We start from the raw sequence: 57,544 nt of genomic DNA, 5'->3' as shown, positions 1-57,544 counted from the left end.
AATAAGCTTCTAAGTCAATTTGTTGCAGACGGATAAATTGACTGGCTACTAAATCTTTTAACTCTCTTTCTATTAATAAATCTCTACAATTTTCCTGCCAATAAGCATGTAAATCACCGTGAAAATCTGTTAATATTGAACCTCGGAGAATTTGCATCGCTTTGGCATTACCTCCACAAGCTCTACACATTTCGCTGACAATAATGGAATCGCAATTGATGTGGCGGCGGTTAAAAAATTGTCGCCAGGAATCATCATCTAAACCTTCCAGTGTGTAGAGATGAACTTCTAGACTAGACTCGCGCAAGCGCTCACGACTTGTTACTAAAGTAACTGAATGCACATCTGAATCTGCTAATACTCTCAATAGCTCAATATAAGGACGACGAGATTCCAGTAACTTGCCATTCTTATCAAGAGCGGTTTCTAAATTGTCGATAAACACCCCAATTTTAGGAGTTTGCTCTCGTAGTTTCCGTCGTAGTCGCTCCAAGTTAATACCAAAGTTGCGTCCTGGTTCTTCGTTAAAGTCTCGCCGCAGCCATTCTTCCACTACACTCTCCACAGGGGTGATGTTTTGGATTTCTGTAGCCATCCAAAGTTCCAGAACAAAATCAAATTTTTGACTTTTAAAATATTTGCGTGCTAAGGTGGTTTTGCCAACACCGCCTTCACCCTGAATCAGGATAACTTTTGCTCCTCCACTAACAAGGGTGTGGAGTTCGGCTATTTGGCGATCGCGCCCCACGAAGTTAGAATCTAAATCTTGGGGTTTAGTGCTGTTAGTCGCTACATTTGGAATCTGGAAAACTTTTTGTGAGTGTTGGGTTGTTCTAAATCCCTGAACCACGCCTTGGAAGGTAGATTTAGAGACTTTGGCTCCAAGCACTTTTGAGAGTAAATGCCAAAGTTCTGCACCAACTGCTTTTAAATGCGCTTCTGTATAACCACGGCTATTGGCAATATCCTGGTAAGTCCGCTTTTCATCCTCCCACAAATGACGCAAGATAATCCTTTGAGTTTTATCTAAGTGTTCTCCCGTCTTGAGAAAAACCAAGTTATCTACAAACTCTAAGGCTTCTTCTACACCCATTTGCTAACTTGATGTATCATTTGGAATTCATTATAACCATATTTTTACTACTTCTTCCTACCTTACATACTACAAAATACTTTTTCCTACTGAGTAGTAAACCTACTTTATCAGACTGCAAAGACTTTTGGAGAGTATTATCTTTGTAGTTAATACAGGCGAAGTTAAGTTAAGCGCCAAGAAAAGGTGGTTGAGGAGAGATTTAGAGAGCGCGACTACTGCAAGCTTAGTAAATCACAGATATTACTTGTTACTGTCCCATATTATTGACTGATGAAAGTGGTGTCTACTAAACAGGCAGTGGGTATTAACTAACTAGATTCTGTAGAGCATATTTACAACTAAGTATGTAAGTCTTTACCCTACAGGAGGTTCAATGATGTTAGACAAAGATTGTCATCATGATTGCAATCAAAATCAGTGCCCCTTTGCCCAAGATACACGTAATCCCAATAGATATGTTTGCCTCAAATGTGGTATTGAGCGAGAAATAAATAAGTATTCCTCTGGTTTTGGCTCGTTTTTGCTGCTGTTGTTGGGCTTGTTTATTTCGTTCCAACTATTAGTTAATTATGAAAAGCAAAACGATCTAGAAAGGCAACAACAGTCTTTGAATAGCTCACCCAATCAGGCAAGTACCCACGTGTAAACCTAATTTTCAGGCTGGGCAAGATTTCCCATATCCTCCTTTTTGAACGGAAAAATGGGAAATCAAAAAAATATTCACTGCTAAAAAATTGGCTACTTTCGTGAGTAAAATGATGGACAGAAATCAGGATACGCTTTTATTTCGCTTTGCTTCTAAATCTTTGAAATATTTCTTGCTGGTGCTGTTTGGCATTGCGATCGTCTACGTTCTATCCAGTGCTTTAGGTATTTTTCACATCATACCCATACTGCTGTACCTTTTACAACAATTTTTCCTTCCACTGGGAATTATCTTGTTGTGTTTAATTACAACAACAGTCATTATTGAATCCCTACGTTAAGAATCGAGGGAGTGGGGAGTTAGGAGTGAAGAAATAAATTAATTTACTGGGGTTCATCTGACTCTAACTCCTAACTTATTCACTTTCCGTAGTAAACCCTGGCGTTACGGTATCCTATATTTCGCAGATATTTATTCCATTCCTCAGCTTGGAATCGATCAGAAAAAGGCCCTACTGCTACGTGTGGTCCTCGTGGTTGCGTCCTTTCAAGGACTCCGCCAGATCGCCCTAAACCTTGACTATATCGAGCAAGATTCTGCCTAATTTGTTCTGCGATCGCAGGTAACTGTTCTGAAGTAGTCGGAATGGCGACATAATATCTAGAGACTGGCCTATTAGCATTTATATTACTGCGATCGCCTACAAAGCCTCTATTGCCTACCTCTATTTCCTGCCCATTAGCAAAGCTGATAATCCGGGTATTATATATGCCTAGTGACTGTAGCTCACTCACCCGTTGTTGGGCGTTAGATACTCTATTAAAAACTCCTGATTGAATTACACTCCGGCCTTGGTATTCTCGAATGTAAGCAGTGGGTTCAATCCGACGGATTTCTTGTAGCGTCTGGAAATCACTCCCATCTACATAAACTAAGTAGCGTTCAAAGTTCTGGTTATATTGACTAAACTGTGGAGGTTGAGAGGGCTGAAAGTTCGGCTCAAATTGATTGTTTTGTACTGGTTGAGAGGGCTGAAAATCCTGCTCAAATTGATTATTTTGTAGTGGTTGGGAAGGCTGAAAGTTCTGCTCAAATTGATTGCTTTGTACTGGTTGTAACTGCGGTGATGGCTGTTGACCAAAGGGAACTGGCGGTAAAACTTCACCTGCTTCTTGAGCCAATAGCACATTGCTGTTGTGGAGTTGTGCTTGTGCTGGGGTAGAATCGGGAATCAGCACTAACCATCCTGCCACGAATAAAAGGAGAAGTTTGATAGTGGGCTTCCAACCTTCAGAACTTCGGCGCAGCATTTGAAATGGGATAAATTTACTCGTTATTCCTTTCGACATAGTAGTTAGAAAGCTATCAAAGTATTTCTAGGCAATTTCCGTTAGGAACTAATTAGTTTACCGTTGTAGCAACTACTATATAGCGTTGACGTAAAATTAGCTCATCTAGGTGGCAAAAAATACATTTGAGACGCGATGAATCGCCGTCTCTACAAGAGGGCTTTCTGGCTTATCCCAAGCGTATTGAGGTAAAACTGGTGTGTGTAGACCCTAGCCCAAAGGGAGAGGCTAGCGCCTTCTCTACAAGCATGGGTACTACATTAAAAAATGTAATTGTAAATTGGTTTAACTCAACAAAAATCGGCGGCAATCCCATCCCATCCCTTCAAAGGGTGTTCAGGATAGCCGCCCGCCGATTTAGTCAGTGGTACTAATGACTTCGATTTCTCCACAGCATTCAAGAAAACGAGCGTAACCCGGCAGTGTGCCGTCAGACAAGCTATGTTTTCTTCGTTGTGGGACGAGTTAAGAACCCTTAAGTTGATTAATGCTCATTTGGTGTCAATAAGTTTTCAAACAGAAAGTCTGCCAATTTTGTGCCAGACACATAAGCTGCATCTGCATCCCATTGGTAATGGACACCCAGATAAACACGACTACGCCCATTCTCTAAAGCTGCGGCAGAGAAGCTATTAAATGTCCGTGTGATTCTAATGCCATTATTGCCCCTGGCACTTGGATCTTCAGATGTTGCCGTAAAAGTAACATTATCCGTGCCAAAAAAGTTCCGCATAATACCAGCATGGACTGCTCCGAAAGTAGCGTGACCAGAGATATAGGCTGGAAATGGAGGAGAAAATCGGGTGCCATCAGGACTGGGTGATAGAGGTTTCCAAGTGGGGTCAGCAATTGTTCCAGGGTTGTTGTCTTCAAATGCCCTTTGAATTGCCGTTTCTGGTCTCCACAAATCCAAATCGGTGTCGTACTTCGCATCCCAAGCCAAGATTGCCGCATCGCCTAAAGCTAAAGCAACCAGAGCAAACAGCCGTGCATTTTCAGAAAAGCTTAGACCTTTTAATTTAGAGACAATCTGAGTAATAGTATATAGTTGCCCAGGTGGCTTAGATGTTCCATCAAGATCATTTGCCCAGAAAAGAGCAATATCGGTTTGTTCTTGAGTCCGTTCAGTAGAGTTAGCAGCACCAAGCTGCTTTACTTCATTCAGTTGAGCAGCGTATTCAACACTAGCGAGTAAATCCTGTTTACTGCTGAAGCCAGCCGGACGAGTCGGGCGAAAGTTTTTAATTGGAGTCGGCGAAAAAGCTTTTAGTTTGCCCCAATTTGGCGTCACTGCAAGACTGGAACCTGTTGGTCGCCAATCACCAGGCTGATGTCCTGGAGTATAATCGCTGTTGTCGTTAAACCCGTCCCCTTCTCGATTTTTGAGGATTGCTTTAGCTGCGGCTATTCCAAGTTCTTTACCATCATCGATGCTCTGTTGCGACACACCACTGCTTTTAATTTCATCGATGGCTTTGTCTCGTTCTGCGTCAAAAAAGCTCTGGTTTTTCTTTTTGGACTTGGGAAAATTGGCATTAGGATAAACGCTGTCGCTACAAAGTACAGTATATGCAGCGTAAACTCCTGCTGCTTCTTTAGAAGTTCCTAGTTTTACCGGGAGAATTCCTAAATATGGTTTGTAGTCTTGCTCGATGGAATTGACAGCATCGTATATTGCAGCATGTAATATAGCACCAGTACGAGAGATTGGTCCAGGTGCGCCACCGTTGAGACGGATTGTTTCTAAATATACATTGTTCCAATTGATAACTTGGTCTTTCATAAATATTCCTTTGCTTACTCTTGTGTTTAACCTAGTTGGGGAGCTAATTGTCCAGACAGAAGTAGACTAATACCACTTCGTGTAATTAATGACTTTCTCTACAGGACGCTCTGCGTAGCTTGACGGTTCTCCGTTGAAATACGGACAACACCACCCAGTAGTTCGGCTTTTGCTTTTCTGTAGTAGACTACACCAGGGCTTCGCTTTTTAATGTAGAGGAATTACTGAATGCTTAGTAGTACCCTCTGGGGTACTATTTGCAATGCTTGCTTGATTACTTATAAATAAGCGTTAGGAACTGCCTTTACTTTTACTGCGATCGTCTCTATTTGCTGACTCAGAAACTGAAGTGCTTTGGTAGCAAGGCAATGAAAGAGTGTGTGCTACAATTGGACAACCACGCAGCTTGTCGTGCTTTGTATGAAAAAAGTCGTCGTTGGTCTTTCTGGTGGCGTTGACAGTTCCACCGCCGCAGCTATCCTGCACCATCAGGGCTATGAAGTAATTGGTTTGACTCTTTGGCTAATGAAAGGCAAAGGTCAATGTTGCTCTGAAGGTATGATCGACGCGGCTGATATCTGTGAACAACTGGGTGTTCCCCATGAGGTTGTGGATATTCGGGATGTCTTTCAGACGCATATTGTCGATTACTTGGTAACTGGCTACAGTGCTGGGATTACGCCTTTGCCTTGCTCTCAGTGCAATAAAACGGTGAAGTTTGGGCCAATGGTACAGTATGCCCATGAAAAATTGGGATGCGATCGCATTGCCACTGGTCATTATGCCCGAATTAGCTATGACGAAGCAAGTGGACGTTACCAATTATTAAGGGCTGTTGACCGCAACAAAGACCAGTCATACTTCCTCTATGATTTGTCTCAAGATTTACTTACAGCAACCATATTTCCTCTAGGCGAACTAGAAAAAACTGACACGCGCCGCATCGCTACTGAATACGGGCTGAAAACTGCTGACAAGCCAGAAAGTCAAGACTTGTGCTTAGTGGAAAGTAACGGTTCCATGCGGGCATTTTTAGATAAATATTTAGCTCCCAAAACAGGCGATATTGTCGATGTCACAGGCAAAGTTTTGGGACAGCATGATGGTGTCCATCACTACACCATTGGCCAGCGCAAAGGCTTGGGGATTGCTGCTGCTGAACCGCTGTATGTGATTGAATTAGATGCAGAAAATAATAAGGTAGTAGTAGGCGATCGCACTAAGGTAACTCAGCCGGAATGCACAGTAGGGCGAGTAAACTGGGTTTCTATTGCCGAACCATCCACCCCTATTCATGCCCAAGTGCAAATTCGCTATCGTTCAACCCCTACACCAGTGACGGTGATTCCGTTGGAAAACTCCCGTGTACGTTTGGTATTTGATGAACCCCAATTCAGCATCACTCCCGGACAAGCGGCAGTATGGTACAACGGAGAAAAAGTGTTAGGTGGCGGAATTATTGAACAGTTTAGTTAATAATATTTTGGTATAAAGCAAAACCACCCTTCCTGGCTTGTAAGGAAGGGTTTTTTATTGGTTTGCTAAAGCACTGGAGTTGAGACTAAGCAACAAGAAAAGACTCAGCAACGCTGAGTTGAAAATGGCTAATTCGGGCTGGGCTAAAATTTTCAGACTTAGGTGACGATGTCGCAAGTCTTGGAATTCGTAAGCAATGGCGAGAGTATCAAGCCGCAGTTCAAAGATACTGTGCAACCCTACACCAACCACCCTCAAGTGTCCAACTAAGCGGTCACTATGCCAGCCTAAGAATACCTGGTACAGCAGGGCGTAAAAGTAGCTACCATTTCAATTAAAGTAAGGGGCAAAATGCTCTTGTCTGTTTGGCCGAAGAGGCAGGGGAGTAGGGAGCAGGGCGCGGGGGGAGGATTTACGATTCTCCAGCAATCAAGGGTTTCAGAGCAAATAAATTTATTTATGCCCAACAGTGAAAATACTTGTTTTTAGCAGAACTGTGGCAATAAATAGTATGTACTCGCTTTCAGTAGATCTAAATCTATGTATGGGGTTCTCTCCCCTGCTCCCTGCCCCCTGCCCCTTTTCCTCTTTTTGACTAATAATCCTGTTCTACGCCGCCTACTACCGGCCTAACTTCAGTAAATGGATCGGTGCCGCCACCCCAGTTAAAATCACTAATTCGGATGCTGAAGCCGCCTAACTCCAGTACCGGATTGTAACGCAAGGTGATGCCATAGGTGCGACGGCTATATTCCAAAATGTAGTCTGTGCTAGTTTCTTTACCAGTATCTAAGTTAACTGATGTTTGAAAGCCTAAGCGAAAAGGGCCGTAGATTTGTTGTGATATTCCAGCGCTCAAAACTTGGTTATCAACAGAGCGATCAAACAAAAAGGGTGATAATCCGTTGTTTAAGCCTTGAGAGTAACTAATATTAAAAGCGGTATAGTCGAAAAAAGGTCGAGAAAAATGACCAATTTGACCTTGTAAGCCAATTGTACCAATTAAGGTGCTTTGGTTATCACCATTGGTGTAATAATTGCTAGTGCCTGTGAGGCTAGCGATCGCTTGCAAGTAAGGAACTACAGGGGTAGCTGTGTATCGTAATCCCTCAGTGGCAGTGGGTGGTAATGGTTTTCCCTGCCATAGTAATATCCCTTTACTGAGAGAAGCACTGCCTTGTAAACGACCTAGTGAGATGCGATCGTTTTCTCGCACCGGCTCTAGCAAATCTTGGCGATCGGTGTTGGCATTGATATATCGAGCGCTTGCCTGATAGGTGAGGTTGATGCCACTGTTGCCTAAAGGAATTACAGGAGAGGTAATAATGCCGCCAAGACTGCTCTGGACGGTTTGAAAGCCAAGGGTACCGTTGTAGAAACGATCGCGGTAGCTATACTCCAGATTCAAAAGATGGGGAAGGGAAGTCCCTAATATCTGACGCAATCCTAGCCTCGCCCGCAAATTATCTTCTAGCTTGTTCAAGTCAAAACTAGTTAACTCCCCAGTCCCCTGAATTACTGCTCGTGGACTCAAAACAGAATTTATCTTTGTCTTGACAGCAAACAATGCGCCTAAGTCACCCGTGCCTTCTTGCACAGCTCTCTGTAAAAGCAACTGAGGCGTGATCGTCCAGCGTGTCTGCTCTGTATCGATCACCGGAAAGCCACGCTCAATATACACACCACCCCGATCTTCTCCATCATAGCCGGGGGAGACTATTGCAGGTGTAACGTCCCGCTCCCGACGATCAATAGTCCGCTCATTCAGCGGAATTGGTAAAGATACTGTTTGATCCAATACCAAACGCTGCCCCTGTGTCCTGATGCGGTCTACCAAAGGTGTCTCTCGCGTTAGAGTTACTTTATCGGCGCGTAATTCTAGCTCTGGGGGCGAAAAAGGATCATTGGTGATGCGAACATCCCTTGCTTGCCAGCCTTGCGGATAAAAGTCAATGTTTTCAGCTTCAAACCTGAGCCGATTGACTGCACCCCCTGATTTCGGTGGCGGGATATTTCTAGCATCTGCCTGTCCACCAATTGTCACATTAATTCCTCCAAGGCTGCTCACACCGGAAACGGGCTGATTGGCTCTAATGCGATCGCTGGGCGGACGTTTTGGAACTCCACCAGCAGTTACACCTGTGGTTGAAAAAGCAAAATCTGTTTGTGCTGAGGGTACGTAAATTTCTCCTCTACCATTCTCCAGTTCCCCATTATCTTGAACAAAGTTATAGGTGAAGCGTTGTCCGCGCAGTACCTGATCGCCCCGTGTTAAAGTTACGTTGCCTTCCCCCGCAGCAATCAAGTTGTCTAAATTTACTTGCAAGCGATCGGCATCCACCACCGCCCCATCAAATCGCACAACTACATTCCCAACAGCTGTAATAATTCGCCGTTGCTCGTCATACTCTTGCCGATCTGAAGTGACTTCTACAATTCTCGGTTTGACTGGCGGCGTGTTAGTGGGCGCTTGTGGCTGATTGGGGGTGTCTACCTCTGGTGTAGGCGTTGGTGCTTGAGTTTGTTGTTGAACTTGGGACTTGAATTCTACAGTGATGGGCGCTGATAGTTGGTTTGTTGGGTTACGAGACTTAAATTTTATAAAATTTTGTCTTGATTGAGAATTCGATGCAAGATCAGCAGCAGATACAGAAATATTGTCTCTTCCTGAAGACTGTGATGCAGTAATATTACTTTGCTGTTTTTGCTGGGTTAACTTCTTAGCTAAAATTTCCGCCTTTGATGGGACTAACTTGTTGCTGTTGACGCTTGGGGCAATTTCAAGAGGAGGTGGAGATTGAGCGACAAGCGGACTTGGAGAAACTCTATAGCTAAAGCTACCATCCAAAAAGGTTTGTTTTTCTGTACCACTATTGGAAGTTGGCGATCGCTCACCCAGTTTTTGAGAAGGTTCACGTTTTGCGTCTAGCCCGGAAGCCTCCGCTTCAACTTCTCTTTGCGTCTCTCGTTTGCGTAACGCCGCTCTGAGGAGAAGTTCCGAGCACCGAACGCCGATACTTGGACTTGTCTTTATCTTTATGTCTTCTTTCTCTTGGCAATTAGAGGTTTTAACCTCCTGCTTGGGATAACCAACAACCAGCGATCGCCCCAAAAGTGCAGCATTTCCAGAGTTGGCGATCGGGGAAATTTCTGGTGGAAAAGTTTCTGGTGAATGGGGTACAGAGGGAGTTTTGGCAACTACCAAGTCATCTTGAGTTGAGTTAATCGGAGTTGGCAATGGCGGATCACTCTTGGTGTCACCCACAATTGCCAATTTAGCCAAATCCTTGGGCTGCTTGGATTTGTCTGTCTTTTCCTGCATTCCAGTTTCTACAACTGAAAGAAACTTTGTATGACTAGCAGATGAGGTGGGATTTACAGGTTTTAAAGATTCGTGGATAGGAGGCGGATCGGGCGGCAGAACTGGATGAAGCATATTTGAGCATAATCGGGCCAACAAACAGCCAAATGACGGACGGAAGCATTAAATATACATTTTGCCTTCCGACTGTCGCCTTCTGCTACCGGTAGCAAGCCACTTGGAGAAGGAAACTTACTAGGCGAAAGTTTAGTAAGTTTCCGTGGCATTTAGTATCTTCCGCCTTCTAAAGTCGCGGATGATTTATCGCCCTTTTACTCTAAGTCCCGACGGCCGGGGTTACGAGCTGGATCGTTTGACAAAAATCCGAAGACAAAGATAGTTACGAAGAAGGCAACAACAATATAAACAGCGATTTTTAAAGTCACCATAGAAATATCTCCAAGGGGGTAAGACAAAGAAAGCTTTTCTTTTAGGATCTGCCATGCAGAAAAGATAGCTCCTTTATATTACCCAAATCTCGTCCCTTTTTGAGAGGACTCTGGAGACTAGGAACTGGGGTTACTCTTGTGACGCTAACTGATGGCAAAGGTTTCCCAAAAAAGGTAACAGCGGATAGTTACCATGCCCCATGCCCCATGCCCCATGCCCAATGCCCAATTCCTTAGATTGAAGTAATGCTTAAGTCTTTGCCAATTCGGTTTTTGATTACTCGTGCAGGTATGCCTACTGCAACGGAGAAAGGAGGAATATCTTTATTGACAACTGCTCCTGCACCAATAACACTGCCTTTGCCGATAGTAACGCCATCTAATACTGTTACTCCATGCCCTAGCCAACAGTCATCCTCAATCACAATTCCCTTGCGAGTAATGCCTTGGTATTTAATCGGCTTCATCGGATCGGCAAAATTATGATTATTGGCATATATCGCTGAGTAGGCAGCTATTAAGCAATGTTTACCAATTTTAATGTCTCCTGGCCCCTCAATAGACACGTTAGGGCCAATGAAGGTGTCTTCATCAATATGTATACACGTATTTTCCAAAGATCCTATATCAACGTTACGCTCAATAGCGACTCTATTTCCTAGATGAATTCTATTATTTTTGTGTCCTCTAGCATTCATCCGCACACCCTTAAAAATATATACTCCACTGCCTATCTCAATACAACAAGTACCGTTAAATTCAACATCATTTTGAATATAAACTGGGCTGCCCATCTGGGCAAAAATACTACGATATCCCAAATTACGCAACTTCGGCCCCAGAATAAGTGTAGGAATATCCCCTAACACAGTAGTTACTAAAAGTTCTTGCACGCGCTGCAATTTGGAAAAATACTGCTCGTTATGCATGGCTACATATCTCTTCAATTAATTGTTGTTGACAGGATTGATTTGTTGTGGTTTTATCCTAATTTTCTGCCAATCTTAACAAGCTTTGTACTTATTAATACATGGCAATAGCTAGCGTATTACCGAAATTTACCCATATTTTTAGATGGTTTTCCAAAAATTAAAAAACCAGAGCTGGCTTTGACTATGTTAGTAATTCTTTAACTTAGGTGCGATAGAATTACTCAATTGATATGCACAATTGCCTTGGGTCACTAGAAGCTTTTGTACCAGTCACAGTACATAAAAATTTGCTTCTTTTTCACCAGATCAATTAACAAAACAATCTCAGTGCATTGCAGGGTCAAACCTCAGACTATTAAATTGTCTGATGGGTAAATTTGCTGGTTTCGATAGGCTACTGTTTCGGTTCTCTGCCAAATTTGCAAAGCTTGTTACGCAAATAAGGATAAAGTTGTTTGCCTTGAGGCTACTTTCTCTCAGGCAGTTTTAGTCTTTTGAAACAACTCAGTTCCACAAGCTATTTTGCAACAAAAAATACATTTAACTAGACTATATTCAAAGATAAAATAAAATTTTTGCCTAGCATGACAATGTAATTATTGTTAGATTTATACGGGTATTTTTGCCCAAATAAAACTAACTAGGGTGGATTATCTCCCACATCAGCCATCACATTGAAGTTAACCATCGGTGCAAACAAGTAAGCGCTTCCCCGACTGCTATGACGGCTTTCTTGCAACGAATTTCTAGAGTATGCTGCTCCAATCATGTTGCACACGGATGATTTACAGACTAACCAATTCATGTTTGGAATTAGCATGAATGGCTTTTAATAACAATTGTTTTTAACGATAACACATTTTATTTTTAATGGAACAATCTTAGTAAATAAGTCGATTTCCAAGTTACTTGTTGATGATAATGCTGAAACTAGTTAACTTTTTTACTAGAGTGATTCTACTCTCAAATAATTTTATACACATAGGCAAAATTTATTGGAAACGGAAAGTTTAAAAATGATCTAAGCTGCGAATTACCATTTCTGCCTATATTTCTACCGTTGCTTGTCCAAGTAATTTTATGTTTTTTTGCTCACTCAAAATGATATCTACTATACTTGTGAGACACTTTTTGTTAAAAAACTAAAAATTCTCTTTTACCCTATTACTTGTATATAAAAATTTGTAAATCACCCATTCGGGTGATCCAAGCGGGTGATGCGTGCTTGGCACTACTTATTATAAATTTTATAGAAAGAAAGCTAAAACGTAGCTTAGTTTCCAGGAGAAGTCCAGAAAAAAACATCAAATACCCACATTGAAGTATCGGTTTTAACTCACACACTTGGTTCAAATTATGGCTTTAATTAAAGAAATTGTCCAAGAAGCTCTAACTACTGGCTATCTGAGTGTTGTAGCCGAAGATCAACTGCGATCGCAACTTCAAAGTAATTATGACTCAGAAGACCTAGATGCCTGGATCATTTTACAGCGAGCTATTGTGGCGGGTGATGTCAAACAAGAGTCGCGCCGAAAAAAAGCTTCCCTCTCTCCTAAAGCCAAGGACGCTTCATCTAGTATCAAACTTGCTTATCAAATGGCAGCGGAGATTGCTTATGCGGCAGCTGTAGCTTTGTCAATGACAAAAAACACTAAAGATCAGCCTTCACTAGGTGCGTAACATAATACCTTCGTAAGTTATTTTCCTGATTTAGCATAAAAAATATATACCAAGTAGTTATTGATTACTTTTCTAGTTAACTGCTTGGTATTATTTTTACATAATCCAATTTTCTGCTGGGTGAAGTCAATTGTAGGCGATGTCTATAAAGGGTTATGACGCTCTTCGCGCAGAGTGCGGTAGGCAAGACTCGCTCTAAGAGTTGCTATGCCGCAGGCTTTACGCTTCGCTATCAGAGCCGCATCACCTTAAGTTAACCTCAACGGAAGATTGATATTAAGTTTTTCCTCTGACACTGCCTCTACGGTAGGGCAACTTATTAAAAAATAATTAAAATTTTCACTGTTGCTTGACGCAGCTATGAGGAATTTTTACCTTTAGCCAAGACCTTAGAATTGATCCCCGGAATCAATTCTAAAATAAATATAAATTATTTATTCAAAACTAAATTTTTTTCAATGATATATGACAGTAAATGATTAAATCTTAATATACCAAGTATATGGCTGAGGCTAACGCATAGAATTAGAAACACCTTGGTGTAAACTTTAGCAACGAGGTTAAAAAGAATTCTCAATGCTTAACAAAGTCATCGCTTTTTCACAAACTACTGTATAAAGAATTGGCAACATTGGTAAAGAGAGTAAACAATAACCATAGCTAAACTTGGAGTTTTGCCAACTTATGCAGCCAATTCGTACATTTAACGTATCCCCTTCACTACCGCCACGACTCGAACCACTACGGCGGTTGGCATATAACTTGCACTGGGATTGGAACGTTGACACTAAAGATTTATTTCGTCGTTTAGACTCTGACCTCTGGGAGTCTAGCCATCATAACCCGGTGTTGATGCTCGGTACTATCTCTCAATCGCGGCTTCTGGAAGTTGTCGAAGATGAAGGCTTCCTAGCGCAAATGGATCGATCTGCTCGTCAGTTAGAAGATTATTTGCAAGAGCGCACCTGGTATCAGAAACAACGGGAGCATAAACCAAAAGAATGCTACGCCTATTTTTCGGCGGAATTTGGACTTGTAGATTGTTTGCCAGTCTATTCTGGGGGTTTGGGCGTTCTGGCGGGGGATCACCTCAAATCTGCCAGTGACTTGGGGTTACCGCTTGTAGGTGTAGGTTTACTCTACCAGCAAGGCTACTTTGCCCAGTATCTCAATGCCGATGGCTGGCAGCAAGAACGCTACCTGCTCAATGATTTCTACAATATGCCCTTGCATCTAGAACGCAATGCCGATGGTTCAGAACTGCGGATTGCGGTAGATTATCCAGGACGCAAGGTGTATGCCAGAGTTTGGCGCGTACAGGTAGGAACGGTTCCCCTGTATTTGATGGACACCAACATTGAACCCAACAACACTTACGACCACGACATCACAGATCAGCTGTACGGTGGCGACATCGATATGCGTATCCACCAGGAAATCATGCTGGGGATCGGTGGTGTGCAAATGCTCAAAGCTTTGGGGCTGAAAGTTACCGCCTACCACATGAATGAAGGCCACGCCGCCTTCTCTGCCTTAGAACGCATCCGCTTGCTGATTCAAGAAGAGGGATTGAATTATGCCCAAGCTAAACAGGTAGTGGCTTCTAGTAACATCTTTACTACCCACACGCCAGTACCGGCAGGGATTGACTTGTTCGCTCCCGAAAAAATGCTGCACTACCTGGGATATTACGCAGAGATATTTGGGTTGCCCAAAGAGCAATTTTTAGGACTGGGGCGCGAGAATACAGGCGATTTGTCTGGGCCTTTCAGTATGGCGGTGCTGGCGCTGAAAATGGCAACATTTTCTAACGGTGTCGCACAACTGCATGGTGTGGTGTCGCGGCAAATGTTCCAGGGCTTATGGCAGAAAGTGCCAGTAGAAGAAGTGCCGATCGCAGCAATTACTAACGGTGTCCATGCTCGGAGTTGTGTGGCCAAATCGACTCAAGAGTTATACGATCGCTACCTCGGTCCAAATTGGTCATCAGCACCACCAGATAGCCCATTGTGGGAGCGGATGGACGCCATACCTGATGAGGAATTGTGGCGCAATCACGAACGCTGTCGTTTGGATATGGTTTTGTATGTGCGAGAGCATTTGGTCAAGCATTTGACCGATCGCGGCGCTTCGGCTTCCGAAATTGTCCAAGCCCAAGAAGTTTTAGATCCTTACGCTTTCACCATTGGCTTTGCTCGTCGGTTTGCCACCTACAAACGCGCCACCCTCTGGATGCGTGATTTGGATCGGATTAAGCGGCTTTTACTAGCTAACAAAGACCGGAAAGTGCAATTTGTGATTGCTGGTAAGGCACATCCTAAAGATATTCCCGGTAAAGAACTGATCCGCGAGATCAATCACTTTATCCGCGAACAGCATTTAGAAAAACAGGTAGTGTTTGTTCCCAATTACGACATTCACATAGCGCGGTTGATGGTTGCGGGTTGCGATATCTGGTTAAATACACCGCGTCGTCCACGGGAAGCCTCTGGTACCAGTGGCATGAAAGCCGCTATGAATGGACTGCCGAATTTAAGCGTACTAGATGGCTGGTGGGATGAAGCTGATTACGTCCGCACGGGCTGGGCAATTGGACATGGAGAAAATTACGACGATCCTAACTACCAGGATGAAGTAGAAGCAAATGCTCTCTACGAGTTGTTAGAGAAGGAAGTTGTACCGCTATTTTATGAACATCGGGATACTGATGGTTTACCCCGTCCGTGGGTTGCCAAAATGAAGGATGCAATTCGCTTGAATTGTCCGTTCTTTAATACAGCGCGGATGGTAGGAGAATATGCACAAAGGGCTTATTTCCCAGCTAGCGATCGCTATCATACTCTGACTGTTGATAACTATGCTCCAGCTAAAGAACTAGCTGCTTGGAAAGAAAAACTAAGCGAACACTGGTTCAACATCAGAATCAAAGATGTTGATGTATCGGCAGCTTCAGACATTGAAGTTAACCAAACCGTTGCTGTCAAAGCCAAGGTTGACTTAGCAACTTTGACAAATGATGATGTGCAGGTGGAATTATATCAAGGTGCGATCGATGCCAATGGTGATATTGTCAACGCTGTGCCAGTGGTGATGGATTACCAAGGGGAAGATGGACAGCAATTGAGTATTTACACTGGTAATATCATCTATACCGCTTCTGGTTTACAAGGCTTGTCTTTGCGTGTATTGCCGAAAAATCCACACTTGGCTAATCCTTATGAACCAAGGTTGATTGCTTGGGCAGAGTAAGAGTGCTGAGTAGTTATTGAATACTCAAGATTAGGCGTTGCTGATTTAAGTTTAGCAACGCCTTTTATTATGTGATGCAGTCATGCCCCAAAACAACTATTGCTAGAATGATGAGGAATTATAAGGTAAATGCGATTTGACTGGGATAATCACAAAAGTCAGCTTCTTAAGCAAAATAGGGGATATTCTTTAGAAGAGATCGCTACTATTTTGGCAGGCGACTATGTAGAACGAATCAAACAAGATGATCCAGAACAATTTATTGCTATTGGATATCTGGAAAACACCCTTTTCTCAGTCATTTATGAAGTTCGTTATGATGGTGAAGGGGAATATATTTGGTTAATTACTTATTGGAAAAGTACTCGACGGGAAAGAGAAATCTATGAACAATATTTCTATTGAAGAACTTGAAGAAAAAATTGCGAAGGGAGAGGAAGTCGTTGATCTTTTTTTTGACTCCACAACAACAAGAGTCGGAACACCTCGTCAAATGACCTCACGAAGACGACAGGATATAGTCACAACAAACCTTGAAATTCCTAGTCCGATGCTCAATGAACTGGACAAAATGGCAACCGAACTCAATATTAGTCGTCAAGCTGTGATTAAAATGATGCTAAGACGCGCTCTCGATGAACACTATTTGGCCAAGAACCAGATTAAATCAGAAATTTAATTGCGTAGCTTGCCGCCGTAGCATCACTTTTTGTGTGTGCTGTTACCCGAATTATTCAAATTTCACTCTGTAAACTTCATGTTTTGAGTAGGAAAATCAATCACTGAGGGAAATTGTTTGAGAAGTATGAAGTATTATGTTTAACACCAAAATCTCTGAAATATAAGATGAGGAGTTGCTGATTTAAGTTTAGCAACGCCTTTTATTTTACAAGCTTTCAGGTAGATAATTAATATCTAGTAGCTGTTCTAAGGTGTAAATACAAGATTGAGGAAAGTTATCTAGTTTGCCATCACTTTTCTCAATTACACACCCTAAAGCATCATTATAAATTGATGCTAATTCATTTTCTAAGTATTGATATAAATTTGTTGTCAAGTTACGTTTTAATTGATTCCTGAAACTTCTAATTTCTGCTTTCCAATGCCCAGAATTATATTGAGATTCTTCTGTCCAATATTCCAGCAATAAAAGATGTCTAATAATTTGTTCTAATAAACTAGCAACCTTGGCTTTGTCTCTACGACCCAAATTTTCTAGCTCCTCAATTAAATTTTCTAAATCTAGTTCTTCTAAATGATTAGCTTTCAATAGCTTGATTGTTTCCTCTAACCAGAGATGATCGTCAATTTCATAAAGCTCTTTTAAACTCAAGTTAGAACTAACTCCTTGCATAAAACCTCTTTGAGTTAAATCTTACAAGATTACAATTTTAGGCTAACATTCTTTGAGGGATGACAATGTAGCCAGTGGTGCGATCGCCTAATACCAAATTACGTTCTTCTCCCCAATACCACCAATAAGCAGCAACATAAGCGCAAATTAAGCTATCTAGTTTATCTTCAGCTGCTTTGAGGGCTGCGCCTGTGGTGGGTATTTCCACAAAGAAGGTAGGGCTATCGCAGAGGCACAGAGCAGGAGAAAAAGAGGGGAGGATATCGAGAAGATAATTTTGGAGTTTGATTAATTCTAGGCGACGCTCATTGAGCCGTCCTTTTTTGTATTTGAGGATGCGTTCTAAGTTGAATAGATTAACAATTGCTGGGTGGGGAAAGACTTCTATTTGATATCTGCTAAGTTTTTGCGGTTCAATAGTGGGTGCGTGTGCAAAACCGCGTGATTCTAATTCTAAGCCAAAGTTGATGGTGCGCTCTGCGAAGGGTAGGTTTTGATTAGCTGGGTAGCATCCTGCATGATATTTACCAAAGTATTTATGGCTGAGTTTGTCGGGGATACGACTCCCGCTAGCATTGGGTATGAGGGTAGGCGCATCTACGGCGATGATGGCTGGTTCGTCTGGTTTGACGCTCTGATCAATCCAGGTGAGGATGTCTGCAATGGCTTCTTTGCGGTCTAGATCAAGTAATTGCAGTTGTCCATCTATCCATTCTAAGCAGCATAGTCCACTTGGTTGAGATGTCCAGCCTAAATCAATGCCAATAAATTTCATGGTCATAACACGAATTTGCGATTATTTTCGCATTTTCGGGCAACCATTTATCTAAATTTACTTGCTACAAATCGTGATAAATAATCTTATAATCTTAAGCAGCTTGCCTTAATTTATTTTATGTCGCAATAAATTAATCAAGATTATTCCAATGAAAATTTTATTTTTACATCCTAATTTTCCCTCGCAATTTCGCAACCTAGCGATAGTTTTAGGTAAAGATCCTAATCACAAAGTCGTCTTTGGGACAAATCGCCGTGAAGGGGAAATACCTGGCGTTTATAAAGCTATTTATACTCCTTCTCGTGAAGCTGCTCCCCAAACCCACCACTATGTTCGCAATCTAGAAAATGCTGTTCTTACTGCTCAGGCTGTCTATCGCGTAGTAGAAAAATTAAAAGCCGAAGGTTTCGTTCCAGATATAGTCTATGGTCATTCTGGTTGGGGACCAACTTTATTTATGAAAGATATTTTCCCCAAAGCAGAATTATTGTGTTATTTCGAGTGGTTTTATCATGCTCACGGTTCGGATGCAGATTTTGATCCCAGTGATCCATTGAATGCTGATGATGAATGCCGCATCCGTGTGAAAAATACGCCGATTTTGACTGATTTATATAGCTGCGATCGCGGTCTTTGTCCAACGAATTGGCAGCGTCAGCAATTTCCCAAAGAATATCATAGCAAACTCACTGTAATTCATGATGGTGTTGATACCAAATATTTTGTTCCTAAACCAGGCGCAAAGTTAGTTTTACCAAGAATAAATCTGGATCTTTCCCATGTGGAAGAGTTGGTAACTTATGTGGGACGGGGGATGGAACCTTATAGAGGATTTCCGCAGTTTATGGAAGCGGTGGCGCTAATTCAGCAGCGAAGACCTAAGTGCCATGTAGTAGTTGTGGGAGAAGATAGGGTGGCTTATGGTAAAAATCTCCCTGATGGGAAGACTTATAAACAATTAATGCTAGAAAAATTATCTTTGGATTTATCGAGACTGCACTTTACAGATAGGCTTCCTTACAATGAATACCTTCAGGTTTTGCAAGCTTCTTCTGCTCATATTTATTTAACTCGTCCTTTTGTATTATCCTGGTCAATGTTAGAAGTAATGGCAGCAGGATGTTTACTAATCGCTTCTAAGACTCCGCCAGTCTTGGAAGTCGTACAAGATGGAGTAAATGGACTGCTGGTAGATTTCTTTTCTCCTCAAAATATTGCTAATCGGGTTGAAGAGGCGCTGAATCATCCTCAGGAGATGCAAGCAATTCGTGCGAAGGCGCGAGAGACGATTCTGAAGCGTTATGATTTAGCGAAACTGTTACCACAGCATTTGCAATGGATGTTCGCTGGTACAAGTTCTGATAGTTTAAAAAAGCGCTCAGTTTCTAAAGGATTTGGCAAAAATTAGTTATTAGTCATTGGTCATTAGTCATTAGTTACAACCAAAAAAGGACAAATGACAGAGAAATATAAAAGCAATATTTAAAATGCGAATTCTGTTTACCATTGCCCATTTTTTTAAACCTAGCAGTGAGGGTCGTCATGCTTCCCAACGCAAAGACCCGCAACCCCGCTTGCAGGCATTAACTAATAGTCTTACTGCCTTACAGCAATTATTTGGTAAATGTCAAAGTATCATTAATATTGCTCAACGAATAGCTTTTCCTGCAAACCAGCCACAGTCTCACGAAGTAGATATTGTTATTTGTACAATCAAAGATAATCATCTTCTAAATCATCTGCCCTTACCATCCCATTTATATAAGCATCATTCTACTAATGTAGAACCTCTGCTTTTGGGGTTTGAGTGCCAAGCTGTTCTGCAAAGTTATCTAGGTCAATATGATTACTATTGCTTCATGGAAGATGACCTAATTATCCATGATCCTTGGTTCTTTATAAAATTAAATTGGTTTGCACAACAAGCGGGTGATTTAAATTTGCTCCAGCCAAATCGTTATGAAATCTCTCCTTACGGTTTGGTTCATAAAGCTTACATTGATGGTGATTTAGCTTTACGAGTAACTGCTCCCTTTCAAAATGTGCAGGAGCAACAGGAACTCAAAGGTAACATTATGAATGCACCAATTACCTTTTTTCGTGCTCTCAATCCCCATGCGGGTTGCTATTTTTTGAATGCAAATCAGATGACTCACTGGGCTAGTCAACCTTATTTTCTTGACCGAGATATTAGCTTTGTTGGGCCTCTAGAAAGTGCTGCCACCTTGGGAATTATGAAGACATTTCGGATTTACAAAACCTCACCAGAGCAAGCAAGCTTTTTTGAGATTCAGCACTTTGGAACAGGATTTTTGGGACTAATTGGAGGACAGGTGGGTTTAGCAGAAAGCTAAATCAAATTTAAAATTTTGATGTTTGTAAACAAGATTAATTTATGGTATTTTCCATAACTCATCAGTCCTATTAAGTAATCATACAATCAATGCGGTTTCTGGAGAGCGATGTTTACGACGGGCAATGACGCTCGAATACTCGCTATCGGCTCGCTGCTACTCTTACTCGATTAAGCATGAACCATTAAGTACTGACCGTTCCCATTATATTCACCATCGCAACTAGCGAAATTCCGAACAAACCATATTAAATAAAACCTCCATATCCGGCGGAACTTGGCATAATCTATGCCATAGTCTAAGTCTTTGACTATTGCCTGATTTTTGTCAAAATTATCTAGCCAAGTGGCAAATGTTTTAGAGTAATTGGAACCGTTTAGATACCATCTTTCAATTGTTTTGAGATCTTTATTCCGGCTAGGAACTGCATCATAGTTCCAATACCTTCCGTGAGGAAAAATGTATTTGTGCGTAAAAGCGCTGGATATATTATTAGGGGTACGAACTGTAATGATATGAATAAAAACCTTGCCATTATCTTTTAGCAAACTAGCTAATTTTTTAAAAGAGTTAGTTAAATTACCAACATGACAAAAAACGCCAATCGAAAGGATCTTATCAAATTTTGTCTCAAATGTTGTACTATTTAAATCTCCTTCATACAGTGTGAATCGGCCTGAACTCAGGTTGCTTTCAGGATCTTGCATCTTCTGGCGCATATATTCACATTGCTCATGGCTCAAATTCAGCCCGACAAATTTGACATTAGGGAATTTGGAAAGAATATAATTTGGTACACATCCCCAACCACATCCAAAGTCTAAGATATTGTCTCCATCTTTAATGTCTAACTTTTGAATCACATCATCAATCATATCTATCTGAGATTGCTCAAGGTTTGATGCTCCTTTTTCCCACAATCCCATGCTGTACTTAGGATAAATGAGTTTCCCATCGCCCAACATCTTATTCAGCATCCCTTGAGGCAAATCATACTGAATTTTCATCAGATCCCGTGGGCCTTCAGCAAGATGATCTGTTTCTTTTAATACCCATTCATAAGGTGCTAAGAGAGCAGGAAAGTACTTAAAGAAGATAGGCATACAAGTATCAAAAAGAGATTCTAATACTGGGTCAGGAACTTCTAACCCATTGATATAAGCCTCAGCTACCGCCATCTGTATTGTATTTACTACCTCTACCGCCCCACGCGTTGCTGTATATGCAATTGGGGTTTTAATATTCATATCTCCTACTAAAGGTATATACTTTTCTAGAGACTTTAGTGTACTAAAAGAAGCCATATTTAAACTCCTAATTTCCTTTCAGTATTCAGTTATAATACCAATAGCAAAATTAGGATAAAAATTACATTAACTTTTGAAATATTTGTTTTAATATAAATTAAATAAAGTTCAATAATATTTATGGAAGTTTGTATCACCCAAAAGTCAATTCGCCAAGCAGAGTATGCAAAAAAATTGCGCCCTCTGCTTCCTGCCGAAGCATTTCTTCCCGATCCAGGGAAATTAGCAATTCTATTAATTAATTGGACAATTTTGATTCTGGGCTGGGCGATCGCATCTTATCTAGATCGTTGGAACTTATATCTTTTATGGCTTTATTTACCTTTAGCTATAGTGATGGGCAATAGTGTTATCGTCTTGCTATTTAGCTCCCATGATATGATGCACGGTAGCGTAATTAAAAACTCCCATATACTCAGAATTATTAGTGTGCTAGGGCTAGCAATGTTGTGGATGCCACCTACATTGTGGAAAGCAGTACATAATCGAGAACATCATAATAAAACTAATTCCTTAGCAGATCCTGATCGCAATTACTTATACAAGCAGCCGAAAACTTGGGGTAAATGGATTCAAAATGTATGCGTACCTTCTGTAGAGGTTAATCCTATCAGTTTAATAGTGGGAATGGCAACCGCATGGGGAACACATAATTTTCGGAATTTGGTCTCTGTACTATTCTTTAATCGTGAATCTGTGAGTTTTGTGCCAGCTGCCTTTACAGTCAAAACTAAAGAGCGTTGGTTAATCGCAGGTGAACTTTTTGTAATTTTCATGATTCATTTGAGTATCTTGATATATTTACAATTTAATTTCCTAAAAATCGTGTTGAGTTACTTTTTGCCTCTTGGGATTGGTTATGCTGGAGTAATATTTTACATATATACAAACCACATGCTTTGTCAGATGACAAGCGTCAATGATCCACTGATTAATAGTATTTCTCTGCGTGTTCATAAAATATTTGACAAATTGCATTTAAATTTTTCTTATCATACAGAACATCATATTTTTCCAGGAATGAACTCTGACTATTATCCCCTAGTGCAAGAATTATTAAAGATACACTATCCTGAACGTTTAAATTTATTGAATGCCAAAGATGCTTGGAACTTGCTTATGCAAACGCCAAGGCATTATAAAAATGAGGATACTTTTACTGATTGGTCGGGGGAAAAGTCTGTGCCTTGCGCTATCATCAAGGATTACAAAATTATGTAAATTGATGTTTGCGATAGGACTTATATTTGATTACGTGAAAAAACTCAGTACACTTTCTTGAAAAGTTCTTTGGGGGGATACTCCCTCCGGCAGGCTTTCCGCTTTATTCCTTTTTACCTGTTCCCCATTCCCTGCGCTGCACTGAGCTTGTCGTAAAGCCTTCGGCATAGCTACGCTTAGGGCGCAGCCTCTCGTAGAGAAGTGTTCGCTGTGCCCTGCCTCAACAAGTGGTTCAGGAATCAAAGACGCTCGATAGCGCAGCGTAAAGCCTGCGGCATGGCTTCGCTTAGAGCGACGCAGGAGCGTCTGACTCGCTACCGCTTCGCTATCGGATTCCTATATCATCTTGGTAACACTGCTCACCCAGATATTGCACAAAGATAAGTTTGATTCTTACTGTTACTAAAGCCACCGTGAGAATAAACTCCAATATTTCAACAGCAAGTTGACCTGGAAAATGTCAAAATTAAATGAGTTTTGCGTAGGCGGAAAGCAATTTGTCGCCAGACATCGCTACTTTACTAGCGCGGATTTGAGATAACTAAGTTGAAATTTATGGGCAAGCAACGTGTTCTTTCTGGAGTTCAACCAACCGGCAATTACCATCTAGGTAACTATTTGGGAGCCATTCGCAACTGGGTAGAAGGTCAGAGCGAATACGAAAATTACCTCTTTGTGGCTGATTTGCACGCGATTACAGTGCCACATGACCCAAGACAGTTAGCGGCAGATACCTACACTCTTGCTGCTCTCTACCTAGCTTGTGGTCTTGATTTAAATCACTCCACTATCTTTGTCCAATCTCACGTTTCGGCCCACAGTGAACTCACCTGGTTGCTCAACTGCATTACACCTTTAAACTGGCTGCAAGACATGATCCAGTTCAAGGAAAAGGCTGTTAAACAGGGAGAAAATGTCAGTGCAGGTTTATTGGATTACCCTGTGCTAATGGCCGCTGATATTTTGCTTTACCAAGCTGATAAAGTGCCAGTGGGTGAAGATCAAAAGCAACATTTGGAATTGACACGGGATATTGCAGCTCGGTTAAATCACCAATTTGGTAAACCAGATCAACCAGTCCTGAAGTTACCAGACCCTTTGATTCGTAAGGAAGGGGCAAGGGTGATGAGTTTGGCGGACGGTACACGCAAAATGTCGAAGTCTGATCCTTCGGAGTTAAGCCGAATCAGTTTGCTAGATTCAGCAGAACAGATTCAATACAAGATTAAGCGTTGTAAAACCGATCCCATTCGTGGGCTGACTTTCGATGATCCGGCGCGTCCAGAGTGTAATAATTTGTTAACGCTGTATACATTGCTTTCTGGTAAAACGAAGGAAGATGTAGCAGTTGAGTGCCAGGATATGGGTTGGGGGCAATTCAAGCCATTGTTGACAGACACAATTATTGAGTCTCTCAAACCAATCCAAGAAAAATATCACTCGATAACAGCGGACAAAAGCTATTTAGAGTCTGTGTTGCGGGATGGAGGGGAAAAAGCTAGAGCGATCGCAAATCAAACTTTATCACAAGTAAAAGCTGCTTTAGGCTACTCTCTGCCTCTATAATTTGTCCCTTTTCGGTGTGATTTGCTATACCATTTAAGAAATTGAAATTCTTAATTTTATGCATCACACCCATAGCCACACAGCTTTTCGCAGAGCTGTACAAGCAGGCGAATTTTTAGTTACCGCTGAGGTAGCACCGCCGAAAGGGGGAGATCCAGCGCACATGATTCAAATGGCGGCGACTCTTAAGGGAAGGGTTCATGCTGTCAATGTTACTGATGGTAGCCGCGCAGTATTACGGATGTCTTCGTTAATGGCGTCGGTGATTTTGTCACAAAACGGTATAGAGCCAATTTGTCAAATTGCTTGCCGCGATCGCAACCGCATTGGTTTACAAGCTGATCTGATGGGCGCTCATGCTTTGGGCATACATAACATTTTAGCTTTGACTGGCGACCCAGTAAAAGCAGGTGATCATCCAGATGCCAAAGCAGTGTTTGACTTAGAAGCGGTGCGACTGCTGCAACTAATTCGGAAGATGAATCAAGGCGTTGATTACAATGAGAAACCCTTGACCGATGGAGCACTAGATTTATTTGTTGGTGCAGCAGTAGATCCACAATGTAAGAGTTGGTCGGGTTTGCAAAGTCGATTTGAACGCAAAATCGAAGCCGGAGCGCAGTTTTTTCAAAGTCAGTTGATTACCGATTTTGAGCGGCTAGAAAAGTTTATGGACACCATTGCCGCTGGCTATAAAAAACCGATTTTGGCAGGAGTTTTTCTATTGAAATCGGCAAAAAATGCCCAGTTCATTAATAGATGTGTTCCGGGTGTAAATATTCCCCAACATATTATTGATAGATTGGCAAAAGCCAAAGATCCTTTTGAGGAAGGGATGAAAATTGCCGCAGAGCAAGTGCAAATAGCGCGGCAATTGTGTCAAGGTGTCCATATGATGGCGGTGAAACGAGAAGATGCGATCGCGCCAATTTTAGATTTGGCTGGGATTGCTCCACTTAATCAGTTGGTAGCCAAGTAAAGAAGATAACGAATCTTTTATTAAAGCAGGTGGGAACAACCATCTGCTTTTTTATGGTGAAACAGATGTAAGCTGTTAAGCATTCAATTTGCATTTTGAGATCGCAGGGAGCAGGGAGCAAGGGAGAGAGTTTGCAGCTTTTGTTACCATGAAAATGATGCAACTTAAATGGCGATTAGCTTATCTACACTATAGAACCCAAAACAGCTATAGGATAAACAATATAGCAATAATAAAGAACACAATGATAATACTGCCCCAATATAACTATTCGCATTTGAAGCAGGAAATAGATAGATTTTTGCGTCAACCATTGCAAAAAACTTTCTGGGGAATTATTTGTTTACTAGTTCTGTTTGGTGTTGGTTTGGTGTCTGTAAACGCGGTACAGCCATTACGTAAGCCTCCCCTGTGGCAAGTTTATCAGCAGTCGCTCAAGTCAGCCAAATATGTTGACTTGACTCATGCGATCGCTCCAGCAATTCCTGTATGGTCAGGTTTTGGTTCATCAAAGTTTGCGCCTGCCATCAATCCAAAAACGGGTGAGCCATACACTTACCAAAAGGATGGGTTTGAAGCAACTCATTACGATTTATCCACCGATCAGCTAGGAACCCAACTAGATCCACCTGCTCACTGGAATCCTGACTATCCAGCTATTGATGAATTGCCAGCGACATTTGCTGTTCGTCCTCTAGTAATAATTCCGATTCAGGATAAAGTTGCCAAAGACTCCAATTACCACCTGAGTGTCAAAGATATTCAAGATTGGGAACGCAAATATGGCAGAATTCCCCAAGGCTCAGTTGTGTTTGTTCGCTCTGACTGGTCCAAAGGATGGCCAAACCCCGAACTAGCTACAAGAACTAAGTTTCCTGGAGTCAAGCTAGAAGCTTTGCAGTTTCTGCACCTTGAGCGCCAAATTCTTTTTCACGGACACGAACCCCTTGATACAGATAGCACCCCAACACTGGAGGGAGAAGCTTGGCTGTTGAAAAATGGATATACCCAAGCAGAGGGTGTTGCAAATCTAGATCAAGTGCCAGAAACAGGCGCGTTGATCTCTATTGGGTATCCCAAATTCAAAGGTGGTTTAGGAGGTTATGCACGTTACATTGCTATCTGTCCGCCAGATTGGAAATACGGCGTTTCAGTAGGTCAAATGCCGGAGTCTCCCTTACAAAAAGCAGATAAACCCCTACACTGGGATACAAAATTGGGTGTACGGGTACGCTGAGATGAAGCAATTGAGTTATTGATTCCTCTCTACAATACCCTGAACATAAACGCGCTCTTTTAAACTTGCTCTTTATTAGTTTTTATTAGTAGATAAAATGCGTTTGCCTTGGCGTCTAATGTAATCAGCAAGTGCGATCGCCTCTTTTATGTTTATCACTAAACCAGAAGCGATCGCACTTAAAATCTGGGTTACATCTTACCGTGTTGCAGCACTTGTTGTAGATGTTGGCGAATCTCTTGTGCGTGTTCAATATCAGATTGCCGCAATTTTTGGAACAACTCTACACAAGGCTGTGAACCTACTTGTTCTGCATCTTTGATGTAGGTATCGTAAGCTTTAACGGCTTCAGCTTTGTTGTGCAACACGGTGACAAAATCATACTCCAGGTTGCTAATTGGTTCTTGAGACTGTCCGTTACCTGTATTTGTAGTCATTTCTTGACCCTCTTTTAGAATTTCTAATTAACTTATACTCACCCTAAAAGAGGGATTCATCTTCCAAAAAGAGTATATTTCAATACGTCGGAAGTACCTTGCAAAAGTAAGTTATACCATTTTAAATTTTAGATTTTAGATTTTAGATGCATCAAACTTCCTGATATAGCCTCAAGCAAAGGAGCGCAGAGTAGGAAAATATTTTTTCCCTACTCGCAAGTACAGACGCGATTAATCGCGTCTTTCCCACTCCCCATTGTCATAACAATTTATCCAAGCGGTTGATTTTCATCACATTGACGTGAATACTGTAATTCCAACTCATTTTGCCGTTCCCTACCTCCTCTATACACAACCGGGCAAAACTTGGTGTTAGCGCTCATGCAATCCATGTGTGGTGTTTTCGCACAAACCACGAGTAGTCCACCCAGAACAAATAACAAACCACAAATTGCCAGCGTATTAACCCAATGCATTTCTAGCGCTCCGTGAACTACTACTTCTCGCAGTAGAGATACAATTGTTACCTCAACTGCTACTCCCACAGAGATACTATGTTCTTGCAAGTAAACCATTAATAGTCGGAATAACTCGACTAAAATCAACACAAATAGGATTTTTGCAGTCACCTGTTTATAATCCAGTGGCTGCATGAGGGCAATAGCTATCCCCCACAATTGGATCAGCATAACGGCGAACAAACCCAAACACAAAACGATCACAATTAAGTCTTGAAAGGCTTCCATGTTGCGAACAATTGAGTGCCGATCAAGCCAGCGATCGCTAAATAAAAATCGACTTTTCTGGCGCTTTTGCATGTACATTTTATTCCAATTGGGACAAGTTCAGACAACACCAGCGAGTCAACCCAATAGTTTTATGTTATGCAATATTAAGTTTTTGCGCCTCAGCGAGGTTGGTAATTTAAATTTTGTGCTTGTTGCAACAATTGTTCGGCATTTTTCGCCCACTGGGGATTCCCCTGAGCATTGTATAAATCTCTAGCAAATTGCAATACTTGTACTGCATCTGCATATTGCTGTAACTGCATAAAAACTAACCCTGCACCATAATAAGCATTGGGATAGTTAGAGTTAGCTTCGGCTGATTTTCTAAAAGCCTCTAATGCCTCTTGTGATTTGCGTTGCTGAAACCAAATGGAGCCGAGATTGTAGTAAGCTTCGGGATACTTCGGATTAATTTTTATTGCCTGATTAAAGGCATTTCTAGCTTGATCGAGTTTACCTTGCTGGAGATAACACATCCCCATATGATAAGGAGGCTCTGGTGCATTTTTGCTATATTCTATAGCTTTTTTAAAAGATGCGATCGCTCGTTCGCAATCTCGTTGCTGTTCTTGTACTAATCCCAAGTTATAATGGGCAAATCCGAGTTTGGGATCAAGTTCTAACGAGCGTTGCAAGTAGTCGTTGGCTAACTGTAAATTATTCCCTTCTAACAATGCACCACCTAAATTAGCAAAAGCTGGAGCAAATTTGGGATCGGCTTGCGTCGCTCGATAAAATGCATCCGCAGAGGGTTGTAATTGTCCCGTTTGTCGGAATGCTAGTCCTAAATTATAATGCGCTGGTGCTAATGCCGGATCTAACTGGGTTGCTTGTTTAAAGGCTGCGATCGCATCTTGTACCTTTCCCGCCTGAATTGCTTGTAAGCCTTGGTTCAACCAGTCTATGGCAGTTTTAGCATTAGATTGTGCCAGCTTTGAGGCGACAGGAACAGATAGAGAAACAGAGGGAAAGGAAATGCTAACAAGCAGCATCAAACTTACTAACCCGGCTATGCGATATTTAAAGAATGATTTTCCCATTGATTTTCTGACCTGCAACACTTTCAGTTAAATTTACTTTATAAAAACTTTTTTACAAAAATTTTTATTTTGCCATAAAACCCTGTTTTTGTTAAGTTTTATTAAGCCAAATCTTACGACAGGCTACAATTTTTTTAAATTTAGATTAAAAGGAGCATAATAACAAATTAAAGAAGGGGTAATTTTGACTCCAGAGAACCATTTTTTATCCCTGATATATACAGAATCGTGCGGTTAGGAAAGACTTACCGCAAGGGAGGTTTTATGAACGAAAAAGTAAAATCGGGTTCGCGGAATGTTGCAATTGTCGGGCCTTATTTAAGTGGAAAAACCACTTTACTAGAAAGCTTGTTATTTGTCACAGGGGCAATTTCTCGCAAAGGGAGTGTTAAGGACAGCAATACAGTGGGAGATAGTTCTGCTGAGTCGCGCGATCGCCACATGAGTGTAGAAGTCAGCGCCGCTAGCACTGAGTATAACGGCATTCGCTTCACCTTTATTGATTGTCCGGGAAGCGTAGAATTTGCCCAAGAAACGTACAATGCTTTAATGGGAGTGGATGCGGCAATTGTAGTTTGCGAACCCATACGCGATCGCGTCCTCACCCTCGCCCCTCTATTTAAATTCCTCGACGATTGGGAAATTCCCCACCTCGTCTTCGTCAACAAAATGGATCGGGCAAATATTCACGTTTTGGAAACGTTACACGCTCTGAAAGCAGTATCTAGCCGTCCCCTGGTAGCGCATCAATATCCCATCATGAACGGGGAACAACTCACCGGCTTTATCGATATGGTGAGTGAACAGGCATATCAATATCATCCAGGCGCACCGGCTGACCCTATTCCCTTCCCCGAAAGTTTAAAAGAAGAAGAACATATAGCACGGGCAGAAATGCTCGAAGCCCTAGCAAATTTTGACGATCATTTACTCGAAGAACTTTTAGAAGACATTGAGCCACCCCAAGAGGAAATCCTCAAAGATTTAAAAATGGAATTAGGGGCAGATTTGGTAGTGCCCGTTTTCTTTGGTGTAGCAGAACAAGATTATGGTGTTAGACCTCTATTAGAAGCCTTGTTACGGGAAGCCCCCGAACCAGAGGCCACAGCAGAACGTCGTTTAAAAAACATAAAAGGTGATACACCTCTAGCGCAGGTATTAAAAACTTACTATACTCCCCAAGGTGGCAAGCTTTCTCTGGTGCGTGTTTGGCGGGGCAAATTAACTGATGGCATTCTCCTCAATGGCATTCGCACTGGTGGAATTTACCGCCTCATGGGACAACAACAGCAGTCAGTTAACCAAGTTAGTGCTGGTGAAATTGTTGCATTGAGCCGTTTAGAAGGAATCAAGACAGGCGATACAATCTCCACAGAACAGCAATCGGCAATAAAATTACCCAAAGCTGTAGAGTTGGAACCAGTTTATGCCCTCGCCATTACACCAGAAAAGCGCAACGATGAAGTTAAACTTAGCAGTGCCATCACCAAGTTATTAGAAGAAGACTGCTCACTTGCTTGGGAACAACATGGCGATACTCACGAAGTTATCTTGTGGGGTCAAGGCGAGATTCATTTACAAGTTGCCCTAGACAGACTGCGCCGCAAATATAACTTGCCGATGACAACCCACTTGCCGCAAGTGCCTTACAAAGAAACTATCCGCAAAACGGTGGCTTCAGTTCATGGACGCTACAAGCACCAAAGCGGTGGTCACGGGCAGTTTGGTGATGTTTTTCTCGACATCAAACCCCTACCACGTGGTACAGGTTTCAACTTTAATGAAACCATTGTCGGCGGCGTGGTTCCTAAACAGTACATTCCTGGGGTGGAAATGGGCGTGCGGGAATTTCTGACACATGGGCCTTTGGGCTTCCCATTGGTGGATTTGGCGGTAACTCTGACTAATGGTTCATACCACAACGTTGATAGTTCCGAACAAGCCTTTAAACAAGCTGCCCGATTGGCAATGCAAACGGGAATACCCCAAGCGGAACCTACCCTGTTAGAACCAATTCTGCGGGTGGAAGTGACCACACCTAGCGAATTTACCTCCAAAGTTCTGCAACTGTTGAGTGGTAGGCGGGGGCAAATTTTAGGCTACGAGGGCAGAAATGATTGGCAAGGCTGGGATAATGTCTCAGCATACTTGCCACAAGCAGAGATGCAAAATTTTATTGTAGAGCTGCGATCGCTCACTCTCGGCGTTGGTTCTTTCCACTGGGAATATGACCATCTCCAGGAAGTGCCCGAAAAGCTAGCTGAACGTGTCATTCAAAGTAATGGCAACAGTGGTAACGGCAACGGCAAGTAATTTTGAATTTTGAATAAATTGTAGAGTAGGGTAGGCAATACCCGCCGTAGGCATCGCTCCAAGGCTAAGATTCCCGACTTCTTTTACAAGTCGGGAATCTTTTTCAATCTATAAAAGGATTCGTAAACCGCACGCCCTCAACCGTCGCACCTGATGCGAAGTCCTCAGTATAAACTTCTTCAATTTGGTTGAGTCGCGCCGTTGCCCAAATTTGCGCGTCCCAAAACCCGAAGTGATGGGTTTCCACGCCGCGAATTGCTTCTAAAGAGATGAGCCGTGTAATATCAACGACATGGCAAGCAGCTAAATAGTTACGCATTCGCACCAGCGCCTCAGCAGGAGTTAAAAGCGATGTCTACGACGGGCTACGCCTACGCCGAGTCCGGGTTGTGGCCATAAAAAACTCTCCCAACACTTGGGTACTAATTACGGCCCTCCCAGAACGAATCAATTGGTCAGTAAGTGCAATCGCGCGTTCTTGTTTTGCGGTATCCAGTGGATCGTAGATGTAAACGAGAATGTTGGTATCAAGTAAAATTCTACCGTTCATAGAGGTCTTCACGCTGCCAGTCCCGACCTCCAAGTTGAGCAGGTCGAGTTTTGATTTGATCAATAAATTTTCTTTCGGCTTCCCACATTGCAAGATTGGTTTGGGGTGCAGTTATTTCACCAAGATGAAGGTCAATAGCTTGGCGAATAATCTCTGCTTCACTTACACCGGCTTGTTGGGCGATCGCTTTTAGCAGATGTTCTTGATGCGGTTCAATATAAATCTGCTTACGAATTTTACTCGACACAATTTAAATTTTATATGATGTATACATTACATTGTACATTACTTGCTAGTAGCGTAGGCTTTGCCCGCCGTAGCGATCGCTCCAAGCCTGAGATTCCCAACTTCTCTCAGAAGTCGGGAATCTTTATTTAATCTGTAAAAAGATTCATAACTGCTAACTTGCGTGAAATGGTATTAGTTTCATAAAGGAGTTTGGGAATTATGTGATTAAGTATATTCCTCTTAACTACACAGAAAAAACTCATGGGTTTTATAGTCTCTCTTCTAACTAGCCTAATTACAATTCTCGTTTATCTTAATACAAGTAGGATATCCGGTGAAAAGTCACGTTTAGCAATACGTGGAATTATGATATTGATTGGCAGTATTGCAGTACTTAATTCTTTTTCTAGGCTTTTGGTGATTGTCCCACCTGGTAATGTCGGTGTCGTCAATTTCTTTGGTGAGGTTTCCGAAACTACTCTAAATCCTGGTGTCCACTTGCTTAACCCCTTTAGCAAGGTGCTGAATTTTTCTACTCGCATTAAGGATATAAAAGAAAATGTAGATGCAACATCCCAAGAAGGTTTGAGCCTAAATCTTGATGTCAGTCTTCAGTACAAGCTCGATCCGCAAAAGGCAGCTACAGTATATAAAACAATTGGAACTGATGAAACACAACTTGTGATTTCCAGATTCCGCTCTACCGTCCGCGCCATCACGGCAAATTACCCAGCCAATGCTATTTACTCTACCAAACGCCAAGAAATCGCCCAAAAAATTGACCAACAACTCACACAAGATATACCAGCTTTGGGTTTCATTGTTGAGGAAGCTCTTTTAAGAAACATCAAAATGCCTGATACTCTACAAGCTGCAATTCAAAACAAACTCAAGACAGAGCAAGAAAATCAGCAGATGAAATTTGTTTTAGATAAAGAGCGTCAAGAGGCACAACGAAAGCTTATTGAAGCGCGAGGTATAGCTGATTCCCAAAAAATCCTCTCAGGTGGACTTAGTAACCAAGTGCTACAATTACGAGCGATTGAAGCCACAGAAAAGCTAGCTCAATCTAATAATTCTAAGCTTGTAATTATTGGTTCTGAAAAAAGCGCAGCGCCTATTATGATCCAGCCATAAACAGGAACCTCAAAGCCTTAAAATTTTTTGATCTGGTAAATGGCTTGACATAATGCTAATTGTATGAATTATACACTATGTACTATTTGCTAGTAAGGTGCGTAGGCTTTGCCCGCCGTAGGAATCGCTCCGGCATTGCTTCCTTCCACTACTAATACGACCATCTCCAAGAAGTGCCGGAAAAGCTTGCCGAACGGGTCATTCACAGCAATCGTAATGGTGGTAACGGCAAGTAATTTTAGATTTATTTAAACTCAAAGCCCTGCACTTAAATATGCAAGGCTTTTTGTTAATGAATATTTAATACGTTTTGGACGTGCTTTTGAAATGCTAATCCTTCTTTACTCCAACGCTCTTGGAATGCTTGTATATTTTCCAATTTTATTGATTTTCCATTTGGGGGGAAGGTAATAGTGCAGTCAAATACTTCGTCATTTTTTGGAGGATGCTCCCAATTATCTGTCATCCAAACCACCTGGACAAGACGATAAATGTTAAATTGATCTCCAGTATTTGTGTCACGATAAAGTTGATTGTTCAGCATTTTAACAATGTGTGTTACTTTGCCATATTGTCTTAAAATCATTAGTTCGCCTTCTTGTGGGGCTTTGGCACTTATTTCGTCTTGATGTTCTGAGTTTTTCCAACTTAAAGTAAAAATCCTTAAATCTGGATATATGGTAAGCATATTTTGATAAGCCCAGCCGTCACTCGCTGAAGGCCTAATATTTTTAGTCCAAATTCATCCATTTAAATCCATAACTATTTCTCAATCTTGTTCTAATAGAAAAGCTACAGTTATAGGTTTCCCTAAAATCTCGCTAAAATAGCAAAACTTTGTTTTTGTACGTATCATAAAGAAAAAGTTTGACAGTTTAAGATTATTTCTTGCTACGATATTTGCATATTGACTTTTACAATCTAAACCTGAAATTTCAATGGTAAGTAATGGTAACACTTCAATTGCAACAATTAAGTGTTCCGCCGGGACATAGAGTAATACTGCACGATGTAAGCTGGCAAGAATTTGAGGCAATTTTAGAAGAACTTGGCGACCATCGCGCCACTCGATTGGCTTATAGCCACGGAACTTTGGAGATGAGAATGCCATTACCAAAGCATGAGAAAGCCAAAGTCATCATTGGGGATTTGGTGAAAATTCTGTTGGAAGAGTTAGAGATTGACTGTGAAACATTTGGTTCAACCACTTTCAAACGTGAAGATATGGCTTTTGGTGTAGAGCCTGATGACTCTTTCTACATTCAAAATCATGCTCAAATGATTGGTAAAGAGCGAATAGACTTGAAGATTGACCCGCCACCTGATTTAGTAATTGAAGTTGATGTGACTTCCAAAACTCAACTTGATGCTTATGAAGCATTAGGAGTCCCTGAACTGTGGCGATATGAAAATGGCAAGCTACAAATTAATATTCTTCAAGATGGCAAATATATTGAGTCTGAAATTAGTTCTACTTTTCCCAACTTGCCCATTGTTGAAATAATTCCCCGGTTTGTCGAACAGAGCCGAACTTTAGGTAGAAGTCCAACACTTAGAGCCTTTCGTCAATAGGTAAGAAAGCAAATCACCCAAACTTAATGTAATTCTTACTTCATCCGCGCTCAATCTTCTACCCAATGGTCGAGTTGTCCCATTCCCACCTTGCTATTGGCTGAATGATACAGTATGAGCGTTGCTAGAAACTGATGACTATGAGCGGCGAGATTGTCGAAAAACTTAAGGAAGCTAGTACTGGCTTGTTAATGATGAGCGAATCAGATTACCCTTTCGAGGTTGTTCAGTGGGAAGGTGCTGCACCTGCAACACAGGAGAAAATATTACAGCTAACAGGTTCTCAAGACCTGCCGGTAGAAATAGTAGACTTGGACTATCTCTTTCGTAATTGTGCATTTGAGCAAGAGTGGCACAATGAATTACAAAAAAAAGATGTTAAAAAATTTCAAGCACTTATCCAAACACTTAAAGGTAATCTTAGTGACATCAGCGTTTATCGTGTTGGACAAATAAATATTGACGCTTACATCATAGGACAAACTAAAGATGGTGACTTAGCTGGAGTAGCAACAAAACTGGTTGAAACCTAGTAAGCAGGTTTGGAAATTTATCTAAATAAAAGCCTAGCCGTATAGATGGCTAGGCTTTCTCATTTTTGAAATCATCTAAACTTATAAATTATCGACTTGCGCTTCTATTACAGACTGAATAGATGTTGAGACTTCTGAGAGAAAATTGTATCCAGTTAGGGATTCTAATGAGTCAACGCTAACCCGATAACTTCTCCAATTCGCTGTTCGTACCCCTTGCATGTTGGGAATATTGACAGCAATGACTCTCGTGCTGGTTGTCAGACCAGTAAGACCTAAACCTGGAGTATCGAGTACAGCAATAATTTTCCAAGTTCTATTAGGGACTTGAACCCGTCCATTAGCTATTGTATAGAACCTTCCGTTAGATCCGGTACCGCCCATTCCATATCCACCAGATATGATATAGAGTTCTTTACCCTGTCTTACTAAAGTTCTGGCATATTCCTCTAAGTCTGCCCAAATTCCCTGATTGTTATCTGGGGCTTGAGCAATCATATTACTCATCAAAAAGGTGGCAGAATTATTAGTAGTACTACTAGTTCTGTCACCACTAGGTGTCATGTGACCACGATCAAAGCCACTTCCACTAAAATCGGTAGATTGAACTGGATAGCACCCAAGAGGAAGTGTTGCATCAGGACGAAAATTATCTTGCCTTCGTGTACTACCTAACCAACTACTATTCAACTGCCAGGACACCCAATTTGCTCTACCTATTGAGCAGTTGTAACTAATTACATATTGTGGCTTTACCAGCAGGTAGTTATTTAGGCTGGAAGTTCCAGCATTGCTGGGGTTGCCAAGGGTTAGGTGAACACTTACTAATGACTGGGCTGGTACGATCTTGGCCAACCCAATCATCAACAAAACTACCACCACAAATGGCAGCAGAAACTTGAAAATCTTAATTTTTTTCACGTTTTTGTACTCTTGATTGCAAAAACAGTGTCCGAGTTCTTCACTTCAATATCAAGCATTCAGTGATACAAAAATAAAGATTTTTGTAATGGTAAATATGTAGTGACACAATAACTAGAAATCTTTATTTGGCAAGAGTTAACAATCAACAAATCACTACTTTACCACTACCTTGGTGACGAGCGATGCCTACGGTAGGCTACGCCTACGCTCAAAATTTCGCATCCCTATACCAAGATTTATACATCTAATCAGCAACGACAATCTTTTTTCTTAGAGGAAATTTAATTATGGGATAAATGAGAACGATGCCAAAGGTGGCAATCTACGGATTGGATTGCCTTTTCTCTAAGACATTTGCACAGCAGCACATAGAAGCGTGAACGCCAGTAGTTAATAGACCTCTTTGTCATTTTGAGCGGAACGCAGGGAAGAGAAGAATTTCATCATGATGTTTCGCTCCGCTCAAGATGACAATTTAAGCATTTATGCAAGACAAATTTCTGGCTATACGGAACTGGTTGGTGATTGTAATCTATAGCTAAATCAGATCCTACGCGTTAGTGTAGCCCGCTGTAGGCATCGCATATACGCGAAAATATTTTCTGTATGTCGTAAAATCCTTACTGTAAAAAACAAATTTTTTATTTCAAATATGGACAATGCACAAATTTGGTATATCGTCAAGCGTTCGGCTGGTAATTGTGAAATTTTCCCCAGCGACAAAGTTAAAGACGACAATGTAGAGATTATAGAACAGTGGGGGCCTTTTAGTTCGCAAGAAGAAGCGATCGCTCGGCGTGTCGGACTTATTAGAGCTGGAAAGTGCCAACCAGTTTAAGCTAAGAGTTAGAAGTCAGGAGTGATCAATGATGGTTTTTATTCCTAACTCCTCACTATTCACTCCTAACTTCATTCCGTTATCCTTAACTCTTCATTTTTCTGCTGTAGCTGCGCCTTGAGCAGCAATTTTTTTACCTATTATGTCTACTGCTTTAGCAAATTGGGGGTCTTTTAGGGTAGCGAGTTTTTCACGCTCGTTAAGCCACAAATCCTGTCGCTGGGCATCTGTCAAATCTACCTTTATATCTGGATCAATACCATGCTTATTAATATCTCTATCATTGGGCGTATGGTATTTAGCAATTGTCACTGCTAATCCTGAGCCATCTTCTAGGGGACGCACCGATTGCACTAATCCCTTACCAAAGGTTTGAGTTCCTACCAAAGTAGCACGTTTGTTGTCCTGCAACGCTCCGGAAAGGATTTCACTGGCACTGGCTGAACCTTTATCTACTAATATTACCAACGGTTTATTTGTCAAAGCACGTCCATTTGCCACTTCTCGCTCTCGCTCACCTTGGCGGTCAATAGTAGAAACAATTGTGCCTTTATTCAGCCACATCCGGGCAATATCTATACTGGAGAAAAGTAACCCACCTGGATTACCACGCAGATCAAGGATATATCCAGCTACGCGTTTGCTTTCTAAATCTTTAATGGCAGTTTGCATTTCTTTACTAGCATTGGCACTGAACTGGTTTAGGCGAATGTAGCCAAGGTTACCTGCTGGAGTTTTCTTTTGGGAATATTTAACTGGATGGATTTCAATCCGCGCTCTTTTGATGTCAAACTGTTTTGTCTGACCATTGCGCTGAATCGTTAAGGTGACTTTCGATCCTGCTTCACCTCGAATCAGGGATACTGCCTGATTAGTATCCATCCCCTTGGTACTTTTATTGTCGATTTTGAGAATGACATCTTTTGCCAAAACACCAGCTTTAAAAGCTGGTGTATCTTCGATTGGCGCAATTACAACCAATTGCTTGGTTTTTTCATCCTGGCTGATCGTGATCCCAATCCCTGTCAGTTCTCCAGAGGTATCCACTTGCATATTCTTGAATTCCGCTGGGTCCATAAACCGGGTGTATGGATCTTCTAGCTTTTTGAGCATTTCCCGAATGGACTTATACGCTTCCTGCGGATTACTGTAGGACTTGCTTAAGTACTCCTTACGAACAGCCTGCCAATCTACTTGATTAAAAGTACCATCTACATATTGGCGTTGAACAATTTGCCAAACTTCATCTACTAATTCTTTGGGACTTGCTTTAAATAAAGCCTGACCTCGCGAATGAATGCCAAGGCTAGTAACAGCGATCGTGGAGAGTGTCACTGCCGTAGCACCCAAAACAAGCCTACTTTTTGTAATCACCATAATGACAGCTGCGTCAGAGGGAAAATATATAGTCAGTATGCTCAATCTAACACAGGCTACCACTGTACAGACCGAGCATGTATTCATAATTTAAACAAAATACTTGACAATCCGGCGACTTTGATGGTTTATACAAAGTTTTTGGGCATGGGGCATGGGGCATTGGGCATTGGGCATTGGGCATTGGGCATTGGATATGGGTTATTTATTCTCCTTGTCCCCTTGTCCCCTTGTCTCCCCCTGCCTCTTCTGCTCCCTCTGCCTCCTCTGCCTCCTCTGCCTCCTCTGCTCCCCCTGCCCCTTGCTCTCTTACGGTTCTACCCAGCGTTCATCGGCCTTAATGAGGTTAATTAATTCTTCTACACCTTTATCTTCTGGGACTTTTTTAATTTCCTCTCTGCCACGATATAAAGAAATGTAACCAGGTGTTTTGCCAACATAACCATAGTCGGCATCCGCCATTTCTCCGGGACCATTGACAATGCAACCCATAACTGCTATGTCAAGACCTGTTAAATGTTTAGTGGCTTCCCGAACTTTGTGCAGCACTTCCTCTAGGTTAAACAAAGTGCGTCCACAGGAAGGACAAGCGACGTATTCCACCATCGTTTTTCGCAATCCCAAAGCTTGGAGAATGCTATAACAAACGGGAATTTCTTTTTCTGGTGCTTCTGTAAGTGAGACGCGAATTGTATCGCCAATGCCATCAGCAAGTAAGGTAGCAATACCAGCCGTGGATTTAATTCGCCCATATTCGCCATCACCGGCTTCCGTAACGCCTAAATGTAGCGGATAGTCCATACCCAGTTCATCCATTCGCTTGGCGATGAGGCGATAAGCGGCTAGCATCACAGGCACTCGTGAGGCTTTCATGGAAATTACCAAGTTGCGGAAATCCAAAGATTCACAAATGCGAATGAATTCTATTGCAGATTCCACCATGCCTTCTGGGGTATCACCGTAGGTAAATAGCATCCTTTCAGCAAGGGAACCGTGATTTACCCCAATTCGCATCGATTTACCTTGGTCGCGCAAAGAAACTACTAAAGGTTCTAGGGTTTCGCGGATTTTTTCGCCAATTTCTTCAAATTCTGATTGAGTATACTCGGTTCGATTGACGTTGGGTTTTTCAAAAACATACAACCCCGGATTAATTCGCACTTTTTCTATGTGCTTGGAAACTTCTAGAGCGATTTTTAGCCCATTGTGATGGACATCAGCCACAATGGGCACGTCTTGGTAAGTTTTAATTAATTTTTGTTTAATTTCTGCTAAAGCTTTAGCATGAGCCATACTCGGCACTGTGACGCGGACAATTTCGCAGCCGATTTCGTGCAGACGGCGAATACCAGCCACAGAACCATCAATATCAAGGGTGTCTTCGTTAATCATTGACTGCACTACAACGGGGTAGCCACCGCCAATGGTGACATTTCCCACCTTTACGGGACGGGTTTTACGCCGCTTGATAGTTGTATCAAAGGTAGGTTGATTTGATGTAGTATTTGAAGTATCTAGTATGGGCAGAGTTTGCATAACCTGATTAGGTAAATTTGCTGTCGTTAAAATATCAGATTTGATAAATCTCTGTTTCCCAGATTGCCACAGTTGGTGGCTCTTTGGGACGATTAATATAGAAAAATAAGATAGGCAAAGAAATAAAGAGCAATTCAAAGGTTTTGCTTATTTATGAAGATATATTGCTGAAAAATTCTTTTAACTGAGTAGCTTGAGTAGCGATCGCTAAATTTCTTTAGCAATGCAAATGTACTATTAAGTAAATAGGATGAGGAGCGATCGCTCCTACCACTAGCTAGATTAGACTTATCATCAAATTCTTTGACGCCCATGCTAGAAAAAACATCTACATTCCAGAAAGCCATAGAGGCGGTAGAAGCATTAGATCCAGAAGCTCAGGCTATTCTTGTGGATATTATCCAAAAACGCCTCAAACAACAGCGACGGGATGACTTATTAAAGGCGGTTGCAGAAGCTCGTGAAGCCTATGTTAAAGGGGAAGTACGAAGTGGAACTGTTGCTGATTTAATGGCGGAGTTAGATGATTGATGCAACTGCTTTGGAGTGCAAGATTTATTCGAGATTTTAAGCGTTTAGCCCGTCGAAATCCGCAATTACGCTCTCTGGTTGAGCAAACATTACAGCAACTTACTGAAGATCCGTTTTACCCTAGCTTGCGTACTCATAAACTTAAAGGGGATTTATTAGGTATATGGGTTTGTTCCATAGACTACAATAATCGGATTCTATTTGAGTTTGTTCCTCATCCCGATTCTGGGGAATTAGTAATTTCTTTGTTGACCTTAGGTTCTCATGATGATGTTTACTAAGGTAACGCTAGACTTGAGAAAATTTGGGGATTGAAATTATAGATGCTATTACAGAATAAAAGTGACTGTAATTATGAACACCCAAATAACACCCCAACTACCAATTCCCCCACACTTTAATCCTGAAGAAGTCGGCGAAGTCTGGCGCGTACCTTACCAAGAACGTGCCGCTGATGCTGAAATCTGGGCAAAACAACACAATATAAAACCTACGTCTTTAGATAAAACTCGGATTTGCTTACTGTTAATTGATGTCCAAAACACCTTCTGTATCCCTGGATTTGAATTATTTGTGGGTGGAAAATCTGGGAAAGGAGCAGTGGATGATAACGTCAGATTATGTGAGTTTATCTATCGAAACTTGGGAGTAATCACAAAAATTGTACCTACTCTAGATACCCACACAGCAACCCAAATTTTCCATCCGATCTTTTGGGTGAACGCCGCCGGAGAACATCCTAGTCCAGCAGCAACTAACATTACCCCAAAAGACATCGAACAAGGTATCTGGAAAGTTAACCCAGCTGTTGCTGACAGTGTTACTAATGGGAATTATGAATTATTAGAAAAACATACTTACCATTACGTTACAAAACTCAGTCAAGACGGTAAATATCCCCTGACAGTTTGGCCTTATCATTCTATGTTGGGTGGTATTGGTCATGCTTTAGTTCCATCGGTAGAAGAAGCGATATTTTTCCACGGTATTGCTCGTCAGAGTCAGACGCAATTTGAAATAAAAGGTGAGAATCCCTTAACAGAAAATTATTCTATTTTGCGTCCAGAGGTGTTGGAAGATTTTGAGCAACGTCCACTTGGTCAAAAAAACACGCGTCTGATTAAACAACTTTTAGAATATGATGCAGTAATTATTGGTGGTCAAGCTAAAAGTCACTGTGTCGCCTGGACAATTGACGATTTATTAACAGAAATTAAACAGGTAGATGCTACCATTGCTCAAAAAATCTATTTGCTAGAAGATTGTACTTCTCCTGTTGTTGTTCCTGGTATTGTGGACTACACAGAACAGGCAGATGCGGCATTTGCAAGATTTGCAGAAGCAGGAATGCATATCGTGAAATCTACCGAATTTAGGAATTGGGCATAGGGGATGGCGCATGGGGCATGGGGCAGTTATCAGTTATCAGTTAAGAAAATCGTCTGTGATAACTGTTCACTGTTCACTGTTCACTGATTTGAGTTTCCCTTGTACCTTATTCCCTATTCACTACTCCCCATTCCCTTCTTTCTTTAAATAACCCTTTGGATCTTGCGCTACCCAACCCAGAGATGAGCTAGAACGAACTTCAAAATGGAGGTGCGGTTGACTGGAGGTTGGTTGTCCACTAGTGCCTACTGTTCCTAGTAAGTCTCCTTTGTTTACTTGTTGACCAACAGTAACCTTGATAGTGTCAAGCTGGGCATAGCGGCTTTGGAGTCCGCCACCGTGGTTAATAATGACCAATTTGCCGTATGAACCTTGATCATTAGCAAAGGCTACGGTTCCAGGTGCGATCGCTAGCACATTCGTACCAACTGGTGCTAACAAATCAACACCACTATGAAAGAAAACTTGACTTGTCGCAGGATTAATTTGCCAGCCGTAAGCTAATCCTACAGTTGCTACTTCCCCTAAAGGATATCCAGACAAGGATTCACGGTTTGGCGTACCTGCATTAGTAGGTAAAGGGGACTTAGTTACAACACCATTGGGCGACCAATTTACTCCCGGAACAAACACAATTCTGGGGTCTTGTTGGCAGCCATTCACCTCAAAAAGGCTATCAGCACGAACTTTGTATTGTGCCGCCACTTGTCGCCAAGTTTGACCACGAGGCACTTCGACGACAATCCCATTGTAGGGAGGAATCTGAAGTACACTACCAACGGCTGCGATTGCACTGTTCTGCAAAGCTGGATTCATGCCAATAATAGTTGTAGGTATGAGATTGTAGTGCTGGGCTATGCTCTCCAAAGTTTCGCCACGAACAACTTTATGGCGTTGGAAGCGAGATAGGGCTGGAGTTGGGCAACCATCCACAGCAGCTTTGGCGCTGTTGATGTTTGGCAGTATGGATACTAGGCTCAAGGCGCTAACTAAGCTACAGAGAAAAAGTTGACGAAAGGGTAAAGTCATGTATATAGATCAAGATCGCATTAACTTTAAATTCTAGATGGAGAGTCTGGGAAGTGGCGAGAAGAGGAGCAGGGAGACAAGGGGACAAGGGGACTTGTGAGAACTTGAAACAAGTCCCCTTGTCCTCTTACCCATGCCCAATGCCCAATGCCCAATTTCTCGTAAATATATCTGTCCACTTGTCGTTAGCTTGACTACACTTAGAAATTAGCAACTGCATTGCTATCCTTAAGCAGAATGATTATGAAGTTATCCTTAAAGCAACTGGCGGTTTATGTGTTTTTACTGGCGTTTGGCTGTGGTGCAGGTTTATTTGGTAGTCGCTATCTCCGGCTAAAAAATCCCTCGTTCCAACAGTTAAAAAATGTAACAATGGCTTTGCCTCCAGAATCCGTAGTGCCGAATTCTCCTAACGGAGCGATTGGGGCTACTGGGAGCGATAATGTGAATTTTATTGCGACGGCAGTACAAAAAGTTGGCCCGGCTGTGGTGCGAATTAATGCCACTCGCAAAGTCGCCAATCCTATCTCTGATGCTTTGAAAAATCCCCTCTTGCGGCGATTTTTCGGAGAGGACGAGCAACCAATTGCTCAAGAACGTATTGAACGCGGTACAGGATCGGGATTTATTCTGAGCGAAGATGGAGAATTACTCACCAACGCTCATGTGGTAGCAGATACAGATACAGTACAAGTCACCCTCAAGGATGGTCGGAGTCTAGAGGGGAAGGTGATAGGAGTTGATTCGGTGACAGATGTAGCGGTGGTGAAAATAAAGGCTAATGATTTACCGACTGTGAAGCTGGGCAATTCGCAAAACTTAATACCAGGACAATGGGCGATCGCTATTGGCAATCCTCTAGGTTTAGATAATACTGTCACTATCGGCATCATCAGCGCTACAGATCGCACCAGCACTCAAGTCGGTGTCCCAGATAAGCGAGTCAGCTTTATTCAAACTGATGCCGCAATTAACCCCGGTAATTCTGGTGGTCCCTTGTTAAACGCCCAAGGCGAAGTGATTGGTGTTAACACTGCCATCCGCGCTGATGCCCAAGGACTCGGTTTCGCCATTCCCATTGAAACCGCCGCCCGCATTGCCAATGAACTTTTTACCAAAGGGCGTGCGGAACATCCCTTCTTGGGTATTGAAATGGCAGACCTTTCTCCCATCAAAAAACAACAGATTAATCAAGAAAACCAGCTCAACATTCAGCAGGAAGCTGGAATTGTGATTAAAGGAGTCACAGATGATTCCCCAGCCAAGCAAGGAGGACTGCTTCCTGGAGACGTGATTCAAAAAGTTAACGATAAACCAGTCAAAACTTCAGCCCAAGTTCAGAAACTGGTAGAGTCCAGCAATGTTGGAGATATTTTAGCGATCGAAGTCAACCGCAGCGGTAAAATTCAAACCTTCAAAGTACAATCAGGAGCTTATCCTGAAAGGAAGTAGCCAAAATAATTCATAATTGATAATTCGTAATTCGTAGTTGCAAGAAGCTGGCAGACCCGCTTTGGGCGTCGCTATCAGTGGAAGCTTGAATCTTTCCACACATGTCTTGTTAACCACTGAATTTTTAATTTAGTGTGGGCTGCTATACCCTTTTTGATTACGAATTACGAATTACGAATTACGAATTAGTACTTATTTGGTCAATAGTCCCAGAATGTTTGACTATTGACTATTGACCATTAGACAAATGCTCTAACTGCATTCTTTGTTCCATCTGGCGCAGAAAATACCCTGTCATCATGGCCGACGCCAGAAGCCCAGCTAAATTCTCCCGATCTGTTGTGATTTGCACGTTGAAATTTTCTGCCGGGAGCATTCCCACTAGCCCTTGGACATTTTGCGAGATAATTTGTTTAATTTCAGGGCTGGCGGACTGAGCAACCCTAGCTAAAACATCAGGAGACTGATGCTGTAGATATTTGAGCAACTGATTAGGGTATTCCTCAGAGTGGTCGGAAAGAAGTCGATTAGGGTGTTCCTCGGAGTTGTCATTTAAAAAGTCAGGATTAAACACCATTGGCAGTTTTATTTAGCTTAATTGCTAACTCTACTCTAAACCATAGTACAAGGGTAGCGCATTCACCAGAGGTATAAGTCAAGGAGAGGGAGTGGGGAATGGGGAATGGGGAATAATCAATAGTTCTTTTTTTCCTACCTCCCCTGCTCCCTCATCTCCCTAATCCCCCTCATCCCCCCACTCCCTACTCCCCACTCCCCACTCCCTTCATCTCTAGTTCTAGTTCTAGTTGTTCTTCCTTCTGGCTAGTGGAAAGTATCTGGGGGAGTTGTTCGATTTGGAAATACTGATGAAATTTTGGGGTTACTTGGAGTGAATATGAGCGAGAATAACTGTCTCGGCGCTTTCGGATAAAACCAAGTTCGACAAGTTCTGGAACGTGCTGATATACTCCTGAACCGCGCAGGTTAATCAAGTCGCTCTGGAGTATGGGACTATTAAGGGCGATCGCGGCCAAAGTCCGTAATGCACCTACACCCAATTCTACCGGTATCATAGTTTGCACCAGATCATGAAAGTCAGACCGTAGTTGCAAACTGTAACCATCTGGAGTTTCTACTACCTCTAGGGCGCTATCTCGGTGGGCATAGTTGTCCATTAGTTCAATTATGCCTTCTTTGACACTGGCGCGATCGCACGCGGCATACTCGGCGATTTCGCCGAGCGACAAGGGTTTACCTTTTAAATAGAGAATTGCTTCTATCTTCGTCGCTGTGGCTGTAATCATTTAGTTATTAGTCATTGGTCATTAGTCATTGGTCATTAGTACATGACAACTAACAATCAACAAGTGTCTGGCATTATATCGTAAATTGCCAAATTGGGCATTGGGCATTGGGGATTGGGCATGGGGCACTGGGCATGGGGCATTGGGCATGGGGCATGGGTTATTTATTCTCCTTGTCCCCTCATCTCCCCCTGCTTCCTCATCTCCCAGTCCCCAGTCCCTAGTCCCCAATCCCTCTACTTGTGAGAATAAATTCTGCGATCGCTAAATCTTGTGGAGTAGTGACTTTTAAATTTGTCTCTTCTCCCTCGACAATTCGCACTTCAATACCGCATTTTTCAAATAAAGCGGCGTCGTCAGTTACTTCCCAACCTTGACGGACGCCTTCAGCGTGGCACTGTTTCAACAACTTGACATCAAATCCTTGGGGAGTTTGTGCCGCCCACAATTGTCGTCTGTCGGGTGTTTTTTGAATTATGCCTTGTTCATCGACAACTTTGATCGTGTCTTTGACGGGTACAGCAGCAATTAAACCGGGACAGTGGCGAATGGCTTGGGCACAAGAGTTAAATAAATCTGGTGTAGCCAGGCATCTGGCCCCATCATGAATCAATACTTGTTCTGCGGCTACTGGCAGTGATTTTAAGCCATTGTAAACAGATTCTTGGCGGGTGGAGCCGCCTTGAATCAATTCCACTGGTTTAGTCAGCTTCAGATCGGCGATAATTGCGTTGAAGTCTGGCCAATCCGTAGGTTGGGAAATAATCCCGATCCAACTGATTGTACTGGCGGCTTCTGCGGCTAATAGAGTCCAGGCAATAATTGGTTGCGATCGCACTAAGAGCAGGAGTTTATTACGGTTACTCCCCATTCTTTTTCCGGTTCCCGCAGCTGGAATTAGTAAATACACAGAATTCCTCAATCTTTAAGCTATATATTTTCCCCTAAAATAGGGAGCGAGTAAGCGTCAATAAATATTATGCGAGTAGTAGCCCTTGTACCTGGCGGAATTGGCGACCAAATTCTCTTCTTTCCGACCTTAGATGATCTGAAGCGCAATTACCCTAACGCTCAGATAGATGTCGTTGTTGAACCCCGGTCAAAGGCTGCCTATCGAGTGAGCAAGTCAGTTCACGAGGTACTGGCCTTTGATTTTCAAGACCGTAACAGTCTGGCAGATTGGGGTAACTTGGTGGGGACAATTCGCGATCGCGAATACGATGTTGTCATTGCTGTTAAGCAAATTTGGTTGTTGGGTCTTTTACTCTGGTTGACGGGAATTCCCACACGCATTGGCTACCAAGGCAAAGGTTCGGTTTTTCTGACCCACGCTGTGCCATTCAAACCATCCCAGTATGCGGCGGCAGTATATCATGATTTGCTGCAACCATTAAGCATAAAAACCCCTGTCCCAGAGTTAGCTGTAAATGTGCCAAAACCAGATATTGACTGGGCAGAGAAGGAACAAAAACGCTTAGGGGTGCATGAAACAGGCTATATCTTGATTCATGGCGGTTCTGGCCAGTTATCCCAGGCTAAAGAACTGGATAAAATCTACCCTGTCGAGAAGTGGCACCAAATTATTCAAAGCTTCCAAGAGAAGCAACCGGATATGCCTGTGGTGGTCATTAAGGGACTTGACGATGAGCAATTTGTGCGATCGCTGCTGGGGTCTTCTCCAGATATCAAGGTGACTGCCCCAGATGATATTGGCAAGTTAACTGCTATAATTGCCGGGGCAAATCTGATGTTGTCTACTGATAGTGCAGCACTACAACTTAGTGTTGCAGTTCAAACCTATACTATTGCCCTATTTGGGCCCACTGCTCCAGCTAAGTTGTTGCCGAAAAATGATAAATTCCTGGCCATCGAATCCCCCACGGGAAAAACGGCAGATATTTCACCAAACGCAGTTTTGGAGAAGATTTGGGGTGGCTAAACCAGCAGTTTGTCCTAATTTCTGCAATCATTCTATTGGATATCCAATATAGTTATGCGTTTGTTGAATGACCGCAAAACCTGGATGTGACAGTTAGATTTTGCGGTTATTCAGAAGAAGAATACAGAATTCAGAATACAGAAGTCAGAATCAAGACGTTCTCTATGAGACGCTGCGCTATGCACTAGTCGCTTAACCTTCTTCTGAATTCTGGCTCCTGACAACTGAATTCTTATTAAAATATCTCAAAAAAAGCATCCTCTAATTCATAACCCAGCATTTGGGCCATAGACTTCAGCCGCGATAGGCTAGGGATATCGTGCTGTTTGAGCCAATCACCTAAAATAAAGATTTTGTGCATCAAAAAGATTTCTAAGGCTTCAGGATTGTACTGAATGCCTTCTTTGGAACTGAACTGGTGTGGTACAAGCATGGCACTATAACGAGCAAATTCTCCAGCTTTCCAATCTAATAAAAATGGTAGCCAGGGGTATTTGGCATCTAGGCGCACAAACCACAGGCGCACCTCTGGAATTTCTGAGAGTTCGCGTGGATCGCCAGGTTCGAGTTCATAATTGATATCAAAGCGTAGCTCCTGTTCATGGGTTGCGGCCCCATCTTGCAGCAATTGTTCAATCACCGTTGACGCAGGCGATAGATCCAGATTGTTAATTAAGTCATTATTGAGTGCGATCGCGATTGTTTTTGATTCAGCAGCCACTTTTTTGATGCTCAACTTTAGGATCGAGAATATACAGTAGCAGCTTTCAGGGATTGACGCTAGATTAACCTTTAGAAATAAACTAGGATTTATTAATACTTTTTTGCTTGATAATTGGTCAACCTACACAAGGTTTATAACAAGTTTGTCCTTCTCTAATTTATCGAACAGAATTCAGGAGTCAGGAGTCAGAATTCAGTTGGGTATTCTGACTCCTGAATTCTGGCTTGTGAATTCTTCTTCAATTGATACTTTTGCTTAGTTTCCGGTGGTTATAACAAATATACATCTGGTCGCTAGCCTTAATCTGAGCAGATGTCTATGCCTGCGGCTGGCTACGCCTACGCTACTCACGTACACCGGATATTTTTATAGTTAAATATTACTTTCGTAATTGCGATAAATACTCACAATTAACTTAGAAATTACTACACGATTCCCATGCTATGCCATTAGAATCAGCCTGCTTGGGAAAGGCAACGGCTGCCCCAAGGTGGACATTTACAGCAATTTTAAGTTAAAGTTGTAATGAGTTTGTTTTAGATTAAGGTCTGAAAAAGTAGCCATCAACAAGCAAAAAAATAAATCATTATTGCCACCTGTCACTTTTACAGCATCAGAAGCCAAAACACAAGTACAGGTATAACAGCGGTGTGCAATGTTATTGCATATATTAAATAACCAATAAAAATTGAAATGGGAAAATTCCCTCAACAGTTAACAAGCTGTAATATGCAAAAACAACCAATTTCTACAAAACCAATTCGTTCTCTAGAAGATGCGCTTGATCAGTGCCAAATCCTGGGTATGCGCGTCAGCCGTCAGCGTCGCTTTATTCTGGAATTACTTTGGCAAGCAAATGAACATCTTTCTGCTAGAGAGATTTATGATCGCTTGAACCAACAAGGTAAAGACATCGGTCATACCTCTGTTTATCAAAACTTAGAAGCATTATCTAGTCAAGGTATAATTGAGTGTATTGAACGCTGTGATGGGCGTTTGTACGGCAATATCAGTGACTCTCACAGTCATGTCAACTGTATAGATACAAATCAAATTCTTGATGTTCATGTAGAACTTCCAGAAGATTTGATCCGCAAAATTGAAGAACAAACAGGAGTGCGGATTACTGATTATAGTATTAACTTTTTTGGCTACCGTAACCCGCAAGAAAGCTAACAGTTATTGCATTGGGCATTGGGCATTGGGCATTGGGCATTGAGAAAGAGGAGGCAGAAGTTCTTTAATTTTGAATTTTGAATTTTGAATTGATTTGCTCCCCCTGCTCCTCATCCCCACTCCCCACTCCCCACTCCCTATTCCCCAATGGAGTTATTGCCAAAAACTGTCTCATCATCGACATCATCATCATATAAATCTACTGGTACAATTGTGCCTTCAGAGCTTTCAATTGATCCGATATCATTGAGCTTGCTCCAATTATTATCTGTGTTTATCGGAATTTGGACGGTATTTAAGTAGGGTTGCTGCGAGCGCAAATGTTTTAGTCCTTGAAACGACTCTTTGGAGAACAAAGCACCATTATCAGCAGCTAATTTTTTGTCAGCCTCAATGAGAATTGCATCCAATAAGCAGGCGTTGGTGAGATCCGTTGAATTAAGATTTGCCCCCATCAGGTTAGCTTGTTGGAGGTTTGCGCCTGTGAGGTTTGCCTGTTGGAGGTTTGCGCCTGCGAGGTTCGCCTGTTGAAGGTTTGCACCTGCGAGGTTCGCCTGTTGAAGGTTTGCACCTGCGAGATTCGCGCCGATTAACTCCGCATTGGCTAAGTTTGTCTGCTCAAGATTTACCCCAGTTAACATTACTTGCCACAAAAAGGCTCCCGATAAATTGAGTCCAGCCAGAGACTTGATTCGGGTTGCGAAGGCGCTTTTGTGCAAAAGGGTTGTTCTGGCAATTAGCGTACTTAAACCCTCTGGATTGAATTCTGTTAAATTGAGGGGATTGCCACAAGGCCAAAAAGGAATTTTTGTTTCTCGGTAGCAAGCACAAAGTAATAAAAATACATTCATTCCCACCGCAGCATTCACTTGCTCAACATTCACCGGGTTTTGCAGTGCATGGAAATGAGTCAAAGCTTTGTGAGCTATTCCTTCATCCAACCAAGAGCCTTGACAGTAACCACGCCAGAAAGACAAAAGCCGTTGAAACAAAACTTCAAAGGAAAACTTGTGCTTTTGCTCCCGGCGCAAAATTGCGATCGCCAGTTCTTCAATTTCCTGGCTAAGTATCCCATAACCCAGTAAATTGTAAATATGCTGGGCTACAACACTAGGAGAATCAAGCACAAAAGTCAGCGTACCATAAGCCTCATTTTGGCACTGAGTCAGTAATTTCAACTCAGCAGTCACAGCCTTAGCACAAAGAAATTCTCCTAACTTAACGTGCGAAAACTCAATTAAACTATTTTGCGCTACGCTTTCTAAATCTCGAATTTTAAAATAAAACCCTGGTAGAGTATTAAATTCACCAGCCAAATTAATTTGATGACGTTGTGAGTGTAAAATTTTCAGAGCGATCGCTTGCATTTCTTCAAGTAAATCTTGGGGATGACGATTAGCAAGTAAATTAGCGATCGCTTCTGGAGTCCGGTGGATGTGAGCTGATCCTGAGCGCAGCAGCATCGTTTTAATACCACCAATTAGTGGGTAGCCCAACAACCATCGACTCAGGCGATGATATATTTCCCATAACAGAGAAGACTTTGGGGTATTGGCAGCTAATTGCAAAACTTCATCATCTAGCAGCCCCTCGCGGTGTAAAATTCCCAATAAATGCAACATGAGGGGTTGACGAACAAGGGGAGATAATTCTCTGAATTTTGATTGGCTGGTAAATAAGCCTGACTTTTTTAAGAATGTAAAGAAATTTTGAGCGATCGCCAACGATTGTACTTTTGCCCACCGCTGAAACCATTCTTTGAGTTCTTGCACATCCAACGGTTGAATGATAATTCGCTTCAGTGGCAGTGGTATTTCTGGGGCGATTTCCTGTAATGTTGTTGATCGGCTCGTTAACACAATTTTGTGTCTATGCTGAGATTGAAAGTTCAGTAATTGCTGAATAAAAATTGCTTTTGCCCTTATCCCATGAGCAGAAGGGGGCAGTTCATCTAAACCATCCAGCAGCAACAGACAAGGGAGATTTTCTTGCTCTAACCAAGTTGAAAGATTAACACCAAAAGCAGAATTTAGAGTTTCGATTAAAGTTTTGCCATATTTTACATCCCGTAACCTAATTACTATAGGCATCCAAACAGGGTAAAATTCTTGTGCTATTTGTGCTGCCCAAAGTTGGCAAAAACTCGTTTTGCCATAGCCAGGTTCCGACTCAATGACAGCGATCGTTTCTAAATCAGCTAACTGTTGCTGTGCCCATGTTTTTAAATCAACTGGCTTAACAGTTTTTTTATCCTGCTCAAAAATACTTGCCTCTATTGGTAAGCCTTTTTGTGCAACATAGATATCCTTGAGGGCAAAGGATTCTATTAATAAAGGCATACTAAGGTTTTGAATCAAACTTGCACGGTAATGTTCTCGATGCAAATCAATTTTCTCAGCAGGTATAGAACCCACATCTGGGGTGAGCAAATTGGGAGATAATGAAATCCCTAAACGAAAAAATTTTTGCAGTTGAGCTAAAGGTGCAGCATTCTCGGTAACGACTACAAGTAAGTGGCCAGGAAGTGAGTTGAGCAAACGCTGTGTTAGGAGTTTAGCTTCAGTTTCCTCTGCACCATTGGCAACTAACCAAGCTATGGCAGCGTTATTTATTTGTTGCACAAGTAATGATTCGGCAACCAAAGACAGTGCTTGTTCAGCTTGAGTGTCAGTCAATTTACCTGGGCTGAGAGTTCTCAGTAATCCCTGTAGTTGTGAATCTTGGAGAACGAGTTTACCCACATCCTCTTTAAGTATTTGTGCCTTGATTGGTATACTTGCCCGGTCTAACCACGGTTTTTGCAGGCTTGCTTCCTGCTCTAGAATTGCTTGCAAAGCTTGGAGATAGGCAATTTGAAACGCCAGCCATGTCCCCTCGTTACGTTTTAACGGTTTTTTTTGGCTGAGGCTACGTAACAGGTTTTCTGTCAACTGGGAAATGACACTAATTTCTTCCCAAACAATCCCTAAAGGCAGTTCTAAAACCTCTACCAAGGTACAGATATCAAAAGGCATGAGGCTTTTGACTTCCATATCCTGAACAATCCGGTAGGCAATACCTGCCAATTGTCCCGATGAAAAGCCCCTGATTTGATTGATTGCGATGTAGCGTTCTGCCAACCAATGCCGAATACTCAAGTTCATTTAATTACACAGTGAAAGCTGCCTAAGGCAATTATGATCGATTTATCAGTTTGCGAAAACAGGTGACAATGGGGAAGACAAAGTTTTGTATCAAAGTTGTTTTTTGATTGGTAAAAAACAGTGCTTGTGTAATTGAGTAAACTATGAGCGATCGCCATCTAAAATTGTTGTTAATCGACCAAGACCCGATTTTTCGTCTGGGATTACGGGTAGCTCTGGAAGCAATCCCTAACCTGGAAGTAACAGGAGTGGTAGAAACTGATACTGCTGCCTTGCAGATTTTAGCAGAAATTGCCCAAGAAGACCCAAATCAGGTAAATTTGGTGGTTTTGGAATTCGGTAATGGTCGCTCCACCACTAGTCAACAGCTAGGTTTACAATTCTGCCGACAGCTCAGAGCCTTATATCCCAACCTGCCAATTTTGCTTCTCAGTTCTATTCAAGAACAAGGACTGCTATTGGCTGCAAAATCTGTTGGTATTAATGGCTACTGCCCCAAAGGTACACCACTTCCTGAATTAGTCGCCGCCATGCAAGAAGTTGCAGATGGTGGTTCCTATTGGTTCCGGGACATGGAAGCAATAATAACTCCCCACTCCCCACTCCCCACCCCCCACCCCCCACTCGCTTTTTTTAAACTACGAAATAATTTACGTTTGTCAGGAATTGCTTACATTGAAGCTACCCTAGCCGCAGTAACAGCACAATTACAAGTTCCCGGACTCCCAGTATTAGATCGAGCAATTCTAGCTGGGCAGAGGCGAGAACTCCTAGCAGCTCGTTGGTTGCTAAATCGGTTGTTGGTTTCATCACAAGAAAAGCAAGAGGAACATATTCCGGTTGCTGATGAGACATCTCTGGCTCCTTCGGTGAGTAGTGCCATTCAGCAAAGGCAAACTGTGTCACCTTTACTTAGTCCAGGAGCGCTACAATCTGCGTTGTTTGCGTCTTGCATTACCAAACTTCAATTTTCTTTACAGAATGTTACAGATATACCTTTAGAAATTGACATTTTTCGTGAAGATAAAAAACGAGAATTACTTTATATTATTCTGCAAAAATTGGCTGAACAGTTAGATGAACTGCGTGCTTCTCAAATCGATATAAATCAATTACATGAGGTAAAATTTAGCTTATTACGCGAGTTATGGCAAACAGCAATTATAGATTTTTTTGGAAAATTTTCTCGAATACAAATAGGAAATCAAAATATAGAAATTGTTAATTTATTACTGCAAAATACAGAAATCGTACAAAAAGATATTCTTAATAAAATTCCGCTAGTTTGCGAGTTTTATTCTTATCTACTATTTAAAACAGAATTGAACATTGATAATACCTCCTATCCAGTAGTAAGCAATGAAGCAAAATCCCAAGCATTAATGATTTTAGAGAACTTGTTGATTCAGGTAGCGAATGGGGTAGTGCAACCACTGCTAAATTCTTTAGCAGATGTAGAAGCGATTAAGCAAAATTTTTATGGGCGGCACTTTATTTCCACAAGAGAGATTGAGCGTTTTAGAAATGATTTGTCGTGGAAATATCGGTTAAAAAATTATATAGATGAGCCAAAAGCAGTTTTTGAAAGCCGCTACGATCTATTTGTAATAGTACCTCGTGGTATTGCCAATACTTCAGTTTATGCTCCTCGAAATCAGGAATTAGGAAAATTTTCTAATATTCCTTTATTAGTGACATTATTTCTAGAATTTAGTGATGCGATCGCACCACGTTTAAAATCACTAGTAGCTTTTGTAGGTAGCGGTATAGTCTTCATTCTCACCCAAATAATTGGTCGGGGATTAGGTTTAATAGGTCGTGGTATTCTTCAAGGTATTGGTAGTGTTTCGTTAATAGAAAAAAACTTGAAACGAAATAGCGATCGGACTAAGTGAGGGGGCAGGGAGTGAGAGGATGAGGGAGCAGGGGAGGCAGGGGAGGCAGAGGGGGAGATGAGAGGGACAAGGAAAGGAGAATAACCATGCCCAATGCCCAATGCCCAATGACAAATGACAAATAACAAATGACAAATGACAAATGATTTTATTGGGCTAGCAATTTCTTATATTTACGCTATCAGTTTGCTTGCCATTGGCGAGGGACTGCGTAGGCTTTTTGGTGTGAAGCCGGATTTGACCCGCAAGGTGATCCATGTTGGTGCAGGGATGTGGGTTTTCGGTGTTCTGCTACTGTTTAACCACTGGGAAATCGGAATTATACCTTTTGCCACCTTTATTGGACTCAACTACCTGTTTTACCGCTACCGAATCATCGGCGCAATGGATACCCAGGATAGCTCACCTGGTACAGTTTATTTTGCTATCTCAGTAACGCTGCTTTTCGGACTACTATGGCGACCAGACGGGCCAGTAGATAGCGTCCCAATCGCTGTTGCTGGGATAATGGCGATGACCTGGGGGGATGCACTAGCAGCATTAATCGGTAGACGCTTCGGGCAACATAAATACCAAGTGGGAAATTCTGTGCGTTCTTGGGAAGGTTCGGCAGCAATGTTTGTGGCGAGTACAGTGGTGATTTTTTTGGTGCTATTGCTGCTACCTGGTTCCTCACTTAGTCCCCTGGCTATGCCTTTAGGTTTAGGATGGGCCTTATTGACGGCGGTGGTAACTGCTACTTTCGCCACCTTAGCAGAGGCAGTCTCACCCCACGGTACAGATAACCTCAGCGTGCCTCTGGTAGCTGCGGGGGTAGTATGGATTATTGTGCAGGGTTTTTAAGGCACTGTTAATTACCTTGTTCCCAGTCTTCGACTGGGAATGTCTAGAACTTTGGCATTAACAAGATTGGCAAGATATAAAATTAGGGAGAAAAAGGAAATTTTCAGGCGATCGCTGCTTGCTTTTCTGTTTCCGCTGAGAGTGCTGTTTGTTTTTGTTGCTGATGCAGAGGAATTTCAATCCAAAACTTAGTGCCTTGGCCTAGTTCTGACTCACAACGCAAAACACCAGAGTGCTTCTGGACAATAATCTGATAGCTAATAGATAAACCTAAGCCTGTACCTTGACCAACAGGTTTAGTGGTGAAAAAGGGATCAAACAGCTTTTGCTTGGTCTGTTCAGTCATCCCTGACCCATTATCTGCAATTTCTACCACCACACGGTTATCGTTGGTAACGGCGGTACTAATGAGAATTTGAGCAGCATAAGTCTGAATTGATTGTGGCGATCGCGTAGTGCAGCTTGCTGTTCGCTCACAACTATAATTGTCTAAAGCATCAATTGCGTTATTAATAATGTTCATAAATACTTGATTTAACTGCCCAGGATAACACTCTACTAAAGGTAAATTGCCATACTCCTTAATTATCTCAATTGCTTGTTCTGAACTCATTTTGAGCCGATTCTGCAAAATCAGCAGTGTACTTTCAATCCCTTCGTGAATATCAACTTCTTTCATATCTGCTTCATCCAATCGGGAGAAGTTGCGTAAAGACAAAACAATTTCTTGAATTCTTTGCGCTCCTATTTTCATAGAAATCAGAGTTTTTGGTAAATCATCCAACACAAACTCTAAATCCATATCTTTAATTTTTTCTTGAATATTCTCTCCAGGCTCAGGAAAATTATCTTGATATAACCTGATTAACTCCAACACTTCTTGAGAATATTCATAAGCATGGATAATGTTACCGTAAATAAAACTAACCGGATTATTAATTTCATGTGCCACCCCAGCTACTAATTGACCCAAACTAGACATTTTCTCTGTTTGAATCAATTGTGATTGGGTATTTTGGAGTTCCATGAAAGTTTGCTGAAGTTCTAATTCTGCCTGTTTGCGTTCAGCAATTTCGACTTCCAGACGTTGATTCATCACAGTCAATTCTGTGTTTTTTAACAATGCTTCACGAGATTCTGTTAACTTCATTGCCATGTAGTTAAATGCTTTAGCCAAGTCTTCTATTTCATCATTTGTGCCAATATTTAAACGGTAGTTGAGATTTCCGGCGGCAATTTCTGCTGTGCCAACTTGTAACTTATGTAAATTTTTAATTGTTGGTCGCCAAATTAACCCAAATTTCCCAACGAATATAATAATAATCACACACACAACTCCAAATGAAATATTTCTCTGCACTTGGTGTAAACTTTCTAATTCTGCTTCAACAATAAGATTTTGCTGATAAGCACGTTCAACCATCTGAGATAGAAACAACTCAATATCTCGGTTAAAAGAATTAATCGCACGAAAATACTGCTGAGAATCTGCCAGATAGGTTGTAGTGGAATTTGATTTAGCTAGCTGATTTGTCATTTGTCTGAGAAATTGGTGACGGCGACGAATTACAGCAATTTCTGGAGTATTTTGCAGTAAAATTTCTAACCTATCTAGAAATTGGATAAACTGCGTTGAAGACTTTTCTATGTCTGTAAGTTCAGTTTTTAATAAAACCACATCTTTGAGTTTTATAATTTCCGACTTCAAAGCATTTTCTGCTTCTAATGCAACTTTGACTGTTTCTGCGCTTCGCTTGCTTTTCTCGCGAATGTTTTCTTTAACATGTTGAATGAGTATAGTGTTACCAACAAGGATGGCTATTATAAATCCAAAAGTGATAGCAGAAGCTGTAAAATACTTTGTAGAAATTTTCATTTTGCCAAAGTGGAAATTAAATTCAGTTCTTGACGGAGTTCTTGAATTGGTGCGTAATCGGAAGCAATAACTAGGGTATATCCGGCTGACTCGGTTCCGACAATATCTTCAATACCATCTGGGCTACTAATAAAAGCCTCTTTCAATTGTTGAATTAACGTAACTGCCTAGCTAGTAGTAATTGAGGCGAGAAAAACACAGACATTACCAAGT

General features: G+C 41.8%; 57 protein-coding genes (1 of these 57 cut by a window edge). 26 read left to right on the top strand and 31 right to left on the bottom strand.

The genetic code is table 11. The annotated features are described in order from the left end of the window. A protein-coding gene (locus VB740_RS02145; protein ID WP_323198441.1) for a tetratricopeptide repeat protein crosses the window boundary here: on the bottom strand, positions 1-1,093 show its 5' portion. Its footprint begins 1,265 nt before the window's first position; the window shows 1,093 of its 2,358 coding nt (coding positions 1-1,093); the start codon lies at positions 1,091-1,093; the stop codon falls past the left edge of the window. 376 nt (positions 1,094-1,469) lie between these two features. Between VB740_RS02145 and VB740_RS02140 the strand changes: the two genes are divergently transcribed. Further along, positions 1,470-1,742: a hypothetical protein gene (locus VB740_RS02140; RefSeq protein WP_323198440.1), complete on the top strand. Its 273-nt coding sequence runs from the start codon at positions 1,470-1,472 to the stop codon at positions 1,740-1,742. Between the two features lie 109 nt (positions 1,743-1,851). Further along, positions 1,852-2,082, top strand: a complete 231-nt coding sequence (locus VB740_RS02135; protein ID WP_416289033.1) for a hypothetical protein — start codon at positions 1,852-1,854, stop codon at positions 2,080-2,082. Between the two features lie 79 nt (positions 2,083-2,161). Here VB740_RS02135 and VB740_RS02130 read toward each other — a convergent pair whose 3' ends face one another. Next, on the bottom strand, positions 2,162-3,091 hold the full coding sequence (locus VB740_RS02130; RefSeq protein ID WP_323198439.1) for a hypothetical protein: 930 nt from the start codon (positions 3,089-3,091) through the stop codon (positions 2,162-2,164). Positions 3,092-3,575: 484 nt separating this feature from the next. Beyond that, a complete protein-coding gene (locus VB740_RS02125; RefSeq protein ID WP_323198438.1) occupies positions 3,576-4,874 on the bottom strand; it encodes a vanadium-dependent haloperoxidase in 1,299 nt (432 codons plus the stop codon). 420 nt (positions 4,875-5,294) lie between these two features. Here VB740_RS02125 and mnmA point away from each other — a divergent pair, with 420 nt between their 5' ends. Beyond that, positions 5,295-6,350 carry a tRNA 2-thiouridine(34) synthase MnmA gene (gene mnmA, locus VB740_RS02120; RefSeq protein ID WP_323198437.1) on the top strand — a complete coding sequence of 352 codons (1,056 nt, stop codon included), beginning with the start codon at positions 5,295-5,297 and terminating at the stop codon, positions 6,348-6,350. A gap of 54 nt (positions 6,351-6,404) precedes the next feature. Here mnmA and VB740_RS02115 read toward each other — a convergent pair whose 3' ends face one another. From VB740_RS02115 to VB740_RS02095, 5 genes are all read right to left on the bottom strand, one after another. Further along, positions 6,405-6,608, bottom strand: coding sequence for a hypothetical protein (locus VB740_RS02115; protein WP_323198436.1), 204 nt, complete (start codon positions 6,606-6,608; stop codon positions 6,405-6,407). 337 nt (positions 6,609-6,945) lie between these two features. Further along, positions 6,946-9,786 carry a DUF3769 domain-containing protein gene (locus VB740_RS02110; protein ID WP_323198435.1) on the bottom strand — a complete coding sequence of 947 codons (2,841 nt, stop codon included), beginning with the start codon at positions 9,784-9,786 and terminating at the stop codon, positions 6,946-6,948. 197 nt (positions 9,787-9,983) lie between these two features. Further along, positions 9,984-10,100: a photosystem II reaction center protein I gene (locus VB740_RS02105; RefSeq protein ID WP_190730213.1), complete on the bottom strand. Its 117-nt coding sequence runs from the start codon at positions 10,098-10,100 to the stop codon at positions 9,984-9,986. A gap of 233 nt (positions 10,101-10,333) precedes the next feature. After that, complete coding sequence (locus VB740_RS02100) at positions 10,334-11,029, bottom strand: acyltransferase (RefSeq protein WP_323198434.1); 696 nt, start codon at positions 11,027-11,029, stop codon at positions 10,334-10,336. A 643-nt stretch (positions 11,030-11,672) separates the two neighbouring features. Next, the gene (locus VB740_RS02095; protein ID WP_323198446.1) at positions 11,673-11,852 is read right to left on the bottom strand and encodes a hypothetical protein; all 180 of its coding nucleotides are present in this window, start codon (positions 11,850-11,852) and stop codon (positions 11,673-11,675) included. Positions 11,853-12,388: 536 nt separating this feature from the next. Here VB740_RS02095 and VB740_RS02090 point away from each other — a divergent pair. From VB740_RS02090 to VB740_RS02075, 4 genes are all read left to right on the top strand, one after another. Beyond that, positions 12,389-12,712 carry a hypothetical protein gene (locus tag VB740_RS02090; RefSeq protein ID WP_323198433.1) on the top strand — a complete coding sequence of 108 codons (324 nt, stop codon included), beginning with the start codon at positions 12,389-12,391 and terminating at the stop codon, positions 12,710-12,712. Positions 12,713-13,396: 684 nt separating this feature from the next. Further along, positions 13,397-15,961 carry an alpha-glucan family phosphorylase gene (gene glgP / locus VB740_RS02085; RefSeq protein WP_323198432.1) on the top strand — a complete coding sequence of 855 codons (2,565 nt, stop codon included), beginning with the start codon at positions 13,397-13,399 and terminating at the stop codon, positions 15,959-15,961. A 129-nt stretch (positions 15,962-16,090) separates the two neighbouring features. Beyond that, a complete protein-coding gene (locus VB740_RS02080; protein WP_323198431.1) occupies positions 16,091-16,366 on the top strand; it encodes a hypothetical protein in 276 nt (91 codons plus the stop codon). Continuing rightward, positions 16,347-16,640 (top strand): hypothetical protein, encoded by a 294-nt coding sequence (locus VB740_RS02075; RefSeq protein ID WP_323198430.1) that lies wholly within the window; start codon positions 16,347-16,349, stop codon positions 16,638-16,640. Before VB740_RS02080 ends, VB740_RS02075 begins: the two co-directional genes overlap by 20 nt. A gap of 207 nt (positions 16,641-16,847) precedes the next feature. Here VB740_RS02075 and VB740_RS02070 read toward each other — a convergent pair whose 3' ends face one another. Together VB740_RS02070 and VB740_RS02065 are read right to left on the bottom strand one after the other, a co-directional pair. Continuing rightward, positions 16,848-17,315: a DUF29 domain-containing protein gene (locus VB740_RS02070; RefSeq protein WP_323198429.1), complete on the bottom strand. Its 468-nt coding sequence runs from the start codon at positions 17,313-17,315 to the stop codon at positions 16,848-16,850. Between the two features lie 37 nt (positions 17,316-17,352). Next, positions 17,353-18,090, bottom strand: coding sequence for a DUF429 domain-containing protein (locus tag VB740_RS02065; protein ID WP_323198444.1), 738 nt, complete (start codon positions 18,088-18,090; stop codon positions 17,353-17,355). Positions 18,091-18,241: 151 nt separating this feature from the next. On the opposite strand from VB740_RS02065, the gene VB740_RS02060 reads away from it, so the two are divergent. Both VB740_RS02060 and VB740_RS02055 read left to right on the top strand, forming a co-directional pair. Next, positions 18,242-19,501: a glycosyltransferase family 4 protein gene (locus VB740_RS02060; protein ID WP_323198428.1), complete on the top strand. Its 1,260-nt coding sequence runs from the start codon at positions 18,242-18,244 to the stop codon at positions 19,499-19,501. A gap of 79 nt (positions 19,502-19,580) precedes the next feature. Further along, positions 19,581-20,447 (top strand): calcium-binding protein, encoded by an 867-nt coding sequence (locus VB740_RS02055; protein WP_323198427.1) that lies wholly within the window; start codon positions 19,581-19,583, stop codon positions 20,445-20,447. A 170-nt stretch (positions 20,448-20,617) separates the two neighbouring features. On the opposite strand, the gene VB740_RS02050 is transcribed toward VB740_RS02055, so the two are convergent. Beyond that, on the bottom strand, positions 20,618-21,751 hold the full coding sequence (locus tag VB740_RS02050) for an SAM-dependent methyltransferase (RefSeq protein ID WP_323198426.1): 1,134 nt from the start codon (positions 21,749-21,751) through the stop codon (positions 20,618-20,620). 123 nt (positions 21,752-21,874) lie between these two features. Here VB740_RS02050 and VB740_RS02045 point away from each other — a divergent pair, with 123 nt between their 5' ends. From VB740_RS02045 to VB740_RS02030, 4 genes are all read left to right on the top strand, one after another. Beyond that, positions 21,875-22,975, top strand: a complete 1,101-nt coding sequence (locus VB740_RS02045; RefSeq protein WP_323198425.1) for a fatty acid desaturase family protein — start codon at positions 21,875-21,877, stop codon at positions 22,973-22,975. A 555-nt stretch (positions 22,976-23,530) separates the two neighbouring features. Beyond that, the gene (trpS, locus tag VB740_RS02040) at positions 23,531-24,541 is read left to right on the top strand and encodes a tryptophan--tRNA ligase (RefSeq protein ID WP_323198424.1); all 1,011 of its coding nucleotides are present in this window, start codon (positions 23,531-23,533) and stop codon (positions 24,539-24,541) included. Positions 24,542-24,599: 58 nt separating this feature from the next. Then, positions 24,600-25,520, top strand: coding sequence for a methylenetetrahydrofolate reductase (locus VB740_RS02035; protein ID WP_323198423.1), 921 nt, complete (start codon positions 24,600-24,602; stop codon positions 25,518-25,520). 244 nt (positions 25,521-25,764) lie between these two features. Beyond that, entirely contained in the window at positions 25,765-26,757 is a 993-nt protein-coding gene (locus tag VB740_RS02030; RefSeq protein WP_323198422.1) for a cyclase family protein, read from the top strand. Between the two features lie 191 nt (positions 26,758-26,948). Here the strand turns inward: VB740_RS02030 and VB740_RS02025 are convergent, their stop codons facing one another. From VB740_RS02025 to VB740_RS02015, 3 genes are all read right to left on the bottom strand, one after another. Beyond that, positions 26,949-27,194, bottom strand: a complete 246-nt coding sequence (locus VB740_RS02025) for a hypothetical protein (protein ID WP_100902703.1) — start codon at positions 27,192-27,194, stop codon at positions 26,949-26,951. 269 nt (positions 27,195-27,463) lie between these two features. Continuing rightward, positions 27,464-28,018, bottom strand: a complete 555-nt coding sequence (locus VB740_RS02020) for a phosphate-starvation-inducible PsiE family protein (protein ID WP_323198421.1) — start codon at positions 28,016-28,018, stop codon at positions 27,464-27,466. Positions 28,019-28,101: 83 nt separating this feature from the next. Next, on the bottom strand, positions 28,102-29,022 hold the full coding sequence (locus VB740_RS02015) for a tetratricopeptide repeat protein (protein ID WP_323198420.1): 921 nt from the start codon (positions 29,020-29,022) through the stop codon (positions 28,102-28,104). Positions 29,023-29,286: 264 nt separating this feature from the next. Here VB740_RS02015 and VB740_RS02010 point away from each other — a divergent pair, with 264 nt between their 5' ends. Then, positions 29,287-31,335 (top strand): elongation factor G, encoded by a 2,049-nt coding sequence (locus tag VB740_RS02010; RefSeq protein ID WP_323198419.1) that lies wholly within the window; start codon positions 29,287-29,289, stop codon positions 31,333-31,335. 103 nt (positions 31,336-31,438) lie between these two features. Here the strand turns inward: VB740_RS02010 and VB740_RS02005 are convergent, their stop codons facing one another. From VB740_RS02005 to VB740_RS01995, 3 genes are read right to left on the bottom strand one after another with little or no spacing between them, the layout of a single operon-like run. Beyond that, on the bottom strand, positions 31,439-31,654 hold the full coding sequence (locus VB740_RS02005) for a hypothetical protein (protein ID WP_323198418.1): 216 nt from the start codon (positions 31,652-31,654) through the stop codon (positions 31,439-31,441). A gap of 36 nt (positions 31,655-31,690) precedes the next feature. Beyond that, positions 31,691-31,885 (bottom strand): hypothetical protein, encoded by a 195-nt coding sequence (locus VB740_RS02000; RefSeq protein ID WP_323198417.1) that lies wholly within the window; start codon positions 31,883-31,885, stop codon positions 31,691-31,693. Further along, positions 31,875-32,132: a hypothetical protein gene (locus VB740_RS01995; RefSeq protein ID WP_323198416.1), complete on the bottom strand. Its 258-nt coding sequence runs from the start codon at positions 32,130-32,132 to the stop codon at positions 31,875-31,877. Before VB740_RS01995 ends, VB740_RS02000 begins: the two co-directional genes overlap by 11 nt. Before the next feature lie 242 nt (positions 32,133-32,374). Between VB740_RS01995 and VB740_RS01990 the strand changes: the two genes are divergently transcribed. Continuing rightward, a complete protein-coding gene (locus tag VB740_RS01990) occupies positions 32,375-33,250 on the top strand; it encodes a prohibitin family protein (RefSeq protein ID WP_323198415.1) in 876 nt (291 codons plus the stop codon). A gap of 289 nt (positions 33,251-33,539) precedes the next feature. Here VB740_RS01990 and VB740_RS01985 read toward each other — a convergent pair whose 3' ends face one another. Further along, positions 33,540-33,938, bottom strand: a complete 399-nt coding sequence (locus VB740_RS01985; protein ID WP_323198414.1) for a hypothetical protein — start codon at positions 33,936-33,938, stop codon at positions 33,540-33,542. Between the two features lie 260 nt (positions 33,939-34,198). Here VB740_RS01985 and VB740_RS01980 point away from each other — a divergent pair, with 260 nt between their 5' ends. Both VB740_RS01980 and VB740_RS01975 read left to right on the top strand, forming a co-directional pair. Further along, the gene (locus VB740_RS01980) at positions 34,199-34,822 is read left to right on the top strand and encodes a Uma2 family endonuclease (protein WP_323198413.1); all 624 of its coding nucleotides are present in this window, start codon (positions 34,199-34,201) and stop codon (positions 34,820-34,822) included. Between the two features lie 140 nt (positions 34,823-34,962). After that, a complete protein-coding gene (locus VB740_RS01975) occupies positions 34,963-35,355 on the top strand; it encodes a nuclease A inhibitor family protein (protein WP_323198412.1) in 393 nt (130 codons plus the stop codon). Positions 35,356-35,436: 81 nt separating this feature from the next. Here the strand turns inward: VB740_RS01975 and VB740_RS01970 are convergent, their stop codons facing one another. Then, the gene (locus VB740_RS01970; protein ID WP_416289022.1) at positions 35,437-36,276 is read right to left on the bottom strand and encodes a DNA/RNA non-specific endonuclease; all 840 of its coding nucleotides are present in this window, start codon (positions 36,274-36,276) and stop codon (positions 35,437-35,439) included. A gap of 655 nt (positions 36,277-36,931) precedes the next feature. On the opposite strand from VB740_RS01970, the gene VB740_RS01965 reads away from it, so the two are divergent. After that, positions 36,932-37,117: a DDE transposase family protein gene (locus VB740_RS01965; protein WP_323198411.1), complete on the top strand. Its 186-nt coding sequence runs from the start codon at positions 36,932-36,934 to the stop codon at positions 37,115-37,117. 93 nt (positions 37,118-37,210) lie between these two features. Here the strand turns inward: VB740_RS01965 and ctpC are convergent, their stop codons facing one another. The 3 genes from ctpC to VB740_RS01950 form a co-directional block, all read right to left on the bottom strand. Next, positions 37,211-38,494 (bottom strand): carboxyl-terminal processing protease CtpC, encoded by a 1,284-nt coding sequence (ctpC, locus tag VB740_RS01960; protein ID WP_323198410.1) that lies wholly within the window; start codon positions 38,492-38,494, stop codon positions 37,211-37,213. A 309-nt stretch (positions 38,495-38,803) separates the two neighbouring features. Further along, a complete protein-coding gene (ispG, locus tag VB740_RS01955) occupies positions 38,804-40,030 on the bottom strand; it encodes a (E)-4-hydroxy-3-methylbut-2-enyl-diphosphate synthase (protein ID WP_323198409.1) in 1,227 nt (408 codons plus the stop codon). Positions 40,031-40,164: 134 nt separating this feature from the next. Beyond that, positions 40,165-40,344: a hypothetical protein gene (locus VB740_RS01950; RefSeq protein ID WP_323198408.1), complete on the bottom strand. Its 180-nt coding sequence runs from the start codon at positions 40,342-40,344 to the stop codon at positions 40,165-40,167. On the opposite strand from VB740_RS01950, the gene VB740_RS01945 reads away from it, so the two are divergent. The 3 genes from VB740_RS01945 (at position 40,343) to VB740_RS01935 (ending at position 41,950) form a co-directional block, all read left to right on the top strand. Beyond that, on the top strand, positions 40,343-40,561 hold the full coding sequence (locus VB740_RS01945) for a hypothetical protein (protein ID WP_323198407.1): 219 nt from the start codon (positions 40,343-40,345) through the stop codon (positions 40,559-40,561). The two genes, VB740_RS01950 and VB740_RS01945, sit on opposite strands and share 2 nt — an antisense overlap. Continuing rightward, positions 40,561-40,842 carry a type II toxin-antitoxin system mRNA interferase toxin, RelE/StbE family gene (locus VB740_RS01940; protein WP_323198406.1) on the top strand — a complete coding sequence of 94 codons (282 nt, stop codon included), beginning with the start codon at positions 40,561-40,563 and terminating at the stop codon, positions 40,840-40,842. Before VB740_RS01945 ends, VB740_RS01940 begins: the two co-directional genes overlap by 1 nt. A 73-nt stretch (positions 40,843-40,915) precedes the next feature. Then, the gene (locus VB740_RS01935) at positions 40,916-41,950 is read left to right on the top strand and encodes an isochorismatase (protein ID WP_323198405.1); all 1,035 of its coding nucleotides are present in this window, start codon (positions 40,916-40,918) and stop codon (positions 41,948-41,950) included. 120 nt (positions 41,951-42,070) lie between these two features. On the opposite strand, the gene VB740_RS01930 is transcribed toward VB740_RS01935, so the two are convergent. Further along, on the bottom strand, positions 42,071-42,979 hold the full coding sequence (locus tag VB740_RS01930) for a M23 family metallopeptidase (RefSeq protein ID WP_323198404.1): 909 nt from the start codon (positions 42,977-42,979) through the stop codon (positions 42,071-42,073). Positions 42,980-43,222: 243 nt separating this feature from the next. On the opposite strand from VB740_RS01930, the gene VB740_RS01925 reads away from it, so the two are divergent. Then, positions 43,223-44,431 (top strand): HhoA/HhoB/HtrA family serine endopeptidase, encoded by a 1,209-nt coding sequence (locus VB740_RS01925; protein WP_323198403.1) that lies wholly within the window; start codon positions 43,223-43,225, stop codon positions 44,429-44,431. A gap of 229 nt (positions 44,432-44,660) precedes the next feature. Here the strand turns inward: VB740_RS01925 and VB740_RS01920 are convergent, their stop codons facing one another. From VB740_RS01920 to ispD, 4 genes are all read right to left on the bottom strand, one after another. Continuing rightward, positions 44,661-45,008 (bottom strand): DUF760 domain-containing protein, encoded by a 348-nt coding sequence (locus tag VB740_RS01920; RefSeq protein WP_323198402.1) that lies wholly within the window; start codon positions 45,006-45,008, stop codon positions 44,661-44,663. Between the two features lie 184 nt (positions 45,009-45,192). Continuing rightward, positions 45,193-45,735, bottom strand: a complete 543-nt coding sequence (scpB, locus tag VB740_RS01915; RefSeq protein ID WP_323198401.1) for an SMC-Scp complex subunit ScpB — start codon at positions 45,733-45,735, stop codon at positions 45,193-45,195. Between the two features lie 21 nt (positions 45,736-45,756). Continuing rightward, positions 45,757-45,966, bottom strand: a complete 210-nt coding sequence (locus tag VB740_RS01910) for a hypothetical protein (RefSeq protein ID WP_323198400.1) — start codon at positions 45,964-45,966, stop codon at positions 45,757-45,759. Then, positions 45,956-46,645 (bottom strand): 2-C-methyl-D-erythritol 4-phosphate cytidylyltransferase, encoded by a 690-nt coding sequence (gene ispD, locus VB740_RS01905; RefSeq protein WP_323198399.1) that lies wholly within the window; start codon positions 46,643-46,645, stop codon positions 45,956-45,958. The genes VB740_RS01910 and ispD overlap by 11 nt, the downstream gene beginning before the upstream one ends. 69 nt (positions 46,646-46,714) lie before the next feature. Between ispD and VB740_RS01900 the strand changes: the two genes are divergently transcribed. Continuing rightward, complete coding sequence (locus VB740_RS01900; protein ID WP_323198398.1) at positions 46,715-47,674, top strand: glycosyltransferase family 9 protein; 960 nt, start codon at positions 46,715-46,717, stop codon at positions 47,672-47,674. A 235-nt stretch (positions 47,675-47,909) separates the two neighbouring features. Here the strand turns inward: VB740_RS01900 and VB740_RS01895 are convergent, their stop codons facing one another. Then, positions 47,910-48,395 (bottom strand): CRR6 family NdhI maturation factor, encoded by a 486-nt coding sequence (locus VB740_RS01895; RefSeq protein WP_323198397.1) that lies wholly within the window; start codon positions 48,393-48,395, stop codon positions 47,910-47,912. Positions 48,396-49,127: 732 nt separating this feature from the next. On the opposite strand from VB740_RS01895, the gene VB740_RS01890 reads away from it, so the two are divergent. Next, positions 49,128-49,574, top strand: a complete 447-nt coding sequence (locus VB740_RS01890; RefSeq protein WP_323198396.1) for a Fur family transcriptional regulator — start codon at positions 49,128-49,130, stop codon at positions 49,572-49,574. 137 nt (positions 49,575-49,711) lie between these two features. On the opposite strand, the gene VB740_RS01885 is transcribed toward VB740_RS01890, so the two are convergent. Then, the gene (locus tag VB740_RS01885; protein WP_323198395.1) at positions 49,712-52,717 is read right to left on the bottom strand and encodes a pentapeptide repeat-containing protein; all 3,006 of its coding nucleotides are present in this window, start codon (positions 52,715-52,717) and stop codon (positions 49,712-49,714) included. A gap of 143 nt (positions 52,718-52,860) precedes the next feature. On the opposite strand from VB740_RS01885, the gene VB740_RS01880 reads away from it, so the two are divergent. Continuing rightward, complete coding sequence (locus tag VB740_RS01880; RefSeq protein ID WP_323198394.1) at positions 52,861-54,612, top strand: DUF3685 domain-containing protein; 1,752 nt, start codon at positions 52,861-52,863, stop codon at positions 54,610-54,612. Positions 54,613-54,747: 135 nt separating this feature from the next. After that, entirely contained in the window at positions 54,748-55,455 is a 708-nt protein-coding gene (locus VB740_RS01875; protein WP_323198393.1) for a phosphatidate cytidylyltransferase, read from the top strand. Positions 55,456-55,558: 103 nt separating this feature from the next. Here VB740_RS01875 and VB740_RS01870 read toward each other — a convergent pair whose 3' ends face one another. Continuing rightward, on the bottom strand, positions 55,559-57,331 hold the full coding sequence (locus VB740_RS01870) for an ATP-binding protein (RefSeq protein ID WP_323198392.1): 1,773 nt from the start codon (positions 57,329-57,331) through the stop codon (positions 55,559-55,561). Beyond that, positions 57,328-57,477, bottom strand: coding sequence for a hypothetical protein (locus VB740_RS01865; protein WP_323198391.1), 150 nt, complete (start codon positions 57,475-57,477; stop codon positions 57,328-57,330). The genes VB740_RS01870 and VB740_RS01865 overlap by 4 nt, the downstream gene beginning before the upstream one ends. Between the last annotated feature and the right edge of the window lie 67 nt (positions 57,478-57,544).

This window comes from Nostoc sp. UHCC 0251, from assembly GCF_034932245.1.
In the GTDB taxonomy this organism is placed as follows: domain Bacteria; phylum Cyanobacteriota; class Cyanobacteriia; order Cyanobacteriales; family Nostocaceae; genus Nostoc.
This window is presented reverse-complemented; position numbering and strand designations above follow the sequence as displayed.

What these genes read in the sequence shown, in the direction of transcription:
- VB740_RS02000 (WP_323198417.1), bottom strand. Translation starts at nt 31,885, where the DNA reads ATGAACGGTAGAATTTTACTTGATACCAACATTCTCGTTTACATCTAC.
- VB740_RS02140 (WP_323198440.1), top strand. Translation starts at nt 1,470, where the DNA reads ATGATGTTAGACAAAGATTGTCATCATGATTGCAATCAAAATCAGTGC.
- VB740_RS02055 (WP_323198427.1), top strand. Translation starts at nt 19,581, where the DNA reads ATGCGAATTCTGTTTACCATTGCCCATTTTTTTAAACCTAGCAGTGAG.
- VB740_RS02075 (WP_323198430.1), top strand. Translation starts at nt 16,347, where the DNA reads ATGAACAATATTTCTATTGAAGAACTTGAAGAAAAAATTGCGAAGGGA.
- VB740_RS01950 (WP_323198408.1), bottom strand. Translation starts at nt 40,344, where the DNA reads ATGGGCGTCAAAGAATTTGATGATAAGTCTAATCTAGCTAGTGGTAGG.
- VB740_RS02135 (WP_416289033.1), top strand. Translation starts at nt 1,852, where the DNA reads ATGATGGACAGAAATCAGGATACGCTTTTATTTCGCTTTGCTTCTAAA.
- VB740_RS01985 (WP_323198414.1), bottom strand. Translation starts at nt 33,938, where the DNA reads ATGCTTACCATATATCCAGATTTAAGGATTTTTACTTTAAGTTGGAAA.
- VB740_RS01980 (WP_323198413.1), top strand. Translation starts at nt 34,199, where the DNA reads ATGGTAACACTTCAATTGCAACAATTAAGTGTTCCGCCGGGACATAGA.
- ispG (WP_323198409.1), bottom strand. Translation starts at nt 40,030, where the DNA reads ATGCAAACTCTGCCCATACTAGATACTTCAAATACTACATCAAATCAA.
- VB740_RS02005 (WP_323198418.1), bottom strand. Translation starts at nt 31,654, where the DNA reads ATGCGTAACTATTTAGCTGCTTGCCATGTCGTTGATATTACACGGCTC.
- VB740_RS02010 (WP_323198419.1), top strand. Translation starts at nt 29,287, where the DNA reads ATGAACGAAAAAGTAAAATCGGGTTCGCGGAATGTTGCAATTGTCGGG.
- VB740_RS02080 (WP_323198431.1), top strand. Translation starts at nt 16,091, where the DNA reads ATGCGATTTGACTGGGATAATCACAAAAGTCAGCTTCTTAAGCAAAAT.
- VB740_RS01975 (WP_323198412.1), top strand. Translation starts at nt 34,963, where the DNA reads ATGAGCGGCGAGATTGTCGAAAAACTTAAGGAAGCTAGTACTGGCTTG.
- VB740_RS02030 (WP_323198422.1), top strand. Translation starts at nt 25,765, where the DNA reads ATGATAATACTGCCCCAATATAACTATTCGCATTTGAAGCAGGAAATA.
- VB740_RS02050 (WP_323198426.1), bottom strand. Translation starts at nt 21,751, where the DNA reads ATGGCTTCTTTTAGTACACTAAAGTCTCTAGAAAAGTATATACCTTTA.
- VB740_RS01890 (WP_323198396.1), top strand. Translation starts at nt 49,128, where the DNA reads ATGCAAAAACAACCAATTTCTACAAAACCAATTCGTTCTCTAGAAGAT.
- VB740_RS01880 (WP_323198394.1), top strand. Translation starts at nt 52,861, where the DNA reads ATGAGCGATCGCCATCTAAAATTGTTGTTAATCGACCAAGACCCGATT.
- VB740_RS01875 (WP_323198393.1), top strand. Translation starts at nt 54,748, where the DNA reads ATGACAAATGATTTTATTGGGCTAGCAATTTCTTATATTTACGCTATC.
- VB740_RS01945 (WP_323198407.1), top strand. Translation starts at nt 40,343, where the DNA reads ATGCTAGAAAAAACATCTACATTCCAGAAAGCCATAGAGGCGGTAGAA.
- VB740_RS01965 (WP_323198411.1), top strand. Translation starts at nt 36,932, where the DNA reads ATGGACAATGCACAAATTTGGTATATCGTCAAGCGTTCGGCTGGTAAT.
- VB740_RS02060 (WP_323198428.1), top strand. Translation starts at nt 18,242, where the DNA reads ATGAAAATTTTATTTTTACATCCTAATTTTCCCTCGCAATTTCGCAAC.
- VB740_RS02125 (WP_323198438.1), bottom strand. Translation starts at nt 4,874, where the DNA reads ATGAAAGACCAAGTTATCAATTGGAACAATGTATATTTAGAAACAATC.
- VB740_RS02065 (WP_323198444.1), bottom strand. Translation starts at nt 18,090, where the DNA reads ATGAAATTTATTGGCATTGATTTAGGCTGGACATCTCAACCAAGTGGA.
- VB740_RS01935 (WP_323198405.1), top strand. Translation starts at nt 40,916, where the DNA reads ATGAACACCCAAATAACACCCCAACTACCAATTCCCCCACACTTTAAT.
- VB740_RS02070 (WP_323198429.1), bottom strand. Translation starts at nt 17,315, where the DNA reads ATGCAAGGAGTTAGTTCTAACTTGAGTTTAAAAGAGCTTTATGAAATT.
- VB740_RS02105 (WP_190730213.1), bottom strand. Translation starts at nt 10,100, where the DNA reads ATGGTGACTTTAAAAATCGCTGTTTATATTGTTGTTGCCTTCTTCGTA.
- VB740_RS02035 (WP_323198423.1), top strand. Translation starts at nt 24,600, where the DNA reads ATGCATCACACCCATAGCCACACAGCTTTTCGCAGAGCTGTACAAGCA.
- ctpC (WP_323198410.1), bottom strand. Translation starts at nt 38,494, where the DNA reads ATGGTGATTACAAAAAGTAGGCTTGTTTTGGGTGCTACGGCAGTGACA.
- VB740_RS02020 (WP_323198421.1), bottom strand. Translation starts at nt 28,018, where the DNA reads ATGTACATGCAAAAGCGCCAGAAAAGTCGATTTTTATTTAGCGATCGC.
- VB740_RS02090 (WP_323198433.1), top strand. Translation starts at nt 12,389, where the DNA reads ATGGCTTTAATTAAAGAAATTGTCCAAGAAGCTCTAACTACTGGCTAT.
- VB740_RS02130 (WP_323198439.1), bottom strand. Translation starts at nt 3,091, where the DNA reads ATGTCGAAAGGAATAACGAGTAAATTTATCCCATTTCAAATGCTGCGC.
- VB740_RS01885 (WP_323198395.1), bottom strand. Translation starts at nt 52,717, where the DNA reads ATGAACTTGAGTATTCGGCATTGGTTGGCAGAACGCTACATCGCAATC.
- VB740_RS02110 (WP_323198435.1), bottom strand. Translation starts at nt 9,786, where the DNA reads ATGCTTCATCCAGTTCTGCCGCCCGATCCGCCTCCTATCCACGAATCT.
- VB740_RS01990 (WP_323198415.1), top strand. Translation starts at nt 32,375, where the DNA reads ATGGGTTTTATAGTCTCTCTTCTAACTAGCCTAATTACAATTCTCGTT.
- scpB (WP_323198401.1), bottom strand. Translation starts at nt 45,735, where the DNA reads ATGATTACAGCCACAGCGACGAAGATAGAAGCAATTCTCTATTTAAAA.
- VB740_RS01920 (WP_323198402.1), bottom strand. Translation starts at nt 45,008, where the DNA reads ATGGTGTTTAATCCTGACTTTTTAAATGACAACTCCGAGGAACACCCT.
- trpS (WP_323198424.1), top strand. Translation starts at nt 23,531, where the DNA reads ATGGGCAAGCAACGTGTTCTTTCTGGAGTTCAACCAACCGGCAATTAC.
- glgP (WP_323198432.1), top strand. Translation starts at nt 13,397, where the DNA reads ATGCAGCCAATTCGTACATTTAACGTATCCCCTTCACTACCGCCACGA.
- VB740_RS02100 (WP_323198434.1), bottom strand. Translation starts at nt 11,029, where the DNA reads ATGCATAACGAGCAGTATTTTTCCAAATTGCAGCGCGTGCAAGAACTT.
- VB740_RS01900 (WP_323198398.1), top strand. Translation starts at nt 46,715, where the DNA reads ATGCGAGTAGTAGCCCTTGTACCTGGCGGAATTGGCGACCAAATTCTC.
- mnmA (WP_323198437.1), top strand. Translation starts at nt 5,295, where the DNA reads ATGAAAAAAGTCGTCGTTGGTCTTTCTGGTGGCGTTGACAGTTCCACC.
- VB740_RS01930 (WP_323198404.1), bottom strand. Translation starts at nt 42,979, where the DNA reads ATGACTTTACCCTTTCGTCAACTTTTTCTCTGTAGCTTAGTTAGCGCC.
- VB740_RS02015 (WP_323198420.1), bottom strand. Translation starts at nt 29,022, where the DNA reads ATGGGAAAATCATTCTTTAAATATCGCATAGCCGGGTTAGTAAGTTTG.
- VB740_RS02045 (WP_323198425.1), top strand. Translation starts at nt 21,875, where the DNA reads ATGGAAGTTTGTATCACCCAAAAGTCAATTCGCCAAGCAGAGTATGCA.
- VB740_RS02095 (WP_323198446.1), bottom strand. Translation starts at nt 11,852, where the DNA reads ATGCTAATTCCAAACATGAATTGGTTAGTCTGTAAATCATCCGTGTGC.
- VB740_RS01940 (WP_323198406.1), top strand. Translation starts at nt 40,561, where the DNA reads ATGCAACTGCTTTGGAGTGCAAGATTTATTCGAGATTTTAAGCGTTTA.
- VB740_RS02025 (WP_100902703.1), bottom strand. Translation starts at nt 27,194, where the DNA reads ATGACTACAAATACAGGTAACGGACAGTCTCAAGAACCAATTAGCAAC.
- VB740_RS01925 (WP_323198403.1), top strand. Translation starts at nt 43,223, where the DNA reads ATGAAGTTATCCTTAAAGCAACTGGCGGTTTATGTGTTTTTACTGGCG.
- VB740_RS01870 (WP_323198392.1), bottom strand. Translation starts at nt 57,331, where the DNA reads ATGAAAATTTCTACAAAGTATTTTACAGCTTCTGCTATCACTTTTGGA.